This window comes from Tepidibacillus sp. HK-1 (assembly GCF_001748485.2).
Taxonomy (GTDB): domain Bacteria; phylum Bacillota; class Bacilli; order Tepidibacillales; family Tepidibacillaceae; genus Tepidibacillus_B; species Tepidibacillus_B infernus.
Map to the genome: position 1 here is coordinate 1 of NZ_BDGM02000018.1, position 57671 is coordinate 57671.

The 57671-nt window shown below is 36.6% G+C and carries 57 protein-coding genes, 2 pseudogenes and 1 other annotated feature (1 of these 60 running past the window's edge); of the genes and pseudogenes, 1 reads left to right on the forward strand and 58 read right to left on the reverse strand.

The window, feature by feature from the left end; translation table 11 throughout:
- Positions 1-172 precede the first annotated feature (172 nt).
- The 3 genes from BEN26_RS10015 to BEN26_RS10025 all read right to left on the reverse strand — a co-directional run bounded on the left by BEN26_RS10015 (position 173) and on the right by BEN26_RS10025 (position 3295).
- The gene (locus tag BEN26_RS10015; protein ID WP_069798261.1) at positions 173-1264 is read right to left on the reverse strand and encodes an AI-2E family transporter; all 1092 of its coding nucleotides are present in this window, start codon (positions 1262-1264) and stop codon (positions 173-175) included.
- Positions 1265-1461: 197 nt separating this feature from the next.
- Positions 1462-2355 carry a DMT family transporter gene (locus BEN26_RS10020; RefSeq protein WP_068724596.1) on the reverse strand — a complete coding sequence of 298 codons (894 nt, stop codon included), beginning with the start codon at positions 2353-2355 and terminating at the stop codon, positions 1462-1464.
- Between the two features lie 4 nt (positions 2356-2359).
- Positions 2360-3295, reverse strand: coding sequence for a TIGR01777 family oxidoreductase (locus BEN26_RS10025; RefSeq protein ID WP_069798259.1), 936 nt, complete (start codon positions 3293-3295; stop codon positions 2360-2362).
- Between the two features lie 669 nt (positions 3296-3964).
- Here BEN26_RS10025 and BEN26_RS10030 point away from each other — a divergent pair.
- The gene (locus tag BEN26_RS10030) at positions 3965-4174 is read left to right on the forward strand and encodes a hypothetical protein (RefSeq protein ID WP_181482267.1); all 210 of its coding nucleotides are present in this window, start codon (positions 3965-3967) and stop codon (positions 4172-4174) included.
- 48 nt (positions 4175-4222) lie between these two features.
- On the opposite strand, the pseudogene BEN26_RS10035 reads toward BEN26_RS10030, so the two are convergent.
- From BEN26_RS10035 to fdhF, 55 genes and pseudogenes are all read right to left on the reverse strand, one after another.
- Positions 4223-4363 (reverse strand): annotated as a pseudogene (locus tag BEN26_RS10035) (peptide-methionine (R)-S-oxide reductase); the annotation flags it as partial.
- A gap of 212 nt (positions 4364-4575) precedes the next feature.
- Positions 4576-4659, reverse strand: coding sequence for a putative holin-like toxin (locus tag BEN26_RS13955; protein WP_220126426.1), 84 nt, complete (start codon positions 4657-4659; stop codon positions 4576-4578).
- A 501-nt stretch (positions 4660-5160) separates the two neighbouring features.
- On the reverse strand, positions 5161-5667 hold the full coding sequence (locus BEN26_RS10040) for a GNAT family N-acetyltransferase (RefSeq protein ID WP_069798255.1): 507 nt from the start codon (positions 5665-5667) through the stop codon (positions 5161-5163).
- Between the two features lie 330 nt (positions 5668-5997).
- Positions 5998-6579 carry an orotate phosphoribosyltransferase gene (pyrE, locus tag BEN26_RS10045; protein ID WP_220126425.1) on the reverse strand — a complete coding sequence of 194 codons (582 nt, stop codon included), beginning with the start codon at positions 6577-6579 and terminating at the stop codon, positions 5998-6000.
- A gap of 53 nt (positions 6580-6632) precedes the next feature.
- Positions 6633-7415, reverse strand: a complete 783-nt coding sequence (gene pyrF, locus BEN26_RS10050) for an orotidine-5'-phosphate decarboxylase (RefSeq protein WP_255421887.1) — start codon at positions 7413-7415, stop codon at positions 6633-6635.
- On the reverse strand, positions 7412-8362 hold the full coding sequence (locus BEN26_RS10055; RefSeq protein WP_069798253.1) for a dihydroorotate dehydrogenase: 951 nt from the start codon (positions 8360-8362) through the stop codon (positions 7412-7414). Before BEN26_RS10055 ends, pyrF begins: the two co-directional genes overlap by 4 nt.
- A gap of 1 nt (position 8363) precedes the next feature.
- Positions 8364-9173, reverse strand: a complete 810-nt coding sequence (locus tag BEN26_RS10060) for a dihydroorotate dehydrogenase electron transfer subunit (protein ID WP_069798251.1) — start codon at positions 9171-9173, stop codon at positions 8364-8366.
- Positions 9173-12382: a carbamoyl-phosphate synthase large subunit gene (carB, locus tag BEN26_RS10065; RefSeq protein ID WP_069798248.1), complete on the reverse strand. Its 3210-nt coding sequence runs from the start codon at positions 12380-12382 to the stop codon at positions 9173-9175. Before carB ends, BEN26_RS10060 begins: the two co-directional genes overlap by 1 nt.
- A complete protein-coding gene (locus BEN26_RS10070) occupies positions 12375-13472 on the reverse strand; it encodes a carbamoyl phosphate synthase small subunit (RefSeq protein WP_069798246.1) in 1098 nt (365 codons plus the stop codon). Before BEN26_RS10070 ends, carB begins: the two co-directional genes overlap by 8 nt.
- Positions 13465-14760 carry a dihydroorotase gene (locus tag BEN26_RS10075; protein ID WP_069798244.1) on the reverse strand — a complete coding sequence of 432 codons (1296 nt, stop codon included), beginning with the start codon at positions 14758-14760 and terminating at the stop codon, positions 13465-13467. The genes BEN26_RS10070 and BEN26_RS10075 overlap by 8 nt, the downstream gene beginning before the upstream one ends.
- Positions 14706-15686, reverse strand: a complete 981-nt coding sequence (locus tag BEN26_RS10080; RefSeq protein ID WP_069798242.1) for an aspartate carbamoyltransferase catalytic subunit — start codon at positions 15684-15686, stop codon at positions 14706-14708. The genes BEN26_RS10075 and BEN26_RS10080 overlap by 55 nt, the downstream gene beginning before the upstream one ends.
- A 337-nt stretch (positions 15687-16023) precedes the next feature.
- On the reverse strand, positions 16024-17349 hold the full coding sequence (uraA, locus tag BEN26_RS10085) for a uracil permease (protein WP_069798240.1): 1326 nt from the start codon (positions 17347-17349) through the stop codon (positions 16024-16026).
- 178 nt (positions 17350-17527) lie between these two features.
- Positions 17528-18073: a bifunctional pyr operon transcriptional regulator/uracil phosphoribosyltransferase PyrR gene (gene pyrR / locus BEN26_RS10090; RefSeq protein ID WP_069798239.1), complete on the reverse strand. Its 546-nt coding sequence runs from the start codon at positions 18071-18073 to the stop codon at positions 17528-17530.
- A 215-nt stretch (positions 18074-18288) separates the two neighbouring features.
- Positions 18289-19218, reverse strand: coding sequence for an RluA family pseudouridine synthase (locus tag BEN26_RS10095; RefSeq protein WP_069798237.1), 930 nt, complete (start codon positions 19216-19218; stop codon positions 18289-18291).
- Positions 19219-19222: 4 nt separating this feature from the next.
- The gene (gene lspA / locus BEN26_RS10100) at positions 19223-19681 is read right to left on the reverse strand and encodes a signal peptidase II (RefSeq protein WP_069798267.1); all 459 of its coding nucleotides are present in this window, start codon (positions 19679-19681) and stop codon (positions 19223-19225) included.
- An 80-nt stretch (positions 19682-19761) separates the two neighbouring features.
- Positions 19762-21321, reverse strand: a complete 1560-nt coding sequence (gene putP / locus BEN26_RS10105; protein WP_084818737.1) for a sodium/proline symporter PutP — start codon at positions 21319-21321, stop codon at positions 19762-19764.
- 374 nt (positions 21322-21695) lie between these two features.
- Positions 21696-22433 (reverse strand): TraR/DksA C4-type zinc finger protein, encoded by a 738-nt coding sequence (locus BEN26_RS10110; protein WP_399168329.1) that lies wholly within the window; start codon positions 22431-22433, stop codon positions 21696-21698.
- A gap of 12 nt (positions 22434-22445) precedes the next feature.
- The gene (locus BEN26_RS10115; RefSeq protein WP_069798229.1) at positions 22446-22763 is read right to left on the reverse strand and encodes a DUF5665 domain-containing protein; all 318 of its coding nucleotides are present in this window, start codon (positions 22761-22763) and stop codon (positions 22446-22448) included.
- A gap of 121 nt (positions 22764-22884) precedes the next feature.
- A complete protein-coding gene (ileS, locus tag BEN26_RS10120; RefSeq protein WP_069798226.1) occupies positions 22885-25653 on the reverse strand; it encodes an isoleucine--tRNA ligase in 2769 nt (922 codons plus the stop codon).
- A gap of 117 nt (positions 25654-25770) precedes the next feature.
- Positions 25771-25989, reverse strand: a binding site (T-box leader).
- Positions 25990-26052: 63 nt separating this feature from the next.
- Positions 26053-26541, reverse strand: coding sequence for a DivIVA domain-containing protein (locus BEN26_RS10125; protein ID WP_068724657.1), 489 nt, complete (start codon positions 26539-26541; stop codon positions 26053-26055).
- 70 nt (positions 26542-26611) lie between these two features.
- Positions 26612-27394, reverse strand: coding sequence for a YlmH family RNA-binding protein (locus BEN26_RS10130; RefSeq protein WP_069798224.1), 783 nt, complete (start codon positions 27392-27394; stop codon positions 26612-26614).
- Between the two features lie 36 nt (positions 27395-27430).
- Entirely contained in the window at positions 27431-27697 is a 267-nt protein-coding gene (locus tag BEN26_RS10135) for a YggT family protein (RefSeq protein WP_068724662.1), read from the reverse strand.
- Between the two features lie 3 nt (positions 27698-27700).
- The gene (locus BEN26_RS10140; RefSeq protein ID WP_068724665.1) at positions 27701-28105 is read right to left on the reverse strand and encodes a cell division protein SepF; all 405 of its coding nucleotides are present in this window, start codon (positions 28103-28105) and stop codon (positions 27701-27703) included.
- A gap of 24 nt (positions 28106-28129) precedes the next feature.
- Positions 28130-28816, reverse strand: a complete 687-nt coding sequence (locus tag BEN26_RS10145; RefSeq protein WP_069798223.1) for a YggS family pyridoxal phosphate-dependent enzyme — start codon at positions 28814-28816, stop codon at positions 28130-28132.
- Between the two features lie 3 nt (positions 28817-28819).
- Positions 28820-29650 (reverse strand): peptidoglycan editing factor PgeF, encoded by an 831-nt coding sequence (gene pgeF / locus BEN26_RS10150; protein ID WP_069798221.1) that lies wholly within the window; start codon positions 29648-29650, stop codon positions 28820-28822.
- A gap of 149 nt (positions 29651-29799) precedes the next feature.
- Positions 29800-30090 carry a YlmC/YmxH family sporulation protein gene (locus BEN26_RS10155; protein ID WP_082732409.1) on the reverse strand — a complete coding sequence of 97 codons (291 nt, stop codon included), beginning with the start codon at positions 30088-30090 and terminating at the stop codon, positions 29800-29802.
- Positions 30091-30284: 194 nt separating this feature from the next.
- Positions 30285-31064, reverse strand: coding sequence for an RNA polymerase sporulation sigma factor SigG (gene sigG / locus BEN26_RS10160; RefSeq protein ID WP_068724669.1), 780 nt, complete (start codon positions 31062-31064; stop codon positions 30285-30287).
- A gap of 64 nt (positions 31065-31128) precedes the next feature.
- Complete coding sequence (sigE, locus tag BEN26_RS10165; protein WP_068724672.1) at positions 31129-31851, reverse strand: RNA polymerase sporulation sigma factor SigE; 723 nt, start codon at positions 31849-31851, stop codon at positions 31129-31131.
- 29 nt (positions 31852-31880) lie between these two features.
- The gene (spoIIGA, locus tag BEN26_RS10170; RefSeq protein ID WP_069798219.1) at positions 31881-32792 is read right to left on the reverse strand and encodes a sigma-E processing peptidase SpoIIGA; all 912 of its coding nucleotides are present in this window, start codon (positions 32790-32792) and stop codon (positions 31881-31883) included.
- Positions 32793-33046: 254 nt separating this feature from the next.
- Positions 33047-34141 (reverse strand): cell division protein FtsZ, encoded by a 1095-nt coding sequence (gene ftsZ, locus BEN26_RS10175; protein WP_069798217.1) that lies wholly within the window; start codon positions 34139-34141, stop codon positions 33047-33049.
- A 42-nt stretch (positions 34142-34183) separates the two neighbouring features.
- Positions 34184-35419: a cell division protein FtsA gene (gene ftsA, locus BEN26_RS10180; protein ID WP_069798215.1), complete on the reverse strand. Its 1236-nt coding sequence runs from the start codon at positions 35417-35419 to the stop codon at positions 34184-34186.
- Between the two features lie 136 nt (positions 35420-35555).
- Positions 35556-35912, reverse strand: a complete 357-nt coding sequence (locus tag BEN26_RS10185) for a small basic family protein (RefSeq protein WP_068724681.1) — start codon at positions 35910-35912, stop codon at positions 35556-35558.
- Positions 35912-36634: a DUF881 domain-containing protein gene (locus BEN26_RS10190; RefSeq protein ID WP_069798213.1), complete on the reverse strand. Its 723-nt coding sequence runs from the start codon at positions 36632-36634 to the stop codon at positions 35912-35914. Before BEN26_RS10190 ends, BEN26_RS10185 begins: the two co-directional genes overlap by 1 nt.
- 13 nt (positions 36635-36647) lie before the next feature.
- Entirely contained in the window at positions 36648-37379 is a 732-nt protein-coding gene (locus BEN26_RS10195) for a DUF881 domain-containing protein (protein WP_084818734.1), read from the reverse strand.
- Positions 37369-38133 carry a cell division protein FtsQ/DivIB gene (locus BEN26_RS10200; RefSeq protein WP_069798211.1) on the reverse strand — a complete coding sequence of 255 codons (765 nt, stop codon included), beginning with the start codon at positions 38131-38133 and terminating at the stop codon, positions 37369-37371. Before BEN26_RS10200 ends, BEN26_RS10195 begins: the two co-directional genes overlap by 11 nt.
- A gap of 79 nt (positions 38134-38212) precedes the next feature.
- On the reverse strand, positions 38213-39472 hold the full coding sequence (murA, locus tag BEN26_RS10205) for a UDP-N-acetylglucosamine 1-carboxyvinyltransferase (protein ID WP_069798209.1): 1260 nt from the start codon (positions 39470-39472) through the stop codon (positions 38213-38215).
- A gap of 14 nt (positions 39473-39486) precedes the next feature.
- Positions 39487-40392 carry a UDP-N-acetylmuramate dehydrogenase gene (gene murB, locus BEN26_RS10210; protein ID WP_069798207.1) on the reverse strand — a complete coding sequence of 302 codons (906 nt, stop codon included), beginning with the start codon at positions 40390-40392 and terminating at the stop codon, positions 39487-39489.
- An 80-nt stretch (positions 40393-40472) separates the two neighbouring features.
- Positions 40473-41582 carry an undecaprenyldiphospho-muramoylpentapeptide beta-N-acetylglucosaminyltransferase gene (gene murG / locus BEN26_RS10215; RefSeq protein WP_069798205.1) on the reverse strand — a complete coding sequence of 370 codons (1110 nt, stop codon included), beginning with the start codon at positions 41580-41582 and terminating at the stop codon, positions 40473-40475.
- A 12-nt stretch (positions 41583-41594) separates the two neighbouring features.
- Entirely contained in the window at positions 41595-42692 is a 1098-nt protein-coding gene (gene spoVE, locus BEN26_RS10220) for a stage V sporulation protein E (protein WP_069798203.1), read from the reverse strand.
- A gap of 38 nt (positions 42693-42730) precedes the next feature.
- The gene (gene murD / locus BEN26_RS10225) at positions 42731-44095 is read right to left on the reverse strand and encodes a UDP-N-acetylmuramoyl-L-alanine--D-glutamate ligase (RefSeq protein WP_069798201.1); all 1365 of its coding nucleotides are present in this window, start codon (positions 44093-44095) and stop codon (positions 42731-42733) included.
- A 15-nt stretch (positions 44096-44110) separates the two neighbouring features.
- Positions 44111-45073: a phospho-N-acetylmuramoyl-pentapeptide-transferase gene (gene mraY, locus BEN26_RS10230; RefSeq protein ID WP_068724703.1), complete on the reverse strand. Its 963-nt coding sequence runs from the start codon at positions 45071-45073 to the stop codon at positions 44111-44113.
- A gap of 47 nt (positions 45074-45120) precedes the next feature.
- A complete protein-coding gene (locus BEN26_RS10235) occupies positions 45121-46494 on the reverse strand; it encodes a UDP-N-acetylmuramoyl-tripeptide--D-alanyl-D-alanine ligase (RefSeq protein ID WP_069798199.1) in 1374 nt (457 codons plus the stop codon).
- Positions 46491-47978, reverse strand: coding sequence for a UDP-N-acetylmuramoyl-L-alanyl-D-glutamate--2,6-diaminopimelate ligase (locus BEN26_RS10240; protein WP_069798197.1), 1488 nt, complete (start codon positions 47976-47978; stop codon positions 46491-46493). Before BEN26_RS10240 ends, BEN26_RS10235 begins: the two co-directional genes overlap by 4 nt.
- Positions 47979-48121: 143 nt before the next feature.
- Positions 48122-50050 carry a stage V sporulation protein D gene (locus BEN26_RS10245; protein WP_069798195.1) on the reverse strand — a complete coding sequence of 643 codons (1929 nt, stop codon included), beginning with the start codon at positions 50048-50050 and terminating at the stop codon, positions 48122-48124.
- Positions 50051-50117: 67 nt separating this feature from the next.
- Entirely contained in the window at positions 50118-52226 is a 2109-nt protein-coding gene (locus BEN26_RS10250) for a penicillin-binding protein (protein WP_069798193.1), read from the reverse strand.
- Positions 52227-52247: 21 nt separating this feature from the next.
- Positions 52248-52619 (reverse strand): cell division protein FtsL, encoded by a 372-nt coding sequence (ftsL, locus tag BEN26_RS10255; protein ID WP_069798191.1) that lies wholly within the window; start codon positions 52617-52619, stop codon positions 52248-52250.
- A 12-nt stretch (positions 52620-52631) separates the two neighbouring features.
- Positions 52632-53564 (reverse strand): 16S rRNA (cytosine(1402)-N(4))-methyltransferase RsmH, encoded by a 933-nt coding sequence (gene rsmH / locus BEN26_RS10260; RefSeq protein ID WP_068724711.1) that lies wholly within the window; start codon positions 53562-53564, stop codon positions 52632-52634.
- 17 nt (positions 53565-53581) lie between these two features.
- Entirely contained in the window at positions 53582-54013 is a 432-nt protein-coding gene (gene mraZ / locus BEN26_RS10265; protein WP_068724714.1) for a division/cell wall cluster transcriptional repressor MraZ, read from the reverse strand.
- 173 nt (positions 54014-54186) lie between these two features.
- Positions 54187-55143, reverse strand: a complete 957-nt coding sequence (locus tag BEN26_RS10270) for a cation diffusion facilitator family transporter (RefSeq protein ID WP_069798189.1) — start codon at positions 55141-55143, stop codon at positions 54187-54189.
- A 233-nt stretch (positions 55144-55376) separates the two neighbouring features.
- Positions 55377-56180 carry a formate dehydrogenase accessory sulfurtransferase FdhD gene (gene fdhD / locus BEN26_RS10275; RefSeq protein WP_069798263.1) on the reverse strand — a complete coding sequence of 268 codons (804 nt, stop codon included), beginning with the start codon at positions 56178-56180 and terminating at the stop codon, positions 55377-55379.
- A gap of 2 nt (positions 56181-56182) precedes the next feature.
- On the reverse strand, positions 56183-56644 hold the full coding sequence (locus BEN26_RS10280; RefSeq protein ID WP_084818733.1) for a formate/nitrite transporter family protein: 462 nt from the start codon (positions 56642-56644) through the stop codon (positions 56183-56185).
- A complete protein-coding gene (locus BEN26_RS14125; protein WP_255421888.1) occupies positions 56634-56756 on the reverse strand; it encodes a hypothetical protein in 123 nt (40 codons plus the stop codon). The genes BEN26_RS10280 and BEN26_RS14125 overlap by 11 nt, the downstream gene beginning before the upstream one ends.
- Complete coding sequence (locus BEN26_RS10285; RefSeq protein WP_069798187.1) at positions 56749-57024, reverse strand: heavy-metal-associated domain-containing protein; 276 nt, start codon at positions 57022-57024, stop codon at positions 56749-56751. Before BEN26_RS10285 ends, BEN26_RS14125 begins: the two co-directional genes overlap by 8 nt.
- Before the next feature lie 18 nt (positions 57025-57042).
- Positions 57043-57549 carry a helical membrane plugin domain-containing protein gene (locus tag BEN26_RS10290; RefSeq protein ID WP_069798185.1) on the reverse strand — a complete coding sequence of 169 codons (507 nt, stop codon included), beginning with the start codon at positions 57547-57549 and terminating at the stop codon, positions 57043-57045.
- A pseudogene (gene fdhF / locus BEN26_RS10295) lies at positions 57524-57671 on the reverse strand (formate dehydrogenase subunit alpha); it runs 2833 nt beyond the window's last position. The gene BEN26_RS10290 and the pseudogene fdhF overlap by 26 nt, the downstream one beginning before the upstream one ends.

A 57671-nucleotide genomic window follows, 5' to 3' on the forward strand; every position in this document is an offset into this window, starting at 1 on the left:
CTTTGCCGCCGGCTTCCTTCAGATTCCACCTCACGATGGACACCCTTGCCTTAGGCTAATGGTTGGTTGCTACATACCCCCATAACGGACTTTCACCGTCTAGTTAATCGCCATGCGTGGCGCACTAAAAAAGTATATTGCAAACGTATTAAAACGTTGCAATATACTTTTTTTAAACCTGTTCATATTCACCTTCAGGTAAGTGAATCCATCTTTTTAGGTATCCTTGCTCATAAAGGGCCTTGATTAGAATCAATAAAACTGGAGATAAAATAATACCTGCTACTCCAAATAATGATAAAGAGATAACCATAAATGAAAGCATCGTAAAAGCCGAAACTCCTAAAGAATCCCCCGTTATTTTCGGTTCAGCAATCTGTCTAAAAACAATCACAACAGCAAGTAGAACAGCAATCCAAATTGCGGTAAAAGTTTGGCCAACAATGAGTAGATAAATAATCCATGGAATAAATAAAGACGAGACCCCAAGTAAAGGAAGCAAGTCAAACAGTCCTGCCAACAAAGAAATAGAAAAAGCATTTGGAATCCTAAGGATTAGTAAACCGATAAAAATGATGATAAAAGTAAATGTAATTAATTTTAATTGGGCTTTAATATACAGTACGATTCCTTTAATGACATTTTCTTTTAAAAACCTATAGGCCTTTTTAAACGTTTTCGGGGTTTTCTCATTTGCAATTTTTCTCCAAACCGTAATCTCAATGCTTAAAAAATATGCTAAAATCACACCGATAACAAAATTGACGACTAAACTAGATAAAGAGGTAATCGAAGAAAAAATCGTTAATAAAACCACAGATAAGAGCTTTGAACCCTTTTCCGCAAAATCAATTAGGTATTGTTTTGCTTTTTCAACCACATCTGGTGGAAGAGCATTGATTTCCCCTTGAACCATATCAATCTTTTCAGAGAGTTCAAATTGTAACTGGTAAATATAATCTGGTATCATCTGTGATAAATGATAGATTTGTGTAGCAAAAATAGCTCCTAATGTAATCACAATACTTAATACAACTAGAATAAAAACGAGTGTAGAAATAGTTGTCGCTGTGATTTTTTTTAGTCCTTTTTTATGTAGGAATTTTGCTAAAGGTTCAATCATTAAGAAAATCACCAATGCAAAAAAGATTGGCTTGCCTATGCTATAAAGAAAACTAAAAACATACATGATTAAATAGACGGTTAGTACAATAAGGAATAGATCAAAGGCAGTCCGTCCATATTTTTTATAAAAAGATAGCATTCTGATTGATCACCACCTATATTTTACATCTCTATCTTTTTCATTGTTGACGTAAAACTGTTTTTTTAGCCAAATTGGGTAACTTTATTTTATTCTACTTTTCTACTCTTTTTCCTGCATAAAACTAAAAACCCTTTTTTAAAAAGAATGATTATATAAAAATCATGTCCTTTAAAATAGGAGTTCATACCCATTTATTAATTCAACTGTTCTTTCTTAATTGAACCTTCCTGTATTAGAAAGACAGAAATAAGAATCATGAGAATTCCTGCCAATTGATGCCATGACAAATAATCACCAAATTGTAGGATTCCAATCAGGGTAGCAACAATAGGTTCAATGGTTGCAGTAATCGAAGCCCTACTAGATTCCACATAGGATAAGCCTTTAGTATAGAGAATATAAGCTAATGCCGTTGGAAATAATCCAAGTCCAATTATGTAGGTGAAAGCTTTAAAAGAAACCATTAAATTGAAAGACGTCCATATCCGGGTAGTGGGGACAAGGACAATACTCGCAAATACAAAGGTATAAGTTGTAATTGTCAACGGTTTATACTTCTTTAAAGCAGCTTTCCCAAAAATACTATATAAGGAATACCCTACCCCTGCCCCAATCCCCACAAGAAACCCATAGGTTGAGATCTGTGTAGATTCCATATTTGGCAAATATCCAATCACAAACATAATGCCAATAAAAGTTATAAAAAGGGAAACTAGCTTTTTCTTTGTAAACCATTCTTTAAAAATGATACGAGAAAGGATTGTAACAAAGGCAGGTGCAGTATAAAGGAGTATAGCGGCTAATGAAAGAGAAATCTCTTGAATAGCAGTAAAATAGCTCCAATTAAAAAAAACAATGCTAAAAATTCCTGTACCGACAAAATAAAAGCTATCTTTTAAATTTATTTTTAACAATGACCGATCTGTAAAATAGACATAGGGTAACAGAATCATTGTGGCCATCATTACTCGAATCGCAACGACTTCAATAGGAGATAAACCAAACTGATATAATCCTTGAACAAAAATACCAATGATTCCCCAAAAAACTGCGCTTAGTGCAATGAAAAGGTAAGCCCATCTCTTCATCCCTTCACCTCTGCTTACTCATGATATTCGTTTTCATTATATCGATGAGAGCTGATTCAACACTTGCAAATTGAAATTGAAATCCGCTGTCAAGTAATCTCTTAGGCAATACCTTTTGCCCTTTTAAAACCATGTCAGACATTTCCCCCAATGCTAAACGTAAAAAAAGTGCAGGTGTATACATCCAATAAGGTTTATTCATCGCCTTTGCTAAATATCTGTAAAAATCGCGCATTCTGACTGGATTAGGCGCTGTCGTATTGATCGGACCATCGATGGTGTCATTTTTAAGTAAAAATTGAACGGCTTTTATCAGGTCACTTAAGTGAATCCAAGAAAGCCAATGATCTCCTTTTCCAATGGGGCCACCAATATAAAATCTAAATGGTAATCCCATCTTTTCTAGGGCTCCACCATTCCCCAGCACAACCCCAATGCGCAGGATAACCACTCTAACCCCAAATTTCTCTGCACGAATCGCTTCTTTTTCCCAGGCATTACTTACCTTTGCCAAAAAGTCTTGCCCAACACCATGATCCTCTGTAATCTCTTCATCTTCGTGCGCACCATAATAGCCTACTGCAGAGGCATTAATAAGTCCTTTAGGCTTCACTTGTAACTTTTCGATGAAGTCAACCATTGCCCTTGTTGTTTCCGTTCTACTTTTTATAATTTCTTCTTTTCTCCTTTGCGTCCAACGGCCACTGCCAATCGATTCACCAGCGAGATTGATGATATAATCAATTTGATATGTTTTTAACAACGATGAGTTAGCTGCGATGATAGATTCCCATTGTAGGAGTTTCACTTGTTCACCTAACAAAGTCCTTGCTTTTGCTATATTTCTGGTTATAACACTAACATGATGGCCATCTTTTAATAGGGATTTGATCAATTCCTTGCCAACAAATCCCGTACCTCCAACAATTAAAATATTCATTAAATCAACTCACTCCCAAATTATTAAAGTTTCATCTATACAAAAAAGCTTAGCCATCTATAAAACCCGCGATGAACTAAGCTAATCTGTCTATTTCCTTATGTGGAATCGCTTGCTCCAAAACGACTAATCCAAAAATAGTTCACAATACGCTTGGCAAAAATCCATAGTAACAAACTTAAGAAGAAAAGAATTATTGGTCAACTTAATCGTTTGAAGTTGTGGTATGATGGAGCTGTAAATGCGATATCTTTTACCCCACTTTTCCTTTTTTATCATTGTATCATAAAGCAACTCATTATTGTCTAAATGATCTATTTTTTCTTTTAAAGTTTCTATCCATAAACACAGTAATAGCTTTATATTTTTCGTTCAACATATTTCTGTCATAAAAATTTTCGATAAATTTCTACAGATTAAATTTTATTTTTAATAGGAATATGAAGTTTAATATCGGGTTCATCAACTAAAGGATTAAAACTTCAGGATATTCTTCCAGATGCTCTAACGTTTCTTGGTATTTTCTTCTATCCATATTGGGGTTAATTGCATTAGCAATAATTTTTTTCAATCTTTACTTCCATAAAATCAACCTTTCTCTTTTTTTCTTCATGACAAAATTGATAAAATTTTACTAATGATGATAAAATTGATTAAGGAGAAGGGATGTTGATGATAATGCAGGGATGGCTTGCTTTGATTATCTATGTGATATTAGTGATTTCTTCAATTGCTGCCTGGATAAACACCAAAATTATTTTAGAAGAAATTGATAAAATCAAAAAGCATATAGGAATGCCAGAAGAAAAACCTATTGATTCTCTAATTTCATACGATAACTTGAATGATGATAAAAAAAAAGGTAATGAAAAAATTTGACTATAACGAAAGATTGGTATTTAGCCAAGCTTTCAGCGTTTTCTATTCCTAATTTCTAAACAAAATAAGTAAATCTCCATATCCTTCACGTCCCATATCTTCTTTTGGGATAAACCTTAATGCCGCTGAATTAATACAATAACGTAGTCCTGTTGGAGCTGGCCCATCATTAAATACATGCCCTAAATAATAGTTCTATTTAATAAAATACAAATGTTTACCTTTTCATAACAAAATATATATGTTAACATTGTATTAGAAAATAATTTTTTGAATAAACTTGTAAAGACCGTAAATGTTAATAGCATCTACGGTCCATACAATAGATTGCCTCAAGGGCGATCGGCATAAATTTTAAGCATAGAAGTTAGACCTCTTAGGCTGCTACGCTCAAGGGAGGTCTACTTCTTTTTTAAGTAGGAAAGTAAAGCAAGGATGAACATTCCAAACATAAACATCAAAGCTAAAGCATCCTTAACTTCCATAGCATCACCTCCTTTCCGGAGATGAGCCAACCGCCCTTGAGAGCCGATTCTATTGCAACCATATTATACCATACAATTTAATACGAACATATGATTTTCTTTATTTTTTATCTTCTAGATCAATCCTATTTTATCTCTCAATTTTTATAGTATTCTGACATTGGCAAATACTATCCCCCCTACTTCATCCATGGTTTATAATATGTCTTATTCCTTTTATTTCTAAAAACCAATTTCATGGAACTGCTTATGGCTTAATTTGAAAAAGTTCTCTACAATCCAGATTAGTCTACTTTCAGTTAAATGAATATTGTATTCCCATGATTACTACAAAATCTATTATTTCTGTTGGAATTTTTTCATTCTCATGAAAATTAACTTGGATCATATTAAATCACCCAACTTTCAGAAAATGTTACTCCACTTAAACTTACCATACCCATCAAAAAATGCTTCATAGTCCATTTTTTTTGAAAAATACATGGCTTGAGCCTTATCTCATTAAATTCCTACATCTCCTACTATTTTGCTTCTACGTTCAAGTAGAATTACGTCACGCCAAATTCCATTTTTCATCTTGCCAAGTTTTTCACGTCTACCAATTTCACGAAAACCACATTTCTTATGTATAGTTATACTTGCCACATTCTCTGGAAAAATACTAGCCTGTAATGTCCAAAAACCGTGTTTTTCAGAACACTTAACCAAATGCTCCAAAAGAGTTTTTCCAATCCCTTTACCTCTGTGTTCTGAGGAAATATACACACTTACTTCAGCTACTCCAGCATAAACAGATCTACTGGAAACAGGACTCAATGCCACCCATCCAAGAACCTTATCTTTCAAACTAGCAACCAATCTACAGGTACTTATATGCCCTAAGTCCCATTTTTCCCAACTTGGAGCTTCGGCCTCAAATGTGGAGTTTTCCGTCTTAATCCCTTCGACATATATAGCTCTTACCTCATTCCAATCACTTACAGTCATCTCTCTAATTTCAAAATTCATTTACAGCTCTCCTTCTCTCGATAGATCTTCTAATTCTTTTCCAGTATTTTCGGGTATAAAGTAACGATCGATTTGATAATCTACATATACGATATAATAATCTCCTTCTTTTTTCAAAACAGCGTACAAGTCCTTATCTTTAAATCTGTAAAATGATTCTTGTGATTTTAACTCATCTGGAAAAAGTTCTATCAGTCATTATTGGTTGGAAAGTCATTGAAAGTAATATTAAGACAGGAAAAAAAAATGGCCAGATAATAAAAAAACTTCTTTTATTAACCAATTCTATATTCGAATGAATTTTTCCTTCATCGTAATCTACGATTACAATTATTTCAATCCACGACTACCTGGTTTTATTGCTGGGATCTTTCCTTCAAGACAAAGAGGGCATGATTCTTTTGAAAAAGATTCAACTTCCATTGAAAGCAGGGCATGAAAAGGAAAACCAAAATCTACGTTTCCATTGCTTCGATCAACGAGTACTCCTACACCGACGACTTCCCCTCCTGATTGCTCTACAACAGAAATGACTTCTTTGACCGATCCACCAGTGGTAACCACATCTTCTACAACTAAAACGCTTTGGCCAGGTTCAATTTGAAACCCCCGTCGTAATGTCATCTTCCCATTTTCTCTTTCACAAAAGATATTTTTGACACCTAATGCTCGTGACACCTCATAACCTACCAATATCCCTCCAACTGCTGGAGAGACGACGACATCAATTTGTTTATCTTGAAAAGGATCAGCTAAACTACTACATAGTTTTGCTGTAATCTGTGGGTATTGCAATACCTGTGCCATCTGCATGTAATGTTTAGAATGACGGCCTGAGGTTAACAAAAAATGTCCTTCTTTTATTACCCCTGTCTCTTGAAAAATGGTTAGAATCTCCTCTTTTGTCATCATTTTATACCTCCTAATATTATTTAATGAAATTCTACTGTCTATCATCTAGTATCTTAGTATCTATCTTTTCTTCCTTTTAATCTTTTAATGATGGTGGCAAATACTTTCGCCGGATTTTCAGCTTCTGTTACAGCTCGGCCAATCACAATGTAATCTGCTCCCAATTGAAAGGCTTTTTCAGGAGTTGTGACTCTTTTTTGATCATGGGTTAGTCCTTTTACTAAACGAATACCGGGTGTAACCGTTAAAAAAGATAACCCAGATTGTGCTTTTATTTTTTTAACTTCTAATGGCGAAGAAACAACACCATCAAGGCCAGCTAGTTGAGCCAATTTGGAATAATGGAGAACAGATTCTTCTACTGTTGAAGGAATACCTATTTCATTTTGGAGCATCGATTGATCTGTGCTTGTCAATTGAGTAACACCGATAAGAAGTGGACGTTTTTGTCCAACCGCCAATGTGTTCTCCATTTGATTTCGTGCAGCTTCCATCATCTTCATACCACCAGCAATATGAAGATTAAACATATCTATCTCTAATCGAGTCAATTGAGCTGCTGTTTTTCCCACTGTGTTAGGAATATCGTGCATTTTTAAATCTAAAAAAATATTTAATCCTTGTTTTTTCAATTTTTCTATCAAAGGATAACCTGTTGCATAAAAAAGTTCCATGCCTACTTTAACATAGCGTAATTGTCCTTCAAAGCGAGAGATAAGCTCTACCGCTTCTGTTTGATTTTTGACATCAAGGGCGACAATCATTCGTTTTCTATAATCTTCCTCTTTCAAAGAGCCGATTTCCATTCTATCAACATCAGTCTGCTCTATCTTCATGCTAGATTCCACCCTTCTCCAGTAAGTTCTGAGATGTAACGAACACCCATTTCATCTAAGACACGATCTAAATCTTGAATCACTTTAGGCATAATATATGGATCGATGAAGTTTGCGGTACCAATAGCAACTGCAGAAGCACCAGCTAAGAAAAATTCCATTACATCTTCTGCTGTCATGATTCCTCCCATACCAATAATTGGGATAGACACATGTTTATAGACTTCGTAAATCATTCGTAAAGCAACTGGCTTAATGGCAGGGCCTGATAATCCTCCCACTTGGTTGGCCAAAATCGGCTTTCTGGTTTTTAGATCAAATCTCATCCCTATTAAAGTGTTTATCATACTTAATCCATCTGCTCCTGCTGCTTCAACTGCTTCTGCCATAGAGACAATATCTGTTACATTAGGTGATAATTTAACAAAAACCGGTACCTGACTAACTTCTTTCACTGCTTTTGTTAGATCATGGGCTGTTTTGGGATCCGTACCAAATGTTATCCCGCCACATTTTACATTAGGACAAGAGATATTGAGTTCGATCATGGCCACTTCAGTTACTGCAGAGATTCTTTTTGCTACCTCCACATAATCCTCTGTCATAGTTCCTGCTACATTCACAATAATCGGTACTTGGTACTTTGCTAACCAAGGGATTTCCTCATTAATGACTGCTTCTATACCGGGATTTTGCAAACCGATTGAATTCAACATTCCGCTTGGTGTTTCAGCAATTCTTGGTGTAGGATTTCCTAGCCTTGGTTCTAAGGTTGTCGCTTTAACAATCACTGCCCCAAGTTGACTCAAATCATATAACTTTGCATACTCTCTACCAAAGCCAAAACAACCAGAGGCAGGCATAATCGGGTTTTTTAATTCAATCTTACCAAGCTTTACTTTTAAACGGGAATTCGTTTGATGATTTCTATCTGATGATAATTCCATCTTACAATTTCACCTCCCGGAAGGAAAAAACAGGTCCATCAGCACAAACTTTTTTATATCCTCTAAGATCTACAGCTTGGTCTACTTTAACCACACATCCATAGCAAGCTCCAATGGCACAACCCATTCGTTCTTCTAATGAGAGATACCCTTCGATCGGCTTATCCATCCATTTTTGTTGAATGGCTTTCATCATCGCTGTTGGACCACATGAATAAAATAGATCCCAATGCTCTTCTTCTTTGATCAGATCTAGAACTGTTCCTTTAGAACCCAAACTTCCATCCATGGTAGCCACTCGAATTTCGCCAAAGCTTGAGAATTGTTCAAGCAAAAAGATATCCTGTTTTGATTGAAAGCCTAGCAATGTTGTGATTTGATGTCCTGTATGCTTTAATTGCTTTGCCAGATAGTAGAGTGGAGGAATGCCAATCCCACCACCTATAAGTAAAAACTGTTGTTTATCTGTTTTGGAAACTGGGAATCCATTTCCTAATGGTCCAAGAACATCAACGATTTCGCCTCTTGTCTTTTGAGTTAGCCTTTTGGTTCCTTCTCCATTCACTCGATAAATCATTGAGATTCGCAGTGTATTTGGGTCAAAATCATGAACACTAATCGGTCTTCGAAGAAAAGGATGATTGGAATCATTTACCCGAATATGGAAAAATTGTCCTGGTTGAGGATACCATTCATTTAGAAAGTCCTCAAAATTTGTATTTGCTTGTAATGTTTTTGGTTCTATCACGATCTGGTAGATTTGATGTGCAATCTCTTTGTTCTCTAACACTTTCATCAGCGATTGTTTCATCAGGAGATCAACTCCCCTTTCCGAACCATCGGTTGAGTAGTTAAAGCAAGCGATTCAAGAACATGCAATAGGGCATAAGCGGTATCTAATGAGGTAAAACAAGCAATCCCATATTCCACTGATTCTCTACGAATACGAAACCCATCCCTTGCTATATCCCTTCCCCTGGTTAAGGTATTGATTACAAACTGAATGTTTCCTGAATGAATTTCATCGATGATATTGGGTTTACCTTCTCGTAGTTTTTTTACTTCGATCACTGAAATTCCATTCTCCTTTAAAAATTGAGCTGTTCCCCTTGTTGCTTTTACCTGAAATCCTAGTTGGACAAAACGACGTATTAAGCTTAAGGCTTCATCTTTATCTTTATCAGCAATCGTTGCTAAAATCGTACCCGATTCAGCAACCCTTACTCCTGCAGCGATTAATCCTTTATATAATGCTTTGGCAAAATTTTGATCGATACCAATCACTTCCCCGGTTGACTTCATTTCTGGACCTAATGTCGTATCTACCCTTCTTAATTTGGAAAAGGAAAAAACAGGAACTTTTACAGCCACAAGATTTGTTGTTGGCGTTAAATAACCAGTTTGATAATCCAAAGACTGGAGTGTTTCACCTAACATGATTTTTGTAGCCAGATTAGCAATCGGAACTTGGGTGACTTTGCTTAGAAAAGGTACAGTCCGAGACGACCTTGGATTTACTTCAATTACATATACTTCATGCTCATGAATGACGAATTGGATATTAAGCAATCCTTTTGCTTGAAGTCCTAATGCCAGTTTTTCAGTGATAGTTACAATTTGTTTCATTTCCGATTCTGTCAATGATTGAGGAGGATATACAGCGATAGAATCGCCTGAATGCACACCTGCTCTTTCGATATGTTCCATAATCCCGGGAATAAGTACTTGCTTCCCATCACAAATGGCATCAACTTCTACCTCTTTACCGATGAGGTAGCGATCAATTAAAACAGGATGTTCAGGTGAAACTTGAACAGCTTGTTCCATGTAATGTGTCAATTCTTCCTGATTATAGATGATCTCCATCGCCCTTCCACCTAGAACATAAGAGGGTCGAACTAAAACAGGGTATCCAAGCTTTTCAGCTACTTGTAACGCTTCTTCTTGTGATAAAACGGTTGTCCCGAGGGGTTGTTTAATTTGTAAATCCTTTAAAAGCTGTTCAAATCGCTTCCGATCTTCTGCTTGATCAATCCGATCTAGTGAAGTTCCGAGAATCGGTATTCCTTCATTTGCGATTCTTTCTGCTAAATTGATTGCCGTTTGGCCACCAAATTGTACAATCACTCCAACCGATTGTTCTTTTTCGATCACATGAAGCACATCTTCAATAGTAAGTGGTTCGAAATAGAGCCGGTTTGACACATTAAAGTCGGTAGAAACTGTTTCTGGATTGTTATTGATAATCACTGCATCATACCCTGCCTCTTGAATCGCCCAGACGGCATGAACGGTGGAATAATCAAATTCTATTCCTTGACCAATTCGAATAGGACCAGAACCGATGACGATTACAGATGGTTTTGTTCCTCTTATCACTTCATCTTCTAGCTCATAAGTAGAATAATAATAAGGGGTATAGGATTCAAATTCTGCTGCACAAGTATCCACCATTTTATATACAGGTTTGATATGCCAGTTTTCCCGTAATGTTCGAATTCCTTTTTCATCTTCTCCTCTCAAAAGGGCAATTTGCTGATCGGAAAAGCCGAGTTTTTTCCATAAGTAAAGCTGATCTTTTGTGATTGGTTCTTGACGAATTTCTTGTTCGATTTCTACTAAACCTTTGATTTTTACTAAAAAGAAAGGATCAATTTGTGTCCATTCATGAACCTTCTTCCATTCCCCACCCCTTCGAAACCATTCAGCAATCAACCACAAACGTTGATCATCTGTTCGCTTGATTCTCTCTTGGATTTGTTCATCATCAAGTTGATCTAAATGTAAGGAGGGTGAAAAAAGACCCACATGTTGATCTTCCATAGAACGAATCGCTTTTTGTAGGGACTCTTCAAAATTCCTCCCTATCGCCATCACTTCGCCTGTTGCCTTCATTTGTGTTCCTAATTTACGATTTGCTGCTTGAAATTTATCAAAGGGCCAGCGAGGAATCTTTGTTACCACATAATCTAAGGCTGGTTCAAAACAAGCATAAGTTGTCTTAGTGATAGGATTTTTTATTTCATCCAAGGTATAACCTAAAGCAATTTTAGTCGCTATCTTCGCAATTGGATAACCTGTAGCTTTTGAAGCTAAGGCACTAGAACGACTTACTCTTGGGTTCACTTCAATCACTTCATATCGTTCACTGTTTGGATCTAACGCGAATTGAACATTACAGCCCCCTTGAATTTGAAGAGCCTCTACAATCTTTAAAGCCGATGTTCTAAGTAATTGGTATTCTCGGTCAGATAACGTTTGACTAGGGGCAACGACGATACTATCACCAGTATGAATGCCCACTGGATCTAGATTTTCCATATTACATACGACAATCTTATTGCCATGCTGATCTCGAATCACTTCATATTCAATTTCCTTATAACCTAATAAACTTTGCTCAATCAGAACTTGATGAATAGGGCTTGCTTCCAGCCCACTTTGTACAATTTCCTCTAATTCTCCTAGATTATGAGCAATACCTCCCCCTGTTCCACCAAGTGTGTAAGCAGGGCGAATAATCACTGGATAGCCTACTTGCTCAACAAATGTATAGGCTTCCTCTAATTGGTAAATAATTTGACTCTCTGGAACAGGTTCCCCGATTTGTTTCATTAGTGAACGAAATCGACTTCGATCTTCAGCATCTTGAATCGCTTTGATGTTTGTTCCAAGCAATTGAACTCCTACTTCGCTTAAAACACCATCATTCTCTAGCTCTACTGCTAAATTCAGTGCGGTTTGTCCACCTAATGTTGCAATGATTCCATCTGGTCTTTCCATCCGAATAATTTTTTTCAAAAAATCAAGGGTTAGCGGTTCCATATACACTTTGTCAGCTATTTGTGTATCAGTCATGATCGTAGCAGGATTACTATTGACTAATATTACTTCCATTCCTTCCTCTTTGAGTGCCTGACAAGCTTGTGTACCAGCATAATCAAATTCTGCGGCCTGACCAATGGTAATCGGACCTGATCCTATCACCAAGACTTTTTTAATTCCATATCGTTTAGGCATACTGTTTCTCCTCCTTTTCCTTTCTCATCAGTTGAATAAATTGATCGAAAAGATAACGACTGTCATTAGGACCTGGTGAAGCTTCTGGATGATATTGTACGGAAAAAGCGGGTACATTAGTATGAGCCAAACCTTCAATCGTCCCGTCATTTACTGCAATATGAGTCACTTTCAATGGACAGGTGGCTATGGACTTCGTAGTAACGGTAAAACCATGATTTTGTGAAGTCATGTAGATCCGGTTTGTTGCCAACTCTTTTACTGGATGATTTCCACCTCGATGGCCAAACTTCATTTTCTCTGTATTTGCCCCATTAGCTAAAGCAAACAATTGATGACCTAAACAAATTCCAAATAAAGGTATTCTTTCCTGCATTAAACCCTGTATCATTGGAATGGCTTCTATCACCTCTTTTGGGTCACCAGGGCCATTGGATAAGAGGACCCCATCTGGATTTAAAGTATTAATTTGTTCAACCGTTGTCGTATAAGGAACGATGGTCACTTCGCATTGTCGTGCTAATAATTCTCTTAAGATCCCTTGTTTATAACCATAATCGACTAAGACGACACGTTCGCCTCTCCCTGGAATGGTGAAGGGCTGTTTAATTGAAACCTGCTTAACTTGATCATTGCTTAAAGGAGATTCTAAACGCTTCAAGGCCTCTTCCCTTGTCAAAGAATTTGTGGTTAACAGAGCTTTCATCGTCCCTTTTTCCCTTATTTTCTTCGTGATCATCCTCGTATCGATCCCAGCAATTCCTAAGATTCCATGTTGTTGCAAATAAGAAGTAAGACTCTCATTTTTACGCCAATGGGATGGGAAATCTGCCACTTCTTTAACAATAAATCCAAACACCCTTGGTTTGACTGATTCAAAATCCACGTGATTAATTCCGTAATTCCCGATTAAAGGATAAGTCATCACCACAAATTGTCCATAATAAGAGGGATCTGTCAAAATTTCTTGGTAACCTGTCATACCCGTATTGAAAACAATTTCAGCGATAGATTCTCCAGTACTGCCAAATGATACACCTTCAAAAGAAGTTCCATCTTCTAAAAATAATGTGGCTTTCTTCTTATGCATAGCGGTTCTCTACCTCCTGCTCCCATGAAATCTTACCCTCTACGATGGTCATGACTGGCCATCCATACAAATTCCAACCTGTAAATGGCGTATTTTTCCCTTTTGAAGCAAATGTAACTGGGTCAACCGATTTGGATTGTTCCAGATCAATCACCGCAAGATCTGCTGGTAAACCCACCGCAATTTCCCCAACTTGCAAGCCAAAAATTTCTGCCGGTTTTCTTGTAACCCATTCAATCAATTGTTCTAATGATACGAGCTTCTTCATTACAAGATGGGTGTATAACAAGGGAAAAGCGGTCTCAAGTCCAACAATTCCAAATGGTGCATCCAATAATCCCCTTTGTTTTTCATCCTCAGTATGTGGCGCATGATCCGTTGCAATTACATCGATCGTTCCATCGATCAATCCTTCTATAAGAGCGAGGCGATCTTCTTCGGTTCTAAGTGGCGGATTCATTTTATAATGACCATAGGGTGGTTGGATATCCTTTTCTGTTAACAGCAGATGATGTGGGGTAACTTCTGCGGTTACGTTAACCCCTTTTGCCTTTGCATTTCGAATAAGCTGTACTGATTCCTTTGAACTTACATGGCATACATGGTAATGAACACCAGTGCTTTCTGCTAACATTAAGTCCCTTTCTAACTGCAGATACTCTGCTTCAGATGGGATTCCTTGTACCTGCAATTGTTTGGCTGTTTCACCCATGTGAATAACCCCTTTTCCAGCCAAATGATAATCTTCCACATGTGCAATGATTGGCATGTCTAAAAGCTTGGCCGTTTCCATCGCTTTAATCATCAAGCTAGTTGATTGGACCCCTTTACCATCATCAGAAAACCCAACCGCACCTTGTTTTTTCATCCCTAACAGATTAGCTAATTCTTTTCCCTCTTGCTTATGAGTAATCGCACCAATCGGATAGACCTTTACATATCCTAATGCTTTACTTTTTTCTTTGAGAAAAGTAATTAGGTCAGGACAATCCATGACAGGATTTGTGTTTGGCATCGCAAAAATCGTAGTAAATCCACCCTTTGCTGCAGCTTTTGTTCCTGTTTCAATGGTTTCTTTTTGCTCAAACCCCGGTTCTCGTAAATGAACATGAATATCGATTAACCCCGGGATTATTATTTTTCCTTTTGCATCAATCACTTGATGGAGGTGATTTTTATTGTCAAGCTTTTGCTCGATTGCTTGGATCATTCCTTTTTCAATCAAAAGATCCCCTATAAACCACTGATTTTTACTCCAAATTTTCCCATGTCGAATGATGATTCCCATTTTGCTTCCCCTCCTAAGGCTCTCTCTATCACTGCCATACGAATCCATACACCATGACGAATTTGTTCGAAGATTTTCGATTGAGGATGCTCAACAACAAGATCATCCATTTCTATCCCTCGATTTACTGGTGCAGGATGCAAAATAATGGTTTGTGGTTGTAAATAACGAAGTCTCTCTTCCGTAAAGCCAAATTCTTGACGATATTCTTCAATTGGATATAAAGATTCCCCCTGTATCCGTTCAAATTGAACACGTAACATCATGACCACATCTGCATGTTTTATCGCCTCATCAATTGGTAAATAGTTACCTTCTAGTGAAAAATCCATATATTTTGCTGGGCCGCTAAACAGGAGCTTGGCACCCATCCTTTTCAATAATTGCACATTGGATCGAGCGACTCGGCTATGGGCAATATCACCGATTATAGCGACATTTAATCCTTTGATCTCAGAAAAATATTGCTGAATCGTATAAAAATCGAGAAGGGCTTGAGTAGGATGAGCCTTTTTACCCTCACCAGCATTGATGATCTTTATAGAAAGTTTTCGTAACAATGGTTTTAGCAGATCTTCCTCTTGTAGACGAATTACAACAGCTTCTATACCAAGAGATTCGAGAGTCTTTAAGGTATCAAAAAGCGATTCTCCTTTTTGCATACTTGATACAGAAGGTTGAAGATTGACCACTTCAAGACCTAACTTCTTTTCAGCTACTTCAAAAGATATTCTCGTTCTTGTACTTGGTTCTAAAAACAAATTAGCGATAAATGACTTGTGATATTGCTTGTTTGAAAAGAATAACCATGAATCGTTCTCAAGTGAACTGGTTTCTTCTATCTTTTGAAAATAATGAGCCCTAGCTATTAATTCTTTGATTTCTTCCAATGTTAACTCTTGAATGGATAACAAATGCTTTCCCATTTCTCTCATCCTCTTTTTCCAATGGAATTCTTAATAAACTCACAAAAGTGACGACTTGTTCGTAGCACATTCCGATTACTTTTGTAGGGAACTATGGAACTGTGAATAATGAATACAAAAAAGGTCTTCCTACCGTTCGATAAGAAGACCTTCTAATTCCTTACACCATCTTTCTAATGGTTCCAATTTCATTTGCATGCTTAGAAACTAGTACCATTTTCTGGCCCTTGCGGCTTGCATTTGAAGATAAAACCGTCATTAGAAGATATCCTTATCAGACTCACGGGACTGATTTAAAGGATTCTATTCTTTTGTACTTCTTTATTGTTGAGGCTACTTAAACCCCTACTTTGACAGTTTTTCTTTTAACCTCTTTTGTTTGTTTAGTGACAATTTCCATTTCTAATTCTTCACTTTCTTTTGCTTGCTTAGGCAATACTAGGTTTAGGATAATACCAACGATTGTAGCTAAAGCCATTCCTTCGATATCAACATGAATTCCTTTTAATTTTAATGCTGCATTACCAACACCAATCACCATGATGACAGATGAGATTACAAGGTTTCTTTTGTCACTATAATCAATGCCATTATCAACAAGCATTCGTAAACCAGCTGATGCGATGATGCCGAAGAGTAGAATAGAAACACCACCCATGACTGCTGTAGGAATCGTGCTAATTAAGGCACCTAATTTTCCAATGAAGGCAAAGCTTGTAGCAAAGACCGCTGCCCCAGCAATCACATAAACACTATATACTCTTGTAATAGCTAACACACCGATATTTTCTCCATAGGTGGTATTAGGTGGGCCACCAATTAAAGCAGCGATAGATGTAGCAACACCATCACCTAAAATCGAACGATGCAATCCAGGATCCTTTACCAAATCTCGTTCCATAATACTACTGGTTACCATTAAATGGCCAATATGTTCAGTGATGGTCACTAATGCTACAGGAAGCATGACAACAGCAGCTTTCCATGACAATTCTGGTGTTGTAAAAATAGGCAATGCAAACCAACTTGCTTCTTTTACAGGTGTTAAATCAACGATTCCTACGATTAAGGAGATGATATAACCACCAATGATTCCTAAAAGAATGGGAATCACTCCTAGAAAACCTCGGAAGACAGTACTTGCTATGACAGCAATCGCTAAAGTACTTAAAGCCACCATGAAATGTTTTAAAGAATAAACGGTTTGACCATCCACTTTAATATTCATTGCCATATCTACTGCAACACTTGCCAGCCCTAATCCAATCACAATTACGACAGAACCAATCACAACAGGTGGCAAAATTTTATTTAACCAATCTGAGCCAAATTTATAGATCATTAATGCGATCACACCGTATAATACCCCAGCTAGGAAAGAACCAAACATGGCTGCTCCTAATCCCTCCGATTGAGAGAGGGAAATAATCGGTGCGATGAAGGCAAAAGATGAACCTAAATAGGCAGGGATTTTTCCTTTGGTAATCAGCAAATAAGCAATCGTCCCTAACCCACTGCTTAATAAGGCGATTGAAGGACTTAACCCTGTTAAGATCGGGACTAGAATAGTTGCCCCAAACATAGCAAACAAATGTTGAAAACTTAATGCAATCCATTTCATTCCCTTTGGCATTTCATTGACATCCATCACTTGTTGTTTCATTTTTGTTTTCCTCCTCTTTATTTTTCCACCAATGATTCGGTTTTTTTAAGATCAAAAAAACCTCCTGGCTTCAGCTAAGAGGTTCGCTAGTGAAAGAGAAGGATTAAATGAGACACCATATTTATTCTCATTCATTTCTCTTATCCTATTGAACCCTTGCCAGCCTCTCTGGACTGAGTTAAAGGGTGGTTTTTGGTTGAATGGTCACTTGTTCTTTTTGGTCACACTCTTTTAATTGAACGGAAATCATTTCTTGCTTAGAGGTTGGTACATTTTTCCCTACATAATCAGGTCGGATTGGAAGTTCCCTATGTCCACGATCGATTAGTACTGCAAGTTGAATCAGTTGCGGTCTACCCATATCTATAATGGCATCTAAGGCTGCTCGAACGGTTCTCCCTGTGTACAATACGTCATCGATAAGAACAATTTTTTTCTTCTTGATCTCAAAGGCAATTAGACTTCCCTTTACAAGAGGTTGATCGCTCTTTTCCGTCAAGTCATCACGGTATAAGGTGATGTCTAGTTCTCCAACAGGAATATCATGTCCTTCAAATTGTTTAATTTTATCTGCGATTCTTTGAGCTAAGTAAATTCCACGAGTTTTAATCCCAATGATCACTAAGTCTTCAATTCCTTTGTTTTTTTCCAGGATTTCATGGGCAATACGGGTCAACGCTCGATTGATTGCTGTTTCGTCTAATAAAACTCTTCCTTGTTCCAACCTAGGTTCACCTCCTTAAGAAATGAAAGAATAAAAAAAGCTTTTACCTAGAGGCAAAAGCGAATCGATATTGCTTGAATAGAATTTAACCTATTCAATACCCGTTCACCTTGTTAGCCTCTCTGGACTACATTTAAAGGACATTTAAATTTTCTATTTCATTATGGATGAAAGTGAATCCAATGTCAACCATTTTCTTCACTTTATTCGTTCCTTTATCTGTTTGCTCGTAACTCTTCAATGAGCCCTTGCATATCTTCTGGCAATTCAGAGTCAAATTCCAGATATTCGTTAGTTCTTGGATGCTTAAATCCTAAAGTTTTGGCATGGAGTGCTTGGCCATCGATTTTTAACGTCTTTTTCAGACCATATAAAGGATCTCCTACAAGGGGATGGCCGATGTATTGCATGTGGACTCGAATTTGATGAGTCCTGCCTGTTTCTAATTTACATTCCACCAATGTAAACCCTTGGAAACGCTCTTTCACTACAAAATGGGTAACAGCATGCTTACTATTTTTATGGATCACCGTCATTTTTTTACGATCATGAGGATCACGGCCAATAGGTGCATCGATCGTTCCAAGATCATGAGGGATTTCTCCATGAACTAAGGCCAGATATATTCGATGCACATCATGATCCTTGAGTTGTCTAGCAAGAGATTCATGAGCCAAATCATTTTTTGCAGCCATCAATAATCCAGATGTATCTTTATCAATGCGATGAACAATTCCTGGTCTTAAAACACCGTTTATTCCAGATAAATCTTTACAGTGATAAAGTAAAGCATTAACCAAGGTACCAGAATAGTGCCCTGGTGCTGGGTGAACCACCATTCCTCTTGGCTTATTTATCACAATTACATCTTGGTCTTCATATACGATGTCAAGAGGAATCGATTCAGGCTCAATGTTCAATTCTTTTTGTGGTGGAACCTGAAGCACAACCTCATCGTCTTCTTGTATTTTGTAATTTGCTTTCACCATTCTACCATTGACTGTTACATTTCCTTCTTTGATCCATTGTTGTATTTGTGATCTAGACCATTCTTCGAACTGTTCAGAAAGAAATTTATCAATTCTTTCTGTTGCCTCCTCTGCTTCAATGATCCAATCGTATTTTTCAAAGACTTCCACTGCAATTCTCCTATACTTGATCTTTTTTTGCTTCTTTAGAAAAAAACATTTCCCAGATCATTAAAATGACTCCAACCACAATCGCTGAATCAGCAAGATTAAAAATGGGATAGTTAATAATCCTTACATCTATAAAATCTACTACTTCCCCAGTTGTTATACGGTCAATCAGGTTACCGATCGCCCCACCTAAAATAAAAGATAGAGATAAGGCAAACAGCTTTTGTGCTTTATGGATCTTGTAAATGTAATAAATAAGAAAAAGAATGACAATCAATGTTAAGATGATAAAAAACCATTGCTTATTTTGTAAAATTCCAAAGGCGGCGCCTCTATTTCGACTAGAGGTAATATGAAACCAACCCTTAACAATAGGGATGCTTTCATATAAATCCATATACTGCACAATCGCCCACTTACTTAATTGGTCAAGAAAGATTATGAGTAATGAAATGAAGTAATAAATCAAACTGTCTCCTCCTTGTGCTTCTTCTCTTGCCCATTGTAGCATATGTTCATCCAAATAAAAAGAGCAATGGGAATGACCCATTACTCATTTACTAAAGCTTTTTGTGATTGCTCAAATTCATTCAAAATCTCTTGGCTCGGTTTATTATCAATTAAGCTCACAATGAAAATGGTAAGGGCTGAAAGAATGAAGCCTGGGATAATCTCATACCATCTAGCAAAATTAAAGTTAGGAAATAAGGAATTGAGTCCAAAACTAGTATAGTTTTTCCAAACAATAACCGTTAAACCACCAACGATCATACCAAAGAGAACGCCATTTCTTGTGGTTCGGTTCCAGAATAATGAGAAGATAATGGCTGGCCCAAAGGCTGCTCCAAATCCAGCCCAAGCATAAGCCACCAAATCTAATACTTTTCCACCACTCATCGCAAGGTAAATCGCAATGATTGAAATTAAGATAACCGCTCCACGGCTAACCCAGATCAATTCTTTTTGACTCGCATTTTTTCTAAATAGTGCTTTATAAAAATCTTCTGCCAAGGCACTAGATGAAACTAATAATTGAGAATCAATCGTACTCATAATGGCTGCTAAAATCGCAGCAAGTAAGATCCCTGCAACCCATGGGTTAAATAGAATCTGTACCATTTGGATAAACACTTGCTCTTGGTCAGCCAACCCATTTTCAAAACCTGTTATACCTGCTTGGTGATAGGCGATTCCAATAAACCCAACAAATAAGGCTCCCCATAAAGCAAGTACTACCCATGTAACAGCAATCAAACGTGATTTTTTGATCTCGTTTGCGGAACGGATCCCCATAAAGCGGACTAAAATATGAGGTTGCCCAAAATATCCTAGTCCCCATGCCATTAAGGATAAAACGGCAATGAAGTCAAAATTCGTGTTGGTTGTTACCCAAAAAATTTCCTTCGCAGCATCATAACTGACGGTCTTAGTTGAATCTAACAAATCGGGGTTTAATGCGCCTAAATGATTCCAGAGCTCTCCAATCCCACCAATCTGTGTAATCGTCACAATCGGTACAAATAGTAACGCCAAAAACATTAGACTTCCCTGAACAAAATCTGTCCAGCTAACAGCTAGATAACCACCTAAGAATGTATAGGAAATAATAACAAATGCCCCTACAAAAAGTGCAATTTTATAATCCATCCCAAAAGTACCTTCAAACAATTTACCTCCAGCTACAAGTCCTGAAGCTGTATAAAATAAGAAGAAGGTTAAGATTAAAAATGCGGAAATAATACGAAGTAAATGAGTACGGTCTTTAAAACGGTTCTCAAAGTAATCGGAAATCGTAATTGAATTCACTACTTCTGTATAACGACGTAAACGCTTTGCAACGAATTGCCAGTTTAAATAAGTCCCTATAGCTAAACCAATCCCAATCCACATCGCACTTAAACCTGAAGCATATGCGGCACCAGGCAGTCCTAATAAGAGCCATCCACTCATATCGCTTGCTTGAGCGCTTAAAGCTGTAACCCAGCCATTTAATGATCGTCCACCTAACACATAATCATCAATGGTATTCGTCTTGCGATAACTCCAAATACCAATTGCAATCATTAATAAAATATAAAAAACAAAGGAAACTACTGTTTCTATCGCCATGTGCATCTTTATTCCTCCCTCCTTTCAAGAAAATAACTAATCATGGAAAATACAACAAGTAAACTCATTGGCACATAAAGCCAGAACCAAGTAAACGTAGGTAAAGAATACTCCATCCCATCCTGCACCTCCTTGATTGTTTCATTTAAGGTGATGTCGCAATTTTGTAAAATAATTATATCATACCACTTAAGATCTAAATAAACTGAAAATTTAAAAAATAACATATCTAATTTTTATTCTCTTTAAGATTATATTTAATCAAAAGCTTTTTCAGAATCAGATTGTCATTTCAACGCTCAAAATAAAACCCTAGTTCTAAGCTAGGGTCATTTCATCTTTATTATAAATTTTATTGGAATGGATTGATTTTCTTATCCTTGTTCTTGATCCTCTTTATGCACTTCAGAGATTCCTTCTTCTCCTTCTTCATTTTCAATGTATGCCTCATACGCTTCATTTCGAATCACATCGATTTGATCATCGCTTGGATTCCCATCCATGTCGGTAATAATAAAACCTTCAACTGGTTCGACATACCCATCTGGTTCCCGACTCTCTATATATAAATGGTCATAATCAGTTCCATCACGAAAATAATCTGCCGGATTAGAAGTACCAAATCTCGCTACCGCTTGCCATGCATCTTCTCCATCAAACCCAATCGTTTGATCTTCTTTTTCGTCTAAACTTGTGCGGCCAAAAGGTGGAGTAAGAAATTCTTCCTCAATCGGTCTCTGAAGTGAAACTGAATTATTGGTTTGATGTTTAATACAATATTTAGCATAAGGAACAGCTTGTAGACGTTCAAAGGGAATCTCTTTATGACAAGTTAGACAATAACCATAGGATCCTTGTTCCATTCGTTCTAACGCTTCGTTAATTTGTTCAAGTAAATGGAAATGATTCTCTTCTAAAGCAATATCCTTTGATCTTTCAAAAAGCTCAGTACCAATATCCGCTGGATGATTATCATATCCTGATAATTCTCCAATTGAATCATTCATATTTTCATCTAATCCATAACTGTTATTATGTTTCATTTCCTCTAGAATTTCATTTTTTTCTTCAATTAATTGTTTTTTTAACTGTTCTAGTTTGTCTTTTCTCACCATAACCACTCCTTACCTTATGCTTGCATCCACATTTAATTGAGCTTGGACAATCTTTACTATTTCAGCGATATAATCACCAATAATCGGTAAATTAAGAGCACCAAGTTTTTGTAAAAAATAAATAATCGTCGCCGCAAAAATGGTAAATCCTAAGGCGATGCCTATACCCCTGGCAATTCCTGTCATGAGATTAAGAAAAAATAGTCGTCTTGGTTTATTTAATAAGGCGATATAATCGGCGATCTGAACCCGTTCCATTTGAATGGCTAATTCATCTAATTTTTTTCCAATGGTTTCAATCGTATATGAGTTGGATTTATCTGCCATCTAATTCCCTCCTAAATCATTAAAGATAGTTTACTCCTTTTATATTAAATCTAAGCATCTTTTGGTTATAAAAGAATAAAAAGCTTAGGAATTTATCTCCTAAGCTTTTTATCACAAAATATTATTCGGTTACTAAATCGTGGTAGTGCTCTTCTACAATTTCAGCACAAGTTGGGCATAATTCTGGGTGCTTATGTCCGACTTCAGGACTAACTACCCAGCATCGCTGACATTTTTCTCCTTCTGCTTGAGTTACATGAACACTTAATCCTTCAAGTTGCATCGCATTTTCTGGTGCCTGTTCTTCTTTCACGTTCACATGGGAAACAATAAATAATTTATCTAATTCATTAAATTGATTTAATAATTTTGCGACCTCTGTTGATGGATAGATCGTAACAGCTGCAGCAAGTGAATGACCGATTAACTTATCTTTACGAGCCACTTCTAAAGCTTTTAAAACCTCATCGCGGACATCTAAGAATTGTTCCCATTTCTCCATCAATGACTGGTCTACTTCAATATGAGACCAATCCGGAAGTTCGGTAAGTTGAACACTAATCTCCTTCACTTCAGGGATGAATTTCCACACTTCATCAGCTGTGTGAGGAAGAATAGGTGCAATAAGTTTAACTAATACCAATAAAACTTCATATAATACAGTTTGAGCCGCTTTTCGAGTTGGTGAATGAAGTGGTTCTATATATAAACGATCTTTAATAATGTCTAGATAAAATGCACTCATATCGACGGTACAGAAATTGTGAATCGATTGATAAACACTATGAAATTCATAAGCATCATAGCCCTTAATGACTTTATCAATCAATTGTTTGGTTCTCATCATGGCAAATTGATCAAGTTCGTTCATCTCTTTCAAAGCGACTTGATCTTTTTGCGGATTAAACCCTTCTAAATTACCAACTAAGAATCTTAAAGTATTCCTAATTTTTCGGTATACTTCTGAGATCTGTTTCAAAATATTATCGGAAATCCGAACATCTGATTGATAATCAACAGAAGCAACCCAAAGACGGAGAATATCTGCTCCCAATTGATCAACAATCTTCTGCGGCACAATCACATTCCCTAAGGACTTAGACATTTTTCTACCTTCGCCATCCAAGGTGAAACCATGACTTAAGACTGCTTTATAGGGTGCTTTTCCCGTTACAGCAACGCTGGTAGATAGTGAGGAGTTGAACCAACCACGATATTGGTCAGAGCCTTCTAAATAAAGATCGGCTGGTCTTCGTAATTCTTCTCTTGCTTCTAAAACACCTTCATGGCTTGAACCAGAGTCAAACCATACATCCATAATATCTGTTTCTTTTCTAAAATGAGTTCCCCCACAAGATGGACAAAAAGTGCCTTCTGGTACCAACTCATCCGCCTCTTTGGCAAACCATACATTAGAGCCTTCCATTGCTACTAAATCTGCAACATGGTGAATGGTTTGATCGTTAAGAATCGTTTCTCCACAATCCTTACAATAGAAGATTGGAATCGGTACGCCCCAAATCCGTTGGCGAGATATACACCAATCTCCTCGATCAGCAACCATATTATGCAACCGTAGTTCTCCCCAATGCGGAACCCATTTCACATTTTTAATTTCTTCTAACATCGTTTGACGAATCGGTTCAATCGACGCAAACCATTGTTCAGTTGCCCGGTAAATCACTGGTTGTTTTGAGCGCCAATCGTGTGGGTATTGGTGTTTAATAAAGCCAAGTTTGAGAAGTTTACCAACTTCAGCTAGCTTTTTTGTCACCTCTTTATTAGCATCTTCATAGAACAAACCTTCAAAGCCGGGTGCTTCTTTTGTGAATTTCCCTTGGTCATCGATTGGCGATAAGACATCTAAACCATATTTCTGGCCAACATAAAAGTCATCTTCTCCATGACCAGGTGCAGTATGAACGCATCCTGTTCCAGCCTCTAATGTTACATGCTCACCAAGAATAACAGGTGAGATTCGATCATAAAATGGGTGTTTTGTGACTACCCCTTCTAACTCTTCACCCTTAAATTCCTTAACAATTTCTACATGCTCAAAACCAATTTCTTCTTTCACATGGTCTAATAGTTCTTTAGCCACTAAATATTGTCCAGATTCTACTTTGTATAGGACATAATCAAATTCCGGATGAATAGAAATAGCAAGGTTTGCTGGTATGGTCCAAGGTGTTGTCGTCCAAATGACAACATTTGAACCCTCTGGAAGTTTACCTTTTCCATCAACGACTTCAAAAGCTACATAAATCGAGGCAGAACGTTTTTCTTTATATTCAATTTCCGCCTCGGCTAGTGCAGACTCAGAAGAGGGTGACCAATAAACAGGTTTAAGCCCCTTGTAGATGAGTCCCTTTTTTGCCATTTCGCCAAATACTTTTAATTGTCTTGCTTCATATTCTGGCTTTAGGGTAATATAAGGATTTTCAAAGTCTCCTCTTATACCTAAACGTTTAAACTGTCCCTTTTGCTTTTCAACATAAGAAAGAGCATAATCTCGACAACGGTTTCTAAACTCAATCGGTCCAATTTCGTGACGGTTAATTTTTTCATTTTTAATAATAGCATGCTCGATTGGTAATCCGTGAGTATCCCAACCAGGAACATAAGGTGCATTATAGCCCTGCATGGTTTTAAAACGAACGATGATATCTTTCAAAATCTTGTTCAGTGCATGGCCAATATGGATATCTCCATTCGCATAAGGAGGACCATCATGAAGAATAAATGTTGGCTTCCCTTTTTTTGATTCCTGCACTTTTTGATAAATATTGATCTCATCCCACCATTGCTCAATCTCTGGCTCTTTATTTGGAAGATTTCCTCTCATTGGAAAATCTGTTTTTAACAGATTTAATGTCGTCCCATAATCCATTCAACTCACTCCTTCTTACAACTTTTCAGCCCATAAAAGCAACGGCTCACTTAAAAGCCAATTCCAATCCCTTTTATAAGGCTTCACGAATATGAAAAAAAACCTTCTCATCCAAAGTCAAGGGACGAGAAGGTTACCCGCGGTACCACCCTAATAGCCTATATAGCCACTTATAAAAGATAACGGATTAAACCGACTTTTCTTACTTATTTTACAATGCATTCAGAAAAGTAACTCATGGGTGATATTCAACATAGTCCAAATTACTAGGCTCACACCAACCCTAGCTCGCTTAAATCTGGGGTCTAGTTGACAGATCCCAATCCTCGTTTCATATTCGTTTCATTTGTTTATTTAATGATATGCAGTATACCTAATTATTGACTCAAAGTCAATGGTTTATACGCTAACCCGATCCTCTTCTTCAGTTCTCTCAAGCTCTTCCCAGCTTTGAGATTCTAACATCTCAAGCTGTGCTTCTAAAAGGGTACGGAATCTCGTACGATAAATGGCTGCTCTTTTTTTCAATTCTTCAATTTCTAGGGAAATCGTTCTTGATTTCATTAGAGACTCGTTGATGATACGATCTGCATTTTTTTCAGCTTCTTTGACAATCAATTGCGCTTCTTTTTTTGCATTTGCTTTCACTTCTTCAGCTGTTTCTTGCGCTACAATAATCGATTTACTTAAGCTTTCTTCAATATTAGAAAAATGGCTAAGTCTTTCATTTAATTGTATTATCTTTTCCTCAAGGTCTTTGTTTTGGCGAATTAAAGCTTCATAATCTTTAATCACTTGATCCAAAAATTCATTTACTTCATCTTCATTATACCCACGAAACGCTTTACTAAATTCTTTGTTATGTATGTCCAATGGTGTTAAAGGCACCAAAAACACCTCCAAATCATATTTTGTCATACTTATTTCGACATAGAATCCAAAAATCCTGCAATTTTTTTTAGCTCCATCGACCTATTTTTACACGGATACGGCCTTTTTTGGTGATTCCTTCGTCCTCTAAAAACTTAAAGCGACCAAATCCATTTAAAGAAACGATATCACCTACTTGAAGCTTATAATCGGTTTGATCAATGATTTGCCAATTTACTTTTAAATGTTTCCCTTTAATCCATTCAGATATTTTTGTCCGAGACAGTCGAAAAACATCACTCGATATCGCATCAACTCGTAGCGAAGAAACGGTCAAAAACATTTCCTCAATCTGTTGAATTGGGGGTTTTACATTTTCTCTAGCGATTTCCTCAAGTCGAACAGGAACCCTTCCTACATGAGTAAGCTGCATTCTGATATAATCAGCAACTTCACTAGCAACAATGTATTGTTTATCCGTATCTGAAACAAGGATATCTCCAAATTTTTCACGTTTTATTCCAATATTCAAAAGCGCACCCATGTAATCTCTATGAGTTAATGTTGTAAATTTATTCTCCCCAATCACTTTAAAAAAGGTTAGCCCCATTACCTTAGGATCATAGGAAAAATAATAGGGTGCAATCAGTACTCTACCTCTTTCAGCTTCAGCATATCCCCCATCAAAAAACATCGTCAGATCCATAGAAGAATTGACGATGTTTTGAATGATTTGCTTTTGCCTAGGGTCAACAAAATCAGTCCGGATAGAAGTATGAGTCTTCTCTGCTCGCTCTACCCATTCAATCACCCGTTCTACAAAAGGCTGCTCTTCTTTACGATAATGATGCATAATATGATCATGTGACATGTAAGTTCCCCCAAAGATGATTACTTTACAAATGCTTTATAAGAATAAAAATCTTAAAACAGTTTTTAGCCCTTCTCGGATAAAATCAAGTGCGAAAAAGGCAACGATTGGTGAAATATCAATCATCCCAATAGGTGGGATAATTTTTCTAAAGGGTCGTAAATAAGGTTCGACAAGTTTACCTAATAGTTCTCCTACAGGCGTTTCTCTCATTTGCGGAACCCATGACATCAAAATATAGGCAAAAATAAGCCAAAAATAGATTTGAAAGATTGTATCTACGATTGAAATAATAGAGTACATTTGTTATTCATCCTCCTGAAGAATTTCAGTAATCGCTCCTTCAATATCAATATTTTCTGGAGTGCATAAAAAGATACTTGTACCAATTTTTTTGATGTCACCATTCAAAGCATAGACACAACCACTTAAAAAATCTACTACTCTTCTCGCTTGATCTGGTGAAAGTCGTTGTAAATTAACAATAATCGGGCGATGAGACCGTAAATGATCAGCAATCTCCTGTGCTTCCTCATAGGATCTAGGTTCAGCTAAAACCATTTTTACATTTTTCTGAGTATGTAAGCTTACGACATTATTATTTTTGTTTCTTCGACTTAAAAAAACCTCATCTTCAGATTCTTGACCTTCTATCTCTTCTACAACCTCTTCATCCTGAAGGCCCAAAAAACCCATGATTTTCCCCATCATTTTTTCATTCCTCCATTCAAATGTTTATACTTTTCCTTTAAAAAGAACTGTACCTAGACGAATAAATGTTGCCCCTTCTTCGATGGCAACCTCAAAATCGTTGGACATACCCATTGATAATTCATGAATTGTGTATCCTAGAATGCCATTATCATTAATCTCATCTCTTAATTCCCTTAATCGACGAAAAATAGGCCTTATTACCTCTTTTTCTTCAACAAAGGGAGCCATTGTCATTAAACCAACAATGCGAATAGAATCTAATAAACGAACTTTTTCTACAAATTCAAGCAATTCTTCTGGTGCTAAACCAGATTTAGTCGTTTCTCCAGAAATATTCACTTGAATAAAGGCTTGTACTTTTAGATTTTGTAATTTTGCCCGCTTATTGATTTCTTGAGCCAAGGAAAAACGATCAAGGGAATGAAGGTAATCAAATTTTCCAAGTAATTGTTTTACTTTGTTAGTTTGTAAATGCCCGATAAAATGCCATGTACCTTGATCTTTAAGTACTTCATATTTTTTTAGTACCTGTTGAACTTTATTTTCTGCAATATGGTCTAAACCAAAGTCTAATACTTGTTTGGTTTGATCGATATCTAGATATTTTGTAACTGCAATCAATTGGATCTCCTTTGGGTCTCTACCACTTCGTTCACAAGCAAACCGTATCCTTTCTTTTACATTCAGTACATTTTCTTTTAATTGCACAACTTACTCATCCTTCCTAAGTCCAATCCAAGCAGCCATACGCCCTGTTTTTCCCTGTTCTTTTCGATGTGAAAAAAATAAATCAACATTGCAATTAGTACACCATGATGAAATTTCGATATTTTCCGGCAAAATTCCTGCTTCTAATAGTATTTCTTTATTTATTTTTTTTAAATCTAAATCAAAATGCCCATTTTTCTTGTCGATCACCATTTCTGGTGGAATAAATTGAAGCGAAGATTGCATTGGATTGATGACTTGATCATTGACTTCATAGCAGCACTGACCAATCGCTGGACCGATCGCAACTTGAATATCATTGACGTTTGACTGAAAAGAATCTACAAACGTTTGAATCATTTTTTCTGCAATTTTTAGAACCGTTCCTTTCCATCCTGCATGAGCCAATCCTATAATCTGTTTGATAGGGTCATAAAAATAGATTGGAACACAATCTGCAAAATAAACCGTTAATACGATATCTGGAATATTTGTTACTAGGCCATCTGTATCTTGAATCGCATCTTCGCGAATTCTCCGTCCTTTTCCCCTCTCAGCAAGGGTAACCACTTTGATATTGTTCCCATGAACCTGTTCAGCTGAAGTCCAAGCATCAAAGGAAAACCCTAATGCTCTGGCTAGTATCTGGCGATTTGCTACGACATCTGTTGGGTCATCCCCTACATGGAGTGCCAAATTCATAGATTGGTAGTTGCCTTTACTTTGACCACCCTGTCTAGTAGAAAAACCTACACTTAGATTAGGATTCTCTTGTTCCCACTTTTTGATCACAAGATAAGGTATCGGTTTGTCTACTTGTACAAACGCTTCCATATCAACACTCCTTTTCTCCTATATTATCATAGAATATGGGTCGATTCACCAAATAAAATAACCCACAAAAGTGAAGACTTCCTTCGAAGCCTATTCATATTACTTTTATGGGATCCATGAATATTTTAAAAGAAATGCATAATGATATTTTAATTTGTTTTTCTAAAAGGGTCATACTCATCCAATTCAGTTGAACGATAGGATCGATCATCTAATTTCACTAAAATTACATCTAATCCAATTTTTACAATATTTTTCCAAGGAATAATATACTCAGCCCCATTTGCAAAAAGTCCGAATAATTTTCCTTGACTGGGGACGATCAATGCTTCAACTCGTCCATTTCTTAAGTCTATATCTAAGTCTTGTACCGATCCTAATTTCTTACCATCAAATATATTAATGACATCTTTCGTTTGGAACTCTGAAATTTTAATCATTTTCAGCTCACCCAATCTTTTTCTTCTTTCCTAATATATATATGTGAAGATTGCCAAAAATGTACCATTAAGAAAAGGTTTGTATATTCATCTGCTTATGGAATATACAAACCTCTAAATGACAAGTGGAAGAAAGTTTCTTATTTTTTAATAAAGGTCAACCTTATCAGATTGACCTCACTAAGCAAAATGATTTATGTTTTGATATACTTATGCATTTGCTGAATAGCGGCCTTTTCTAACCTTGACACTTGGGCCTGAGAAATGCCGATTTCTTCAGCTACTTCCATTTGGGTTTTTCCATCGTAAAACCTCATCGATAAAATCATTTTTTCTCGATCATTAAGACGATTTAGCGCTTGTTTTAACGCAATTTCTTCTACCCAATGGATATCCTTATTTTTATCATCACTAATTTGATCCATTACATAGATCGGATCTCCTCCATCATGATAAATCGGTTCAAATAAGGATACCGGATCTTGAATTGCATCTAAAGCAAAGACCACGTCTTCTTTTGGCACATTTAATACTTCAGATATTTCATAAATCGTTGGCTCAGAAGACTTTTGGGTAGTTAAAGCATCCCTTACTTGAAGTGCCTTGTAAGCAATATCGCGAAGGGAACGTGATACTCGAATTGGATTATTATCCCTTAAATAACGTCTAATTTCTCCTATAATCATTGGGACGGCATAGGTGGAGAATTTCACGTTTTGGCTGAGATCAAAGTTATCAATAGCTTTCATTAACCCGATACACCCAACCTGAAATAAATCATCTACAAATTCGCCGCGATTATTAAAACGTTGGATGACACTTAAGACAAGGCGTAGGTTTCCATTCACCAATGTTTCCCTAGCCGAATGTTCACCCTGTTGCATGGCTTGAAAAAGTTTTCTCATTTCCTCATTTTTCAAAACAGGTAATTTGGATGTATCTACTCCGCAGATTTCAACTTTACTTCTAGACAAGATTCTCCCTCCTATCGGAGTTACGTTACTGTAAAGTATCTCCTTAGAGGGAAAAATTTATGCTTTAAATCATTTTATTAAATTCTTTTCGCAATCGTTTGATAATTCTTTTTTCTAATCTTGATATATAAGATTGAGAAATACCAAGGATATCAGCAACGTCCTTTTGAGTTTTTTCAATCCCATCATTAAGGCCAAATCGGAGTTCCATAATCACTTTTTCTCGATCATTTAATTTTTCTAATGCTTTCTTTAATAATTTTTTATCAATTTCATCTTCAATGTTACGAAAAATGGTATCATTTTCTGTTCCTAAAATATCTGAAAGCAATAGTTCATTACCATCCCAATCAATATTTAATGGTTCATCAAAAGATACTTCAGTTTTCACTTTATTGTTACGTCTTAAGAACATCAAAATTTCATTTTCAATACATCTGGAAGCATAGGTGGCTAATTTGATTTTTTTATCAATATCAAATGTGTTTACCGCCTTAATTAGCCCGATCGACCCAATAGAGACTAAATCTTCTATATTTACTCCTGTGTTATCAAATTTTCTTGCAATGTAGACAACAAGACGAAGATTTCGTTCGATTAACATCGACTTTACTGCATTATCTCCTGTAGGCAGCTTCTCTAATAGAAGTTCTTCCTCTTCTCTTGTCAAAGGAGGTGGAAGAGTTTCACTTCCTCCAATATAATAAATCTCCTCTGTTTTCAATCCAAGTAGAAATAATAGACGATACCACAATAAAATCAACTGGATCTTCCACTTTGCTAACATATGAGACCCCCTTGAACAATGAATTAGGATTATCCTGCTAATAATTCAGGATGTATAATAGCTGAATAGCTGTGGTCATTGGAAAGATGACCATAATCAAGACCGATTAAAACTTTGGTATGTGTCCAATGTGTTTGGTTCTTTGAAGAAATCACCACCTTATCAGGACGAATACATAATAAAAACTGCATCTCTTTTGATACGCTGCGAAAGGGGACTAGATGAATTCTAGTCTGCCATGCTGGATCGATATTCTTCGTTATTTCTTCAAGCGATTCCAAATGAAATTGTCCATGTTGATAAGCTGTCTGGAAAATAGTAGGTAAAAATGACACGGATTTAGCTTCTAAAATCATCACTGGTTTTCGAGTAATTGGATCATAAAGCCGATTCCCGGTATCCACCAATCCTTTACATTGATGACGATGTTCGAAAACCTCTATCTCAACATCTACAAAATGTTGTTCGACATTTCCTTTCCGTTCAAGGGACAGGAATGTACGATTAGAGAAAAACCATACCCCTAAAACAGCAATCACGATAAAAAGGAGCAAAAAAAATGGATTTGATGAATGAGTCACATACACACCTTTTATGACTTCATGATCAATTTGAAAGAGGTATTGTAAAGCAAATACCCCACCGCCCATGAGAAAAGACACAAAATAAAAGGTGGCTAACGTTCTAACCATTTGGATCAAATGTAAAAAACCAAATGAGACCCATACCATTAAAATTGAGATTAGAATTTTTGTTAGTAAAAGATGTGCAGCACTTAAATAAGGAATAAAAAATACCATCGTATACGCTGCTCCGATCATTGCTCCTAGCGTGATGCGGATCTTCTTGATTTTTAAGTGAAGAAACTTGGCAGTCGTTAATAAAATTAGCGTATCGATCATAAAATTAAGTAAAAGGATTAGATCCAAGTAAAAGACCATCTTCTCTTTCTCCTTTTCATTCATAAAGGAAGAAGTGAGAATAGTATATAATATATCTATATTCAAAGTCTGTCTAAACTTGCCGACAAGCTATCGATTTTTTTGTCGAAAAAACATTTTTTTAGCAGAATAGAAAGTGATGCTTTCTTTTGCATAAAAAAAAGACCTAACACGAATAAAGTGTACCCTTTGTAAAGGACATTTTAGAATGTGTTAGATCTTTTTTTATTCTTTAAATGTAATAATTTATGAAATTATTTATTACGGTTTCTTAAAAAGGTTGGGATGTCTAAGTTGTCGTGGCTATTTGCAAATGGCTTAATATTGATTTTGCCTGAAGAATTTTGACCTTGATCCTTTGTAGTTGTTTTAGTTGTAGCTTGTACTCGATTAGGATCATCATCAAAGCCAGTTGCAATGACTGTAACAATGATTTCTTCTTTTAAGTTCTCATTGATTACTGCACCAAAAATCATATTCACTTCCGGATCTGAAGAAGATGCAACAATATCAGCTGCCTCGTTTACTTCGTATAAACTTAGATTTGCTCCACCTGTAATATTCATAAGAACACCTTTTGCACCATTAATTGACGTTTCCAATAATGGACTGCAGATTGCTTTTTTAGCTGCTTCTGCTGCTCTATTTTCACCAGTTGCAATACCAATGCCCATCAATGCAGAGCCTTTTTCTGTCATAATGGTTTTTACATCGGCAAAGTCCAAGTTAATTAATCCAGGTACTGCAATCAAATCAGATATTCCCTGTACTCCTTGACGAAGTACGTTATCTGCTTGACGAAATGCTTCTAACATCGGTGTATTTTTGTCGACGATCTCTAATAAGCGATCATTTGGAATCACAATCAGTGTATCCACTTTTTCCTTTAATGCAGCAATTCCTTGTTCTGCTTGTAGAGACCTTTTTCTTCCTTCGAAAGAAAAGGGTTTAGTAACTACTCCGACTGTTAAAGCACCTAATTCTTTGGCAATTTCTGCAATAACAGGTGCTGCACCAGTTCCTGTACCACCACCCATACCAGCTGTAACAAACACCATATCAGCGCCTTTTAGACTATTTTCAATCGTTTCTCTACTTTCTTCTGCAGCTTTTTTCCCTATTTCCGGATTTGCTCCTGCCCCTAATCCTCGTGTTAACTTTTCTCCAATTTGCGATTTAGTTACAGCTAAAGAACGGTGAAGGGCTTGTGCATCTGTGTTCACTGCGATAAATTCAACGCCTTGAACGCCAGCTTCAATCATGCGGTTAACAGCATTACTGCCTCCGCCGCCAACACCTATTACTTTAATTTGGGCTAATTGCTCCATATCCAGATCAAATTCTAACATTCATTATCCCCCTCACTTATCGTGATCGCTTTTCTAGATGTTCTAAATAAATTCGCTAAACCAGTTTTTGATCCGTTCAAATGGACTTATACTTCTAGATTTTCGCTTTGGCTTAGATGATGCTGTTTTAACCACGTGTCCATGATTTGCTTTAATCATTTTTGTTGCGTATTTAATTAAACCCACTCCACCAGTGTAAGATGGGTCTTTTACACCAATGTAATCTGGAATTGCAATACGAACAGATGGCTTCAAAACTTCTTGGGCCAAACTCAGAATTCCATTCATCCCCATCACTCCACCAGTAAGGACAAACCCACCTGCTAGTTCCTTTGTGTATTCTAAACGATGAACTTCTTCTTGGATAATTTCAAACATTTCTCTAAGTCTTGGTTCAATAATATGAGCTAAATCTTCTTGGTTAAATTCCTTTTCCACGTTACTGCCAATCCGAGCAACTTTAAATACTATCTCGTTATTAGATTCCTCAATACTTGCAATTCCATATTTTAATTTCACTTGTTCCGCGATATCTGTTTGGGTTCTTAGCCCTATGGAGATATCATTTGTAATATATTCCCCTCCAATCGGAAGTTCCGTGGTTTTTACAATACTTCCTTGTTCAAAAATAGAAAGGGTTGTCGTTCCTTTCCCTATGTCTACTAATGCCACACCAAGATTCATTTCATCTTTAGAAAGGGCTATATGACTAGCTGCTAATGGCATTAAAATAAATCCTGCAATTCGAAGTTCAGCTCTTTCAATCGTACGCATCAAATTATGTATGATCGTTTTCGAACCGGTAACAATTGTTGCTTCGACTTCAAGTCTTACACCATACATCCCTCTTGGATCTTTGATACCTGACAAACCATCAACAATATATTCTTTAGGAACGACATCGATGATTTCTCTTTCAGGAGGTAAATTAATCAATTTAGCTGCTTGAATCACTCGATCTATATCTAATTCACTGATTTCCTTGTCTTCACTAGATACAGCGACGACTCCATGACTTGTTTGTAAATCTATATGGTTACCAGAAATCCCAACATAAACCTCATCTATCGTAATTCCTACCATTCGTTCAGCATGGTCAACTGCCTTACGAATCGACTGTACAGTTTGATCAATATCAACAATTGCTCCCTTTTTAATGCCTTCAGAATCTGCAGAACCCACTCCAATAATATTTAATGACCCATTATTCACTTCGCCAATGATGACTCGAACCTTGGACGTACCGATGTCTAGACTAACTATACTATCGTTGCTCAAATCTTTGGCACCCCCCTCAAAAAATATCTAGTAATCTCGTTAGTTCATTTAAAGATAAAAGGCTTTTTATAAGTTATTCCACACATTTTAGTGTTTTCCTTTTTTTTTCTATGATTTTTTTCAACATTTTTTTGTCTTATGATACTTTCTTATGTCTTTCGCTAAAGTTTGTCAATAAGAGTCTGCGAATGACTGCTAAATTATTAAATAATCTTACACCAAAAGCAAAAATAGCAGCTAAGTATAAATCCACACCTAATTGAACACCTAAAAATACGATCCCTGCAGCTAACAAGGTGTTAAAAAAGAATCCTGAAATAAAAATCTTTGTATCAAAAGAATGTTCTAAACTGGCACGAATTCCCCCAATTACTGTATCAAGAGCGGCTAAAACAGAAATAGATAAATAATGACTATATTCTTCTGGTACACGAAGATCAGAACTAAAGCCTAAAACTAATCCGATAATAAGTCCAAGAATAGGCAACCACATTATTTTTCACCTACCTTTACCGGTTTCATATATCTGGGATTAATATCACCATTATATGCAGGGATTTGAATTTTTTCTTGTTCAGCAATAATCAATTCTTTGTTAAGAATTTTAAAATAATCCTGCAGCCCAGCAATCTGGATTCCAGCTTGAATCATTTTTGCATCACCAATTGCTTTAATTTCATAAGGAAAGGTAATGAATCGATTATTGACTTGAATTCGATTTCCTACATTTCGAATCGCAGAAACAGATACCAATCGTTGATCATTGATCGAAATCGCTTGTGCCCCATTACCAAACATTTCATTCACCAATGTTCTTAAATCGTCATCTACAATTTCATTTTCGTCCTCTTCACCAATCTCTGAAAAAGAAGAATCCATAGCTGTAATTCGAACAATTAATCCTTTTCCTTCAACAGGAATAGTTCCTGCTAAGAGCTTCGCATGACCTAATTCATCCGAGATGATTTGGGAAATTTGTTGATTTTGGTTGTTATTTTTGTATTGGTTAAGCAATTGTCGTTTTTTAGACAAATCATTTAAAAGATTATTTTTCCGTTCTAATTCTTTACTTAAATTCGAACGTAATTCTGTAATGTCCCTAGCTTCCATCTTAAACGTATTTTGTGTTGAATTAAACTGAATAGATAACATAAATCCAATAATGACACTAATAAGTGTAATTGTATATGAGATCTTTCGTTTATGAGCTTGCATATAAATTCTTCCTTTACGGATTAAGTATTGTTAATCGATCAGTATTAAGCGTTCCAATAAAACCTGGGATTACGATATGATCCATCTTTTTTGTAGAGATTTGAATATTCCATAAGCGTAATGTCTCTAACACTCCCCCAGGCATTTCTAATCCAGCTAATAAGGTATCAGGATCACCAATGGCTAGTATTTCAAAAGGGGGTGCTTTTTTAATAGAATTCACAAGAATGGTTGGCCCTACACAACGGATCGAACTAGAAGCAATCATACGTTCACCATTTACACTTATCGCCTCTGCACCAGATGCAAATAATTCATTCACAACTTTTCGTAAGTCTTGTTCATGAACTATATAACTAGAGACATCACCCTCAACTTCTTTTGCTTGTTTGCTATCGTTTAGAGTCACCGAAAGACCTGGCCCCTCTACAGAGATCAGGCCGGCAATCATCCGGGTGTTATCTAATTGTTCGCGAATTTTATTAGCCTCATCTTCATTGCTGATCAAAGATTGTTCAAATCCACGAATTTCTTCTTCAATTTCTTGAATCTGCTTTTCAAGCTCTTGATTTTCTTTTTTTTGATTGACAATCTTTTCTTGTAATTCCTGTTGTTTGTCCAATGTTGAAAAAGAAAAATTACTATTAAATCTTCTTATACTTGTGGATTCATACTGAAAAGCGATTAAAAAACCAAGGAATAAAAAAACAATTGTGATATAAATTTGCCATCTATTAATTTTCATTATTTGGTTCACCACTATTTTTATATTCTTCAAATCGTATCGAATCTAGTAAATAAATATCGCCTAGATTCTTCGTTTTCGCTTTTAAGTTTTCAAGAATACTAGAAAGTAAGTTTAATTTTTTACTTAATTCATCTAGATGGACATGCAAGCGATAACCCTCTCTCGTATAAATCAACACTTGATTGGTATCAATCATATTGGGTTCATTTTTTATCTCTGATAATTCATCCAATATGGCTGGGTCTACCTTTGCAAGTTCTCTTGCTAAAGTAGGAAGCTGATCATTATTCTTCCATTCGGAAATAAGAGGCCGATTCATAACGATTTGATCAATTTTTTTCTGAACAAGATATCCATTCTCTAAAACAGGAACCCACTGTTTCTTTGAATATAGAAAAGCGATCGGTTTTTGTTCTAGAATTTGAATCCGTAATTTCCCAGGATATTTTTTCTCAACCTCTACTTTTTTGATTTCTGGTAACTCCAACAATCTATTTTCAAGGGAAGAAGCTTTTAAAAACCAATAATGCATGTTTTGATGTAATTTTCCTTTTTCGTAAATCTCTTTTTCGGTTAATAGATTCAATCCTGTGATTTGGATCGAAGTGATTCTACTAATGGGTAAATTAAAATAGGTGATCATAGCAATCAGAAGAAAAAATAAAAAAAGATACCGTAACAACTTTCTATTTTTCTTTGGTATCATTACCTGTTTTTTGAACTGCGGAATTGTTTGATAGGATTGGTACATTTCTTCTCATTCCTTTATATCCAACTCAGTCTTCACTTTATCTCTCATTTGATTATGAAAAGCGGCATATAAAATGCCGCTAATTTTCAGATTCTCGCAAAATTTTTGCCCCAATTGCATTTAAAGACTCTTCAATACGCTCATAACCACGATCTACGTGATGAACCTGATGAACAATCGTTTTACCTCTAGCAGCTAAGCCAGCTAAAATGAGAGCAGCTCCTGCCCTTAAATCGGTTGCTTCAACATGAGCTCCTGTTAAATAGGGAACGCCGCGGATATATGCTGTGCTTTGGTCAATCCTGATATCAGCACCCATTCGAATCAATTCGTCTACATGCTTAAATCTAGAATCGAATACCCTTTCCTCCATGATGCTAAAACCCTGTGCAAGCGTTAACAGTGTCATCATTTGTGCCTGCATATCTGTTGGGAAACCTGGATAAGGTGAGGTATAGATCTTTTCAACAGCTTTTAGAGGGGTCATCCTTTTTACGACCATTATATCATTGTCGGTTTCAATTTCAACACCAACACGTTTTAAATATTCGATCACAGATGTTAAATGCTCAGGTATGACATTATTTAGTTCGATACTTCCTCCAGCAATACCTACCACAGTTATAAATGTTCCGGCTACAATCCGATCTGGAATGATTTGATAAGTAATTGGTACAAGTTCTTCAATACCCTTGATTGTAATCACATCTGTTCCTGCCCCAGAAATTTTTGCCCCCATTTGATTTAAGAAATTCTGCAAATCAACAATTTCTGGTTCTTTTGCTGCATAAATGATCTTTGTTTCTCCCCTAGCTTTTACAGCTGCCATCATAATATTTTCAGTTGCGCCTACACTTGGATAATCTAAAGTAATGACCGTTCCTACTAATTCCTTTGCTGTACAGGTAATCAAACCGTCACGATCGATAATCTTAGCACCAAGAGCCTCTAAACCTTTCAAATGAAGATCAATTTTCCTTTCACCAATCGCACAACCCCCAGGTTTTGAAACGCTCACTTGGTTAAATCTAGCTAGTAAAGGACCCATGAGGAAGATCGATGATCTCATCAAACGCATGAGTTCTTCAGGAACCTTTGTTGATAAAATCGAACGAGTATCAATCATCACCGTATGATGGTTAAAATCTACTTGTGCCCCCAAAGAACGCAAAATTTGAATCATCACATCAATATCTAGTAAATGTGGAACATCTTGAATCACATGTGTTCCTTCTGCTAATAGAGAGGCTGCCAAGATAGGAAGTGCAGCATTTTTAGCACCCTGTACTTTTATTTTACCAGACAGAGGCCTTCCACCTTCGATGATCAACTTCTCCAAAGTTCCACCTCCGTTTACCCCTCACCTACCACTTCAATTTCTGTAGTCAATTTTATTTGGTAAACTTCATACACTCGTTCTTTAACATGTTCAATTAATGTGAGCACATCCTTTGCCGATGCCTGACCTATATTCACGATAAAGTTAGCGTGCATCATAGAAATTTGGGCTTCACCCACTTGATAGCCTTTAAGACCCAGCTCTTCTATTAATCTACCTGCATAATCATTTTCTGGATTGCGAAATACACTTCCAGCGCAAGGCAAATGATAGGGTTGAGTTTTTCTTCTTCGATCCTTGAATCGAGCCGTATCTTCTGCAATTTTCTTTTGATTCCCTGGTTTTAATTTAAACGTAGCAGATAGAATGATGCCTCTTTTCTGTTGGAGGATCGATGAACGGTAACTAAATTCAAAGTCTTGATTTTTCCAAGTAACGATTTGTCCGTTCTCTAATAAGACCTCTGCCTCTTCAAAAACATGGGAAATGTCAGAACCGTGGGCACCCGCATTCATATAGATGGCACCCCCAACCGTTCCAGGAATTCCACCAGCAAATTCAAGTCCTGTTAATCCTTGTTTTGCTGCTAAATTTGCTAACCGAATCAGAGAAACACTAGCTCCTACGTGAATATAAGATCCATCAAAGAGGATTTGATTAAACCCCTTATTCATATGAATAATAGCACCATTAAACCCGTGATCCAAGACTAGGAGATTAGAGCCTTTACCAATCACTTTCCAAGGAATCTTAGCTTCGTTTAAAATCGTTAAGGCATCTAATAACCCTTTTTGATTGTCAGGCTCAATGTAAATTCTTGCAGGTCCACCAATTTTCCATGTGTTATGCTTTGATAGCGGCTCATTTTCAACAATTTTACCAATAGGCTGGTCTTTCAGTTTTTGAATCCAGTCTTGCATCTTCTATCCTCCTAATCACGATATTCTCTCACTGGGCTATACGATATACTATGCCTAAATCATTATAGTGTGACAATCGCCTAATTTTTATGATCCATGAAAGTCATCATTTCTTGGTAAAGGTTCGTCGCTGCATCTGGTTTCCCAATCTTTTTAGCTGCATGAGAAAATTTCTTCCTTCTCTCATCATCCATTAGCCAGCGAATTGTTGAAAGTAAATGTACACCATTCAACTCTTTTTCTCGAATCATTTTTGCAGCACCTTGGTCTTCCATCCATTTAGCATTCTTCTCTTGATGATTATTCGTAACATAAGGAGAAGGAATAAGAACCGAAGGAATTCCGAGAGCAGTAATTTCTGCTAAAGAAGAAGCACCTGCACGACTCACAATGAGATCTGTTGCTGCCAATACCTCTGGCATATTGTATAAATATGGATAGATAGACACATTGCTTAAATACTGTTCATCAACCATTTTTAATTGCTCATTGATTGTCTCAAAATGAATTTCTCCTGTAACAAACACAAAGTGATACTCTGGATATTGGTGCAATTCAGGTAACATCTCAAGAAATGCTTGGTTAATCGCCTTTGCTCCTCTACTCCCCCCAAAGACTAAAATGATTTTTTTATCCGCAGAGAGATGTAAGGCCTTTAAACCATTCTCTTTGTTCGCATGAACAACTTCAGTCGCTCTTGGATTCCCTGTAAGACGAATTTTTTTGGCTTTCTTAAAATGCTCTCTTGCCCCTTCAAAACTGATAGCTACAAGATCTACATAACGTGATAAAAATTGGTTGGTAAGCCCAGGAATCACATTTTGCTCATGAATGATCGTTCGTACTTTTTTTTGACTTGCTGCATAAAGAACTGGTCCGCAAACATAGCCACCAGTTCCTATAACAAGATCAGGACGAAATTCCTGTATATATTTCTTTGATTTTTGAACCCCTCTTAAAAACCGAAGTGCCGTTTTTATATTTTCAAAGGATAATTTTCTTTTAAATCCTGAAATTTCAATTTCAACAAAAGGAATCTCCGCATTTTGAACGATTTTTTTTTCTAAGCCATTTTTAGAACCAATATATAGAAATTCTGCATTTGGCTCATGCTTCTTTATCTCTTTCACCATCGCCAATGCTGGATAAATATGCCCACCGGTTCCTCCACCAGATAAAATAACTCTCATATCATCACCTATTTAACGCGAATACCGCGAAATATTTAATAGAATACCAATTGCTGTTAACGTGAGTGTTAATGAAGATCCTCCGTAGCTTAATAATGGTAATGTAATTCCAGTTACTGGAAACATTCCTGTGACAACTCCGATGTTAATCACCACTTGGATCATGACCATTCCAATGATTCCTACTGCTAAAAAACTACCAAATAAGTCAGGTGCAGTAATGGCCACTCGAAAACCTCTCCATAGTAAAATTAAAAAGAGAATAAGAATAAGTCCCCCGCCAATAAAACCTAATTCTTCTGCAAGAATTGAAAAAATAAAATCTGTCTGTGGTTCAGGAACATATAGATGTTTTTGTCTACTCATTCCTAACCCAAGTCCTAGTAACCCCCCTGGTCCTATCGCGTAAAGAGATTGAATCAACTGATAACCAGCCCCACGCGGATCTTGCCAAGGGTCTAAAAAGGCTAAAATTCTTTGAATTCGATAAGGAGCTGCTAGAACAAGACCTGTAAAACCCGCAACTCCAACCATCATTAAACTTAATAAGTGTTTTATTCTTGCTCCAGAAGTATAAATCATTAAGATCGAAGTGCCAACCAATACTGTCCCTGTTCCTAAATCAGGTTGCATCATGATCAATGCAAAAGCAAGGCCAAGAATAGCTAAAGGTGGCATAAGTCCTTTTGTAAAATAAATAATTTCTTGCTGGCGTTCAGATAGACGTTTTGCCAAAAAAATGATCATTGCTAATTTCGTAAACTCTGAAGGTTGAATACTAAACGCTCCAACACCTAACCAGCTAGTTGCACCATTTCTTGTTATCCCTACGCCAGGGATGAGAAGGAGAATCAATAGAAAAAAAACAATCAGCAAACCAATCTTGGCCCATTTTTTCCAAACCCAGTAGTCTATGTTCATCATAAAATACATGGAAACGATCCCTAAAATAGCAAAAAACAATTGGCGCTTAGCATAAAAATACCAATCTCCCATTTCTCGATAGGCTAAAACCGCACTTGCACTATAAACCATTATCACTCCAATTCCTAATAATAAAAGGGTAGCAAGTACAATCCACCAATCGGGATTTGATCTTGATTTTATCATACAGGAACACCTCTTTACCGTCGTTTAAAAAGCTTGTATCACTCTCTATAAAGTCTATGCACAGCATCTTTAAAAATTCGTCCCCGTTCTTCAAATGAAGTAAACATGTCCCAGCTTGCACATGCTGGAGATAATAGAACCGTATCGCCAGCTACGGAGAGTGAATCTGCTAATTTCACAGCATTAGTAACATTATCGACGGTATAAATCATTTGTATCCCTGCAAGTTCTGCAACTCGCTTTAATTTTTCTGCTGTTTGACCAAAGGAAATCAAAGCTTTAACACTTTGTTTAAAAGGTTCGATTAGTTCATAAAAATCAATTCCTCGATCTAGACCCCCAGCGATTAAAATCACTTTTTGATCAAATGATTTTAGCGCCGAAATCGTGGCTTGAGGATTGGTGGCTTTCGAGTCATTAAAATAACTCACTTTCTTCAGGGTGGTTGTCACGAATTCTAAGCGGTGTTCAACTCCTTTAAATTGACGTAATACTTCACGAATTGAATCCCAATCTGCTCCATATAATCGGCTAGCAGTAATTGCAGCTAATGCATTTTCTAAATTATGACCCTTTATAAAAACATCTTTCACGTCAATGACTTCTACTAGGTTGTCGTCATCCTGCCAATAGATTTTGTCATCTTGTAAATATGCCCCCTGAGATACAGGATTTTTTGTGGAAATAAGATAAACTTGGCTCTTAATCGAAGGTAGGAGTTCCATACATTTTTCACATTCAGCATTGATGACAGCATAATCTTGCTCAGTTTGATTTTGGAATAGTTTTGCTTTTGAAGCAATATAATCATCTATCGTTTGGTGATAATCCAAGTGGGCAGGATATAGATTTAATAGTACTGCAATGTTTGGTCGAAAAGAAATCGTTCCTTTTAATTGAAAAGAGCTTAATTCGCTGACTAACACTTGATCACTTGTTGCGTGTAATGCTTGTTCACTAAGTACCGTTCCAATATTTCCAGCTACAATCGGTTGCCGTTTGGCTTGCTTAAGGATCTCACCAATCAATGTCGTTGTTGTTGTCTTTCCATTCGATCCAGTAATTCCTATCATTGGTGATTTCGAAAGTTGATAAGCGATTTCTACTTCAGTTACAATGGGTATTTTTAGTAGTATTGCCTGTTCTACTAGAGGAATGGTATAAGGAATTCCTGGATTTTTTACAAGTAGGTCCGTTTCCTCCGTCAATAAATCATCTGGGTGTCTACCACAAATGACCTGAATCCCTAATTCCTCCAATTCCTTTTTCTCAGGACATTTTTCTTCTGGTTTCACATCGTTAACAATCACTTTTGCCCCTAATTGATGTATAATTTTTGCGATCGTTGTCCCACTTTTTGCAAGTCCCAAAACGACAACGTTTTTCCCCTCAAACTTGACCATGTTTCATCTCTCCTATTAATGTAGCACCTCTAGATAGATACCTAATCCTGCAAATATAAATCCAACTATCCAAAAGACCATCACTACTTTCCATTCAGACCAACCGGACAACTCAAAATGATGATGGATTGGACTCATACGAAAAACTCGTTTTCCTCTCGTCTGGAAGGAAATGACTTGAATGATGACGGATAGCACCTCTAATACATAAACACCACCGATAATGACCAAAAGTAATTCCGTCTTCGTTAAAATGGCCATCGTTGCAAGAGCCCCACCAATCCCTAATGAGCCAGTGTCTCCCATAAATAACTTAGCAGGATGAGCGTTTTTTACAAGAAAGCCTAAAACTGCCCCTACCATTGCAGCACCAAAAATGGCAACCTCAAACTGAGTAGTACTCAAAGCGATAATTGAAAATGCACCAAAAGAAATGGCACTACTACCTGCAAGTAAACCATCTAATCCATCAGTTAAATTCACTGCATTTGAGGTTCCAATGACCATAAAGAGAATAAAAGGAAAATAAAGCCATCCCATATGAATTTCCCAAGGTAAGCCAGGAATATACAATGTGGTATCATGGCCTTGCTTAAGTAAAAAATAAGATAAAAGAACCGAGATGAATAATTGTCCAAGAAGTTTTTGTTTTGCTGTTAGTCCTAAGTTTCTTTTCTTGATGATCTTGATAAAATCATCAAGAAAACCCAAAAAACCAAATCCTAAAGTTACTAAAAGTAAAAGAAATAAGTTCTGGTTTAAAGGTGAAAATTTTAAAACTGTAAAAATAAGGGCTAAATAAATAATGATGCCACCCATAGTAGGAGTTCCAGCTTTTTTTTGATGTAATTGTGGCCCTTCCTCCCTAATTGACTGTCCAAATTTAAGTCTTCTTAAGATCGGAATAAATAAAGGGCCAAGTAGTGTGGCAATCAAAAATGATGCGATGATGGTATAAATAATAATTCGTAGTTCCATAATTGTTTTTTCCCCTTTTTCATCCCTTTATTTTTCAGTAAGAGTGGTTAAACCAAGCTTTCGACCACTTTCTCTAAATGTACTCCTCTAGAGGCTTTTAGCAAAATCATGGTTTTTGGGTTTGAATGTTGTAATACAAATTCAGATAAGTGGTTAAAATCTTTAATATAATGAACCTGTTCTTCAACCATTCCAGCTTCTTGTGCCCCTTCAGCAATCCATCGCCCATCTTTACCCGTTGTAACGAGTAAATCAATCTGTAAGCCTGCACAGACTCTTCCAATTTCCAAGTGATATTCTTTCGCATATTCACCTAATTCTAACATGTCCCCTAATACCGCTATTTTTTTATCGTTTTGAAATGTAGAGAGTAATTGTAAACTAGCTTTCATTGAAGTGGGACTGGCGTTATATACATCATTCAAAAGGATCGCTCCATTTTTAGCGATCATCTTTTCAAGGCGCATGCTAGTCAACTTAGGATCTTTCAACCCTTGTTGAATCTTCTCAATCGAAATATGAAGACACTTCCCCACTTCAACCGCCATTAAAGCATTGATCACATTGTGTAGACCTAATAATGGTAAAGAATAAGAAACTTGATCTTGGCTATTAAATTGAATTCCCTTTGTTCCATCTAGATTTACTTTTACAGGGTAAACATCATTTTCTTTGTTTTCTCCTACCCATTTTAAATGAAAATGAAGATTTTGGTTGGCTAAATAGTCGCGTAGTAAAGGCTCATCTCCATTTAAAATAAGTGTACCATTTTCTTGTAAACCTTCAATGACTTCTAATTTAGCTGCAGCAATTGCTTTTCTTGAACCCAAAAATTCAATATGGGACTCTCCGATATTTGTTATCACTGCAATCTGGGGCTTAGCAATTTCAGAAAGAAGCGCAATTTCTCCTTTATTGCTCATTCCCATCTCAATCACAGCCAATTCTGTTTCTTCGGGCATCGTTAACAAGGTTAAGGGTACACCAATATGGTTATTCAAATTTCCTTTTGTTTTGTGAACAGTGTATGTTGTAGAAAGAACAGAAGCAATTAAATCTTTGGTCGTCGTTTTTCCATTACTTCCAGTCACAGCAACAATGGTGGGATTTATCTTTTTACGATAATATTTCGCTAAATCTTGCAAGGCAACCAATGTATCGGCAACAAGAATAAAAGGAATCTTCACATCTTTAGGAATCGTCTTTAACGATTGCCACAAGGCTACCACTGCACCTTGCTCCTCTGCCATTTTGATAAATTGATGGCCATCAAATCGTTCACCAATTAAGGGGACAAATAAATCCCCTTTTGTAATTTTTCTCGAATCAGTGCTTACCCCTGTTACCACTAGCTTTTCAGCAAAAGGTTGATAAAGCCGACCAGAAACGGATTGGATGATTTCATTTAATGTTAACTTCATGAGCGCTTGCTCCTTATCGCATCTCTTGCTATTTCCCGATCATCAAAATGAATCGTTTTATTTTTTAAAATTTGATAGGTTTCATGACCTTTTCCAGCAATGAGAATCACATCGTCTTTCTTTGCTTGTGAAACCGCATATTCGATTGCTTCTTTTCGATCAATGATTACAATATATTTATTCGTATCAACCCCTGTTTTTTCAATTCCAACTAAGATGTCGTGGATGATTTGCTCTGGATTTTCTGACCGAGGGTTATCAGATGTAACTACAGCGATATCACTATATTTAACAGCAATCTCTCCCATGATTGGACGCTTCGTTTTATCACGATCACCACCAGCTCCAAAGACGCAGTAAATTTTGCCTTTTGCAAATTCCTTTACTGTTTTTAAAATATTTTCCAAGCTGTCAGGAGTATGGGCATAATCCACCAAAACGGTATAATCCTGTCCTTCATTCACTGGCTCAAAACGACCGTCAACTCCGGAGATTTGTTCTAAACTTTGCTTTATTTGATCAAGAGAAATTCCTTCGATCAATCCAACAGTCATTGCTGCAAGCGCATTATAAACACTAAATTTACCAATCATTTTTAGTTGAATATCAATATTGCCTCTAAAAGTTTCTACTGCAAAGGATGTACCTTGGGCATCAATATGAATATCCAAGGCTTTAACATCTGCATCATGATCAATTCCATAGGTTATGACTTGTGCAGCAGTAACTTGTTGAAAATATTCACTTGCCTGATCATCGGCATTTAAGACTGCGTATTTATTTTCTTCGAGTAACGAATGAAATGTATTTCCTAATTGAGAAAATAATAATCCTTTCGCATCACGATATTTTTCCATGGTCAGATGATAATCTAAATGATCTTGAGTTAAATTGGTAAAAACACCAATATGATAATTGACTCCTCTCACTCTTCCCATGTCTAACGCATGAGAAGAAACCTCCATAATAGCGTAGTCTGATCCCACCTTCACCATTTTAGCAAAACTTTGCTGTAATAAAAGAGCATCTGGAGTGGTATTTTTTGCCTCGACGATCTCATTACCAATTTTCATCTTGATCGTCCCAATTAAACCAGAAAGATGGCCTTGATCTGCAAGAATTTTTTCGATTAAATGTGTTGTTGTTGTTTTTCCATTTGTACCAGTTACACCGATCACTTTCAACTTTTGTGAAGGATGTTGGTAAAACAGATCCGCAATCATCGCCATGGCAAAGCGTGCATCTTTTACAATGACTTGGGGAACTTGAAGATCTAATGGCCTTTCACAAAGAATTGCCACTGCTCCTTGTTCTACGGCCTTTTGAGCAAAATCATGTCCATCAACTGTAAAACCAGGCAAGCAAATAAATAAGTCACCCGCTTTTACCTTTCTTGAATCTACTTCAACTCCATTTATTTCAACATTGGGATTACCAATCATTTTAGCTGTTAAAATAGGTGCTATGATTTGAGATAATTTCATAATCTCTGTCCCTCCTAAACCTTAGTTCCATTATAGACAAAAACAGATTAAAAAAGACAATAAATAAAGATACGAAGTAAACATATAAACAAAAGAAAAGCCAGGTTACCAAACTTTCTCCTGGCAATTCTATCAGATTTATTTTAATCCCCTTTTTGTTGATTGTCACTAAAATAAATTCGAATCGTTGAACCTTTTTCAACTCTTTCACCAGGTTTTGGAATTTGTTGAACTACCCTCATTCCATCACCCTTTGCTTCTAATTTGAAATTATAATATAGATTACGTATATCATTCCTTGTTACACCAATCAGATCAGGTACCTCTACATAAGGGGTATCGATTCCATATCTATCTTTTCTTGGAAGTTGGTCCTTTCTTGGCTTAACCCCTAGATATTGCAAGCTATCTTCTAAAATATTTTTTACGATAGGGGCAGCGACAACACCACCAAATTGGATTCCCTGTGGGTTATCAATGGCAACATAAATCACAATTTCTGGTTTATCCGCTGGAGCAAATCCAATAAAGGAAACAATATGGTTATTTGCTAAATACCCACCATTTGGTCCAATCTTTTGGGCCGTACCTGTTTTTCCTCCCACTCGATAACCATCGATATAGGCGTTTCTACCAGTACCATTTGCTACAACACTTTCAAGGGTTTCTCTTACCTTTTTTGAAGTTTCAGGTGAGATGACCTGTCGCTTTACTTCTGGACTATTGATCAAAAGCACTTCATCTGTTACAGGGTCATGGACTTCTTTAAGTAAATGTGGCGTTAAGAGTTTTCCTCCATTGATTGCTGCTGAAACAGCTGCAACCTGCTGAATCGGAGTAACCGAAACCCCCTGCCCAAAGGAAGTGGTTGCTAATTCCACAGGACCAATTCGATTCATATCAAACAAGATTCCTTTTTGTTCACCCCTCAAATCAATTCCGGTCTTAGCACCAAAACCAAAGGATTTAATATAAGAAAATAATTTCTCTGTTCCTAACTTTTGCCCCATCACCACAAAACCTGGATTACAGGAATTTTCGACAACTTGTAAAAAAGTCTCTGAACCGTGTCCCCCGCTTTTCCAACAATGGAGATCTGTACCTGCTACATTAATATAACCCGGGTCAAAAAACTGATCAGTTAAGTCTATTTTATCTTCCTCAAGGGCAGCTGCAAGTGTGATAATTTTAAAGGTAGAACCTGGTTCATAGGCCATCCAGATCGGAAGATTACGATTATAGATTTCGCTTGGATAATCAGCAAAGTTTGTAGGATCATAATTTGGCCGACTAGCCATCCCAAGGATTTCTCCCGTATTGGGATCCATTGCAATCGCTATGGCATGCTCTGCTTGATAGGTAAGCATTGCTTGATCTAGTTCTCTTTCAATATAAGATTGGATATTTTTATCAATGGTTAAGATTAGATTATTCCCATCCTTTGGTGGAGTGAAAGAATCACTTTGATTAGGCATTCTTCTGCCAGTAACATCTGATGGAAAGGAAATGGCCCCATCTTTTCCCGTTAACAAATCGTCGTACACCACTTCAATTCCAGCCAAACCTTGGTTATCAATCCCGACAAAACCTAAGATATGGGAAGCAAAATCTTTTTCAGGATAAAAGCGTCTGCTTTCTTCAGCAATTGCAATGCCAGGCAATCTTAATGCTTTGATTTTTTTGGCATCTTCTTCGGAAATTTTTCGAGCCACTTTGACGATCAATGTTCTTTGTGTAATCAGTTTATATATTTTTTCTTCACTCATATGTAAGATATTAGCTAATTCTCTAGCTGCCTTCTGTGGTTCTCTAACTTGGACAGGAATGGCAACTACTGTTGGTGCACTGATATTGTAAGCTAAAATTTCTCCGTTGCGATCGTAGATTTTTCCCCTTTTTGCTTCAACTGGTATATCTCTTTTAAAAAGCTCCTCTGCTTGTTCAGCTAACCATTTCCCTTGAACAAGTTGAATATATCCCAATCTGCCAATAAGAGAAATAAACAGAAAGGTTCCAATGATTAAGGAAAGCCAGATCCGTTTTCTTACTGTGACTTGAGAAACGCGTCTCACCTTTTGTCCCCCTTTTCAAACTCTTTCTATATCAACTTTATTCAGAGTTTGAAATCAATAGAACAAGCTATTGAAGGAGCGAAGGATCTATTAATTCTACTTCAATTTTTTGTCCTTGATAGGGAGTATCAGGTGATAAACTTTGACTTATAACGATACCACTACCCTTAATTTGTATGTTGATATCTAAAATAGAACTAATCTCTAATACTTCTCTTAATGATTTTCCAATAAAATGAGGAACTTTCCATTCACCTTTAGGAACAGTAATTAAGTATGCTCTTTCACCTTTAGCCATTTCTGTATCTTTCTCAGGAAATTGTTGTAACACTTTTTTCCCATTGCCAATCACGATAGGCAGTATCTGCTTCTCTATTAAACTATTTTTGGCGTTTACCAATGGCTGATTGATAAAATCAGGAATTTTAACTATTTCTGCTTTTTGCTTTTGTATACTTTCGTTGCTGTCAATCGGCACTTTTAGGTATCTTAAGCTATTTTGCATGATTTCTTTAAAAATTGGTGCTGCTACAGTACTCCCATAATATGGAATTTCTAAGTCTGGTTCATCCACAGCGACATAAACAATCAGTTTGGGATCATTTGCAGGGGCAAAACCAATAAAGGAAACAATATTTTTATTTTTTAAGTATTTACCATCAGGGCCTATCTTTTGTGCTGTACCTGTTTTACCTGCAACATGGTAACCTTCTATATAACCTGGCTTTTCTCCGAAGTCTACTACCTTTTCTAATACCTCACGTGTCTTTTTAGCGGTTTCTTCAGATATAACTCTCTTTTTAACAATAGGTTCATTTTTCACAATAACTTTATGTGTTTTAGGGTCGCTTATTTCCTTAACTAAATAAGGTTGCATCAACTTTCCCCCATTGGCAACTGCGGAAACAGCCATCACTTGTTGAATGGGGGTGACGGCAACTCCTTGGCCAAAAGACATCGCCGCTACATCTAGAGGGTAAGCTTGTTTTACATCTTTCATAATTCCTACCGATTCATTTGGGAGATCAATGCCTGTTTTTTGACCAAAACCAAAGTCATTGATATAAGAAAATAATTTCTCTTTGCCTAATCTTTCATAGCCTAAGTGAACAAAAGCTACGTTGCTTGAGCGCTGTACCCCTTCAAGAAAGCTAATCGTACCCCATCCACGTCCTCCATTATGGTCCCTAATCACCTTTCCAGGCACCTGAATTCTACCAGATTGATAGGTTTCGTTGGGGTTAAATTTTCCTTCCTCAATCGCCGCAGCAAGGGTGACGATTTTGAAGGTAGAACCTGGCTCAAATTGGAAGTTGATCGCGTTGTTGCTGTAATTTTCAATATTCCAATACTGATTCGGATTAAAGGTAGGGCGATTAGACATAGCCAAGATTTCACCGGTGTGGGGATCAGCAACAATAGCAACCATCCTTTTAGGGTTATACATTGTCTCTGCTTTATCTAATGCACTTTCTACATATTGCTGGATCGTTTTGTCGATCGTTAGTTTTAAATCTTGGCCATCCTTCACTGGTTGAAAAAGTTCTTCACCATCTGGTAATTCGTACCCTTTTAGATCTTTCATTACCTTTAACTGTCCGGGTTCTCCCCGTAGCTGTTGATCATATTGACTCTCTAAACCCATGATGGCTTTATTATCATAATTGATGAATCCAAGAACATATGCAGCCAAAGAATTGTTAGGATAATACCTTTTCGTTTCTTCTTTTAAAATAATTCCTGGTAAATTTAAGGCCTTAATTTTATCAGCAGTATCTTTATCTATTTTCCAACCACCTGGTCTAAGTTCCACTTGAAAAGCTTGCTTCGTTAATAATGTGTAAAGGTCGTTTTGTTCCATTTTAAGAATAGGCGATAATTTTAATGCAGTATTCAAAGGGTCTGTTACATGATTCTTATATTCATTTGAAAGAATAGCAACTACCGTGTAAGCAGGTGCATTGTAAGCTAATCGGTCTTCATTCCGATCAAAAATCGTACCTCTTTTAGGTTCAATTGTTGTATTTCGATTCCAGATGTTTTTAGCCTTCTCTTTTAACATTGTGGCTTCCACTGACTGAATATAAAACGATCTTGAAATCAAGACAAAAAAGAGAAAGGTTATCCCAATCCCTGCAAAAATTGCTCTTCTATTGATCAATTGTTTTGTCTTCATCCTCTTCACCTAAAAGTTACTTCAATTTAGTGTTTTCGATAATATAATGACTTGCTCTTCATTTAATGCCATACCAAGTTCTTCTTGAGCAATTTTAATAATACGTTCTGGGGCACTTAATTCAGCGATTTTTAGTTGCAAAGTATCATTCTCCTCATTGGTTTTAGCAATCGATTTTTCTAGGTTTTGAATCGAATAGTTATATTCAGAAATTTGGGCATAACCGGAAATGATAAAACCTGCTAAAATAACAACAAATAGAACCGTCAGTAAATAGAATAATTTTTCCTTAACAGGAAGGCTTTTTTTATTAACCTTACGAATTCTTTGTTGATGTGGAAGTGATTTTTGTTGTGTTTGATAAGCTAAGTTGCCATTTGTATAAATCGCCATGAAGTTTTCCCCCTATAGTTTTTCAGCTATTCTTAATTTTGCTGAACGTGCCCTTTGATTATCAGCTATTTCTTGTTCCGTTGGTATAATCGGTTTTTTGGTAATGATCTTTACTTCAGGTTGTTGTCCACACGTGCATACTGGGAAGTCAGGCGGGCAAATACAACCTTGTGCAAAATCTGAAAATACTTTTTTACATATACGGTCTTCCAAGGAATGAAAGGTAATCACACTGGCCCTTCCTTGAGGTCTAAGCATTTCTATGGCATCCTTTAATGCCTGTTCAAAAGCATTTAACTCATCATTCACAGCAATGCGAATCGCTTGGAAAGTCCGTCTTGCTGGATGTGGGCCTGATCTGCGAGCAGGAGCTGGAATCGCTTCTTTAATTAACTCTACTAACTCTCCCGTCGTTTTGATTTGTTTTTCTGAACGATGTTGCACAATTTTTTTTGCAATCTGGCGTGAAAATTTTTCTTCGCCATATTGATAGATGATTCGCGTTAAGTCTTGTTCAGGCCAGGTATTAACAATGATTTCTGCTGTTAACTCCTGTGTTTGATCCATCCGCATATCTAACGGGGCATCATAATGGTAACTAAATCCTCTTTCTCCTTCATCCAATTGTGGAGATGAAACCCCTAAATCAAATAACACACCATCTATCTCATAAATTCCTCTTTCATTTAAAACCTGTTTAAGTAATCGAAAGTTGGTTTTGATCAGGGTTACTTGATCTCCATATTTTTGCAATCGATCTTTCGCCGCTTCAAGCGCATGATCATCTTGATCTAAGCTAAACAATTTACCTTCTTCACCTAATTTAGAGGCAATTAAAATAGAGTGACCTGCACCTCCTAGGGTACAATCCACATAGATCCCATTTTCTTTAATATCTAACCCATCTACCGCCTCATATAATAGTACTGTTGTATGCTTAAACATGTAGATAGCCTCCAATATTACAAGTCAAAGTCAACAATCTTTTCAGCAATTTCATTAAAGGACTCTTCTGATTCTTGATAATAGCTTTCCCATAATTCTTTACTCCATATCTCTACTCGATTAGAAACACCAATAAATACACATTCTTTTATCAGTTCTGCATATTCCCTTAAATTGGGTGGTAAGCTTACTCTTCCCTGTTTATCTACTTCACATTCAACAGCACCGGAAAAAAAGAATCTAGTAAACTTTCTTGCATCAGCTCTAGTAAAAGGTAACGATTTTAATTTTTGTTCGACTTGCTGCCATTCAGATTGTGTATAAACAAACAAGGATTTATCTAATCCTCTTGTAATCACAAAGGTAGATCCTAATTCATCACGAAATTTGGCAGGAATAATGACTCGGCCTTTATCATCAATATTATGTTGAAATTCACCCATAAACATGCCAAGTCACCCCATTTCCCCTCCATTATCATCCACTTTACACCACAATCCACCACTTTTATTTTGTTATTCTTTAAATAAAAAAAAAATCCTGCTAATTTACAGGACTTTTTTAAAAAATAATACTTTATACCTTGTTTTTGGTTTTTGTTAAAAAAAATAAGTCAAAAGACCTAATTTTTCTTCATCAACACCATATTAATTCCCATTTGTGGATCAGCCGATAAATTGGGATCAAATTTTTTCTGAGCTTGATCTGTTTCTTGATATTGAATCGTCTCTAATTGCAAAACAGAATGCCAAATATGAAAATGTTCATATAATGCTTTTTTTACATCATGTAAAAGATCATGCCCTTCTGAAACGGGTTGATTTTTCACCACCACATGGGCTGTTAACATCACTTCTTCTGCTGAAATCCCCCAAACATGAATATCATGTACAGCATGAACCCCTGGTACTTGTTCCATTACCTCCTTGATCATATCCACATTTAGCCCTTCTGGAACGGCTTCTAAAAGGATACGAATGGATTCCCTTAACATACGAAAAGCCCCTCGTAAAATGACACTTGCAAAAATTATACTTATCATAGGGTCAATCCAAAGCCATCCAGTGAAATGTAATAATACTCCGCCAATAATGACTCCTGCATAGGAAAAGACATCACCAACAAAATGCAATACTGCACTTTTTACATTTAAGTTTTGTTTTTCTTTTTTTAAAAATAAAACAATCGTCCCTGTTACTAGGACTCCAAGCAAAGCAAGATAGATCATTCCCAATGATCCAACGGGTTCCGGTGTAAAAATACGGGTAATCGCTTTATAATAAATATAAAATGAAATTCCAATTAATGTAACATTATTAAAGAAAGCTGCAAATATTCCTACGCGATGATAGCCAAAGGTTAAACGTTTATTAGCTGGCCTTCTTGTTTGGCGAAGTGCAAACCAACTTACTCCTAAAGCAAGAATGTCACTAAGCAAATGCCATGCATCGCTGAGAATAGCTAAACTGTTCGTGATCAACCCACCAATGATCTCAGCAATAAATAAAATAGATGTCAACCAAAACGCAATATTAATTCCTCTTGTCTTCGTTTCAACCACATGATGAGTATGAGACAACGCAAATCAACTCCTCAGATTGGAACCACTCATAATAGAATACTACAAAATCTTGAACATTTTTCAGTTAAAATTGTGATAAAACAATGAAAAAAAGTTTGTATATTCCAATGCGCTCCGTTGTCCGTGCATTTCTTGGAATAAAACATAAGGTAAGAAATACACTCCCAAAAGTCGCTGCTTATGGAATATACAAACTTCAATGATAAGTTGAAGAAAAATGGATTCTTCTTTCACTTTTGTGGGTTAGTTAAAACTCGTTCTGGATGAGTATAAATGTTTAGATGGTCTCCTCGAATAAAACCAATGGTCGTAATATTCAATTCTTCAGCTAACTGTAATGCAAGATGCGTAGGGGCTGCCTTTGAAAGAAGAATTCCTACACCTATTTTTGAAACCTTGATCAACACCTCTGAAGAAATACGACCACTAAAAGCAATCAATTTATTTCCTAAGTTTATCCCATTTTTGATTGAATAGCCGTAAAGCTTATCTAATGCATTATGTCTTCCAATATCTGTACGGAAAATCATCTCTCCATCTAAGCTACACAAAGCAGCATTATGTACTCCACCTGTTTCTTTGAAAATGGTTGAACTTTCATGTAAGTGATTCATCATTTGAATACTATCTTCAATGGTAATCTTTAAATTCGAATTGATTGTCTTTGCTGTTTTTACATCATTTTCAAAGTAAAAGTTCCTACTTTTCCCACAACAAGAGCCGATAAATCGCTTGATATAATCATGCGGAGAAAATTTTGGCTTGTTTTTGATCTCTACATATGCAAACCCTTTCGATTCGATGATCGTGATGGAGATGACCTCTTCGATAAAACGAATCACACCTTCCGAGGCTAAAAAACCAATTATCATTTCTTCTAAATGAGAAGGAGAGCAAATAATCGTAGCAAACTCTTCCCCATTTAGAAAAATCGTCAGAGGCATTTCATAAGCAATTTCATCCTCTACTTCTTGCCATTGCTGTTCGTGATATTGAATAATATTTTTCTTCACTGATAATGGATGTTCGATCATGATCACTTGTTATTTTCATCCATTTCATCTTCACGAATATAAGTAAACCAATAAGCACTAGCAACAGCAAAACAACCTTCAACGGCATTACCAAGATAGACAGGAACAAAATTACTGATCGTGATCCAAAACCAGTTGCGAACGAGCTGAAAACTTGTTATTATTTTGGAATACCAAGCGATAGAGACTGCCATCATATTGCCTGTCAGCAATTCTCCTCCTGCAATCAATACAAAAATAAGACCAACTGGGAAAACTGCAGCTCCCAAAAAAGAGCCGAACGTTCCCCAATCCTTTGGTAAATTAGCAACGACACGAACATCTAATAGAAAACCCATAGCGATAAATGCTCCTGCAAGAAAGCCTAATACCAACATATTGGATAAAGGAAGTTTTGCTTTTTTCACCCCTTGTTCTACTGTGAATTTTGCAATTCGTTGGGGATTGTGATAATTATAATCCAAATTTCATTCCTCCCTTACAAACCACTTTTATATAACTCCTTGATGAATTTTCCTGGAATTGATCGAGGGTGGTGCCATCGATCGTTCCACATATTTCACAAATCTTAGTCATTCTTATCCTCCTGTAGGTTTATCTGATCATCCATTTTATCTGTTTCTACCTTACCCTTTTTAAGCATTAGATTGTATCCTGCATCAAGTATTGCTTGTTTGAAATCAGTAATAGAAGCGGCATGCTCATCATAGCTAATCAGCGCATTTCCGTTTTTTTCATTGATAACCACTTCTCTTACTCCCCAAACATCTTGCAATACCTCTTTCACTCGATCTGCATCAACTTTTGTATTGATTCCTTGAACAGCGATATTTTCAGTTAACATGGTTAACCCTCCTTTTGCCTAATGCACAGGATTGGCGTCAGATTGCAATTCTTCACCCATACCTTTTAAGAAGTTCATAAATAAATTAAGTGATGCTCGAATTTCAGGATCCCTTGCATCTTTTAACATCGTCCATAAACTTGGTGCCTTTTCGTCACCAGCTTCATTCATCCCTCGTTCAAGCCCTCTAGCTAACCCCTTTAATCCGTTTAACAGTGTTTCCACCTGCCCTGGGTCAAGACTCCCTAGGAATTTTAATCCTTGTATGATATTTTTAACCAAATGGTGAACACCTGGTTGATTCATTTGTGTAATGGCAATTTTTCCTACCTTTTGCCGATTTTTCAATATTCCATCAGCGATTTGAAGCAACCCTGCATCGCTCATTCCTTTAAATACATCTAAGGCAATAAAAATCGTTTCTCGATTTTCCGCTACTTTTTCAAGGATTTGTTGAATGGATTGTTCACGTTCTTCTGCCTTGTTAGGAACTTTCTTGTTAATACGTGTAATCGCTTGGGCCATTTTGATCCCCTCCATTCGTTAACATTTCAGGAATTGGGATATAATCTGAACGCTTCCATTTTTCCTCTACATTTACCCCAATTTGAGGAACACGATGACCAAAACGGTGATTCACGCGTGGT

Bases quoted from the DNA above. Each gene is read 5' to 3' on its own strand.
- ileS (WP_069798226.1), bottom strand. From the start codon at position 25,653: ATGGATTATGGGACGACATTAAATCTGTTAAAAACAGATTTTCCAATG.
- ftsL (WP_069798191.1), bottom strand. From the start codon at position 52,619: ATGGCGATTTATACAAATGGCAACTTAGCTTATCAAACACAACAAAAA.
- carB (WP_069798248.1), bottom strand. From the start codon at position 12,382: ATGCCTAAACGATATGGAATTAAAAAAGTCTTGGTGATAGGATCAGGT.
- BEN26_RS10020 (WP_068724596.1), bottom strand. From the start codon at position 2,355: ATGAAGAGATGGGCTTACCTTTTCATTGCACTAAGCGCAGTTTTTTGG.
- BEN26_RS10015 (WP_069798261.1), bottom strand. From the start codon at position 1,264: ATGCTATCTTTTTATAAAAAATATGGACGGACTGCCTTTGATCTATTC.
- BEN26_RS10130 (WP_069798224.1), bottom strand. From the start codon at position 27,394: ATGTCACATGATCATATTATGCATCATTATCGTAAAGAAGAGCAGCCT.
- BEN26_RS10055 (WP_069798253.1), bottom strand. From the start codon at position 8,362: ATGGAATTATCATCAGATAGAAATCATCAAACGAATTCCCGTTTAAAA.
- BEN26_RS10155 (WP_082732409.1), bottom strand. From the start codon at position 30,090: ATGATTAAAATTTCAGAGTTCCAAACGAAAGATGTCATTAATATATTT.
- BEN26_RS10060 (WP_069798251.1), bottom strand. From the start codon at position 9,173: ATGAAACAATCGCTGATGAAAGTGTTAGAGAACAAAGAGATTGCACAT.
- BEN26_RS10200 (WP_069798211.1), bottom strand. From the start codon at position 38,133: ATGTACCAATCCTATCAAACAATTCCGCAGTTCAAAAAACAGGTAATG.
- putP (WP_084818737.1), bottom strand. From the start codon at position 21,321: ATGGCGATAGAAACAGTAGTTTCCTTTGTTTTTTATATTTTATTAATG.
- spoIIGA (WP_069798219.1), bottom strand. From the start codon at position 32,792: ATGGTCTTTTACTTGGATCTAATCCTTTTACTTAATTTTATGATCGAT.
- pgeF (WP_069798221.1), bottom strand. From the start codon at position 29,650: ATGGAAGCGTTTGTACAAGTAGACAAACCGATACCTTATCTTGTGATC.
- BEN26_RS10140 (WP_068724665.1), bottom strand. From the start codon at position 28,105: ATGATGGGGAAAATCATGGGTTTTTTGGGCCTTCAGGATGAAGAGGTT.
- BEN26_RS14125 (WP_255421888.1), bottom strand. From the start codon at position 56,756: ATGACTAAGATTTGTGAAATATGTGGAACGATCGATGGCACCACCCTC.
- BEN26_RS10025 (WP_069798259.1), bottom strand. From the start codon at position 3,295: ATGAATATTTTAATTGTTGGAGGTACGGGATTTGTTGGCAAGGAATTG.
- BEN26_RS13955 (WP_220126426.1), bottom strand. From the start codon at position 4,659: ATGGAAGTTAAGGATGCTTTAGCTTTGATGTTTATGTTTGGAATGTTC.
- BEN26_RS10285 (WP_069798187.1), bottom strand. From the start codon at position 57,024: ATGTTAACTGAAAATATCGCTGTTCAAGGAATCAATACAAAAGTTGAT.
- BEN26_RS10190 (WP_069798213.1), bottom strand. From the start codon at position 36,634: ATGCAAGCTCATAAACGAAAGATCTCATATACAATTACACTTATTAGT.
- ftsZ (WP_069798217.1), bottom strand. From the start codon at position 34,141: ATGTTAGAATTTGATCTGGATATGGAGCAATTAGCCCAAATTAAAGTA.
- BEN26_RS10195 (WP_084818734.1), bottom strand. From the start codon at position 37,379: ATGAAAATTAATAGATGGCAAATTTATATCACAATTGTTTTTTTATTC.
- BEN26_RS10235 (WP_069798199.1), bottom strand. From the start codon at position 46,494: ATGAAGTTAACATTAAATGAAATCATCCAATCCGTTTCTGGTCGGCTT.
- BEN26_RS10290 (WP_069798185.1), bottom strand. From the start codon at position 57,549: ATGGCCCAAGCGATTACACGTATTAACAAGAAAGTTCCTAACAAGGCA.
- murD (WP_069798201.1), bottom strand. From the start codon at position 44,095: ATGGTCAAGTTTGAGGGGAAAAACGTTGTCGTTTTGGGACTTGCAAAA.
- pyrE (WP_220126425.1), bottom strand. From the start codon at position 6,579: ATGATGACAAAAGAGGAGATTCTAACCATTTTTCAAGAGACAGGGGTA.
- BEN26_RS10240 (WP_069798197.1), bottom strand. From the start codon at position 47,978: ATGAAATTATCTCAAATCATAGCACCTATTTTAACAGCTAAAATGATT.
- spoVE (WP_069798203.1), bottom strand. From the start codon at position 42,692: ATGATAAAATCAAGATCAAATCCCGATTGGTGGATTGTACTTGCTACC.
- mraZ (WP_068724714.1), bottom strand. From the start codon at position 54,013: ATGTTTATGGGTGAATTTCAACATAATATTGATGATAAAGGCCGAGTC.
- BEN26_RS10070 (WP_069798246.1), bottom strand. From the start codon at position 13,472: ATGCATAAGAAGAAAGCCACATTATTTTTAGAAGATGGAACTTCTTTT.
- mraY (WP_068724703.1), bottom strand. From the start codon at position 45,073: ATGGAACTACGAATTATTATTTATACCATCATCGCATCATTTTTGATT.
- BEN26_RS10040 (WP_069798255.1), bottom strand. From the start codon at position 5,667: ATGAATTTTGAAATTAGAGAGATGACTGTAAGTGATTGGAATGAGGTA.
- murB (WP_069798207.1), bottom strand. From the start codon at position 40,392: ATGCAAGACTGGATTCAAAAACTGAAAGACCAGCCTATTGGTAAAATT.
- BEN26_RS10115 (WP_069798229.1), bottom strand. From the start codon at position 22,763: ATGGCAGATAAATCCAACTCATATACGATTGAAACCATTGGAAAAAAA.
- BEN26_RS10185 (WP_068724681.1), bottom strand. From the start codon at position 35,912: ATGTGGTTGCCTATTCTTGGACTTATTATCGGATTAGTTTTAGGCTTT.
- murG (WP_069798205.1), bottom strand. From the start codon at position 41,582: ATGAGAGTTATTTTATCTGGTGGAGGAACCGGTGGGCATATTTATCCA.
- BEN26_RS10250 (WP_069798193.1), bottom strand. From the start codon at position 52,226: ATGAAGACAAAACAATTGATCAATAGAAGAGCAATTTTTGCAGGGATT.
- pyrF (WP_255421887.1), bottom strand. From the start codon at position 7,415: ATGAAGATAGAGCAGACTGATGTTGATAGAATGGAAATCGGCTCTTTG.
- sigE (WP_068724672.1), bottom strand. From the start codon at position 31,851: ATGTTAGCAAAGTGGAAGATCCAGTTGATTTTATTGTGGTATCGTCTA.
- BEN26_RS10075 (WP_069798244.1), bottom strand. From the start codon at position 14,760: ATGGGAATCATCATTCGACATGGGAAAATTTGGAGTAAAAATCAGTGG.
- BEN26_RS10135 (WP_068724662.1), bottom strand. From the start codon at position 27,697: ATGTACTCTATTATTTCAATCGTAGATACAATCTTTCAAATCTATTTT.
- fdhD (WP_069798263.1), bottom strand. From the start codon at position 56,180: ATGATCGAACATCCATTATCAGTGAAGAAAAATATTATTCAATATCAC.
- BEN26_RS10080 (WP_069798242.1), bottom strand. From the start codon at position 15,686: ATGGGAAAGCATTTGTTATCCATTCAAGAGTTAACATTGGAAGAAATC.
- uraA (WP_069798240.1), bottom strand. From the start codon at position 17,349: ATGAAACAACAAGTGATGGATGTCAATGAAATGCCAAAGGGAATGAAA.
- rsmH (WP_068724711.1), bottom strand. From the start codon at position 53,564: ATGTTTAAGCATACAACAGTACTATTATATGAGGCGGTAGATGGGTTA.